Origin of the sequence: Streptomyces sp. NPDC048637 (assembly GCF_040650675.1) — a bacterium.
In the GTDB taxonomy this organism is placed as follows: domain Bacteria; phylum Actinomycetota; class Actinomycetes; order Streptomycetales; family Streptomycetaceae; genus Streptomyces.
The window spans coordinates 107798-148477 of the sequence record NZ_JBEZHQ010000020.1 but is presented as its reverse complement, the minus strand read 5'-3'; the positions used below and the strand labels follow the sequence as shown (position 1 = coordinate 148477).

Sequence of the window (40680 nt, the reverse complement as noted above, 5' to 3'; positions counted from 1 at the left end):
GGGGCCGGCACCGCACCGCGCCCCCCCCCTCCCCCCGGGGGGGGGCGGCCTCGGTCCTGTCCGGGCCGGTTCAGCCGACCTCCGCGGCGGCTTCTGCGGCCGGGGCCGGGGGAGCGGGCGGTACGGTGCGCAGGCCCTGACCGCCCGGGCGCGGGTCCCGGGCGGTCAGGGCCAGATACGCGATGGCGCCCACGGCCGCCGCGAGCACGAAGCTGAGGTCGATGCCGCCGGTCAGCGGGAGCAGCGGCCCCTGGTAGAGCGGGGTGTCCACGCCCAGCAGGCCGAACACGGAGCCCAGCGCCCAGGCCAGCGTCGCCCGGACGTGCCAGCCCGCCCGGTACCAGTACACGCCGCCGCGCGTGCCGCGGTTGTAGACCTGAAGCGACTCCGGGTCGTAGGCGCCGCGGCAGCGGACGAAGCCGATCACGGTGATTACCGCCCAGGGCGTCCCCACGGCGGTCATCAGCAGCACGAACGAGGTCATCGCCTCCTGCGCCGCCCACAGGAAGTGGCCGGCGTAGACCAGCGTGGTCGCGAGCGCGGCGACGACATAGGTGGCCTGGGTGCGGGTCGCGCGCGGCAGGATCGCGTCCAGGTCGAGGCCCATGCTGTAGAGCATCAGACCGGAATTGCCGATGGAGCCGGCCGAGGCGTTGAGCAGCAGCAGCGCCAGGTACCAGAGCGGCGCGCCGGCCACCAGCGGGCCCGCGTAGTCCGCGCCCGCGCCGACCGCGAGCGCGGTGAACGTACCGAAGAGCTGCGGCACCAGCAGACCGACCACCAGGCCCAGACAGGTGGCGCCGAAGACCTTCCTGGAGCTGTGCCGCCGCGGGGAGATATAGCGGCTGTAGTCCCCGAGCAGCGTGATGAAGGCGATGGGGCCGCTCAGGCCCGCGGAGACGGCGGCCAGCAGCCAGGTCTGCCAGAAGCCGCCGAGCACGTACGCGCTGCCGGGCGGTGCGGCGGTGGTGAAGGTGTCGGCGTAGGCGACGACGCCGATGGCCAGCAGGACGGTCAGCCCGATGGCGAGCACCTTGCTCAGCCGCAGCAGGACCCGGTAGCCGTAGACCGCGCCGACGGCGGTGGCGCCCGCCAGCAGGGCGTAGACCAGGGCGTAGGTCGCGCCGCTCGACGGCAGCCCGGTCAGCCGGTGCAGACATCCCACCACCGCGTCGCCGCCCACCCACAGGGTCAGCGCCGTGTAGCCCAGCGACAGCAGCAGGCCGATGACCGAGCCGATCAGCCGGCCGCGCACGCCGAAGTGGGCACCGCTGCTGGTCGAGAGGTTGGTGGCGCTGCGCAGCGAGACCAGGGCGAGCGGCGCGGTCAGCAGGGTGCCGACGAGGGTGCCCGCCGCCAGGGAGGTCACCGAGGGCCAGAAGCCGAGGCCGAAGGAGACCGGGAGCCAGCCGAAGATCACCACGCCGAGGGCGAGGTTTGACCCGAGCAGGATCGCGATCAGGTCGCGAGGGCCGCTGGTGCGTTCCTCGTCCGGGATGGTGTCGACTCCGCGTTGTTCGATCGGCATGAGGGCTCCCCTGAGAGGCCGGACAACAGTGTGTGAACAGCGCTCCGTGCAGTGCTCGGAGCAGCGCTCCGTGCAGTGCTCCGGGCTGTGGACAGTGCTCGCCGGGCGCGGTGCCCGCTGCGAGATCATTTAGAGCGGTGCTCTATTCACCGCATATTTAGAGCAGCGCTCAATGTGACTCATGCCTATGTCAGCGGTCAATGCTTTCCCGTTGACGATTTTCATGGTTAGAGTGATGCTCAAATCGAGGTGGAGGTGTGACGGGATGCGGTTGACCCCGACGGAACGCGACCGGCTGCTGCTGTTCGGCGCGGCCGAGCTGGCGCGGACGCGCCGGGCCCGCGGACTGAAGCTGAATGTGCCCGAGGCGACCGCGTTGATCGCGGACACAGTCTGCGAGGCGGCGCGGGACGGGCGCCGCCTCGCTCAGGCCATCGAGGCGGCACGCGGTGTGCTCGGTCCGGACGATGTGCTGCCGGGCGTGGCCGAGGTGGTCACCGAGGTGCATGTGGAAGCCGTCTTTGACGACGGCTCCCGGCTCGCGGTGGTCAGCGACCCGATCGGCGCCCGCCCGTCGGCCGGGGGGAGCGAGGGGACCCCCGCGCCCGGCGCGGTACTCCCCGGCCCGGCCGGCCCCGAGCCCGCGCCCGCGGCCGTACTGACCGTGCGCAACACCGCGACGGTGCCCATCAGCGTCACCTCGCACTTCCACTTCTTCGAGGCCAACCCCCGGCTGGACTTCGACCGCGGCGCCGCGTACGGCATGCGGCTGTGCGTCCCGGCCGGCTCGTCGGTGCGGTTCGACCCCGGCGGCGCCTCGGAGGTCGGTCTGGTCCCGATCGGCGGCGACCGGATCGCGATCGGCTTCGCCGGTCTCGTCGACGGCCCGCTGGATGCGCCGGGCGCCAAGACGGAAGCGCTGCGGCGGGCCGCCGCCTGCGGCTACCTGGGAGCGGAGGAACAGGCATGACGGGCAGCATCGACCCCCACGAGTACGCGTCCGTGCACGGCCCGCGGGCCGGCGACCGGGTCGTCCTCGGCGACTCGGGCCTGGTCGTCCGGGTCGAGTCCGACGCCCAGAAGCCCGGTGACGAGTTCCTCGCCGGCTTCGGCAAGACCGCCCGCGACGGGCTCCACCTCAAGGCCGCCGCGGTCCGCGAGACCTGCGATGTGGTGATCAGCAACGTCCTGGTCATCGACGCGGTCCAGGGCATCCGCAAGCTGTCCATCGGTATCCGCGAGGGCCGCATCCACGCCATAGGGCGGGCCGGCAACCCCGACACCCTCGACGGTGTCGATGTCGTCGTCGGTACGGGGACGTCCATCGTCTCCGGTGAAGGCATGATCGCCACCGCGGGCGCCGTCGACACCCATGTCCATCTGCTCTCGCCGCGCGTCATGGAGGCCTCGCTGGCCTCCGGCGTGACCACCGTCATCGGCCAGGAATTCGGGCCGGTCTGGGGCGTCGGCGTCAACTCCCCCTGGGCGCTGGGGCACGCCTTCAGCGCCTTCGACGCCTGGCCGGTCAATATCGGCTTCCTCGGCCGGGGCTCCTCCTCGGGCGACGCCCCGCTGGTCGAGGCGCTCGCCGAGGGCGGCGCCTGCGGCTTCAAGGTGCACGAGGACATGGGCGCCCATGCCCGCGCCCTGGACACCGCACTGCGGGTCGCCGAGGACCACGACGTCCAGGTCGCGCTGCACAGCGACGGCCTCAACGAGTGCCTCTCCGTCGAGGACACCCTGCGCGTCCTGGACGGCCGGACCATCCACGCCTTCCACATCGAGGGCTGCGGCGGCGGCCATGTCCCCAACGTCCTCAAGATGGCCGGGGTCCCCCACGTCATCGGCTCCTCCACCAACCCCACCCTCCCCTTCGGGCGGGACGCGGTCGCCGAGCACTACGGCATGATCGTCTCGGTCCACGACCTGAAGACCGATCTGCCGGGTGACGCCGCCATGGCCCGCGACCGCATCCGGGCCGGCACGATGGGCGCCGAGGATGTGCTGCACGACCTCGGAGCGATCGGCATCACCTCCTCCGACGCCCAGGGCATGGGCCGCGCGGGCGAGACCGTACGCCGTACCTTCGCGATGGCGGGCAAGATGAAGGCGGAGCTCGGGCCCCTTCTTCCCCGAAACGGGGAGGCCGGCGACGGCGCCCATGACGACAACGCACGGGTGCTGCGCTACATCGCCAAGCTCACCATCAACCCCGCCATCGCCCACGGTCTCTCGCACGAGATCGGGTCGATCGAGGTCGGCAAGATGGCCGACGTCGTGCTGTGGAAGCCGCAGTACTTCGGTGCCAAACCGCAGCTGGTGCTGAAGTCCGGATTCCCCGCCTACGGCGTCACCGGCGACCCGAACGCCGCCACCGACACCTGCGAACCCCTGGTACTCGGCCCGCAGTTCGGGGCGTACGGCGCGACCCCCGCCGAGATCTCCGTCGCCTTCGTCGCGCGTGCCGCGGCCGAACAGGGCGGTGACGGTATGCCCACCCGCCGGCGGCGGGTCGCCGTCCGCGGCACCCGTGGCATCGGCCCCGGCAACCTCGTCCACAACTCCCGGGTGGGGCAGGTGCAGGTCGACGGGAGCAGCGGACTGGTCACCCTCGACGGCGATCCGATGCGCTCGGATCCGGCGGACACCGTGTCGCTGTCCCGGCTCTACTTCCTGTGACCACGGCACTTCCTGTGGCCGCGTCACTTCCTCTGACCACGTCACTTCCTGTGGCCGCGTCACTTCGTGCGACCGCGTCACTTCCTGTTACCACGCCTTGTGGCTGCCCCTCGTGAACCTCCCGCCTGTCACACGCACACCGCTCCAGACCCTGAGGACCCCCGCATGAGCACCCCTGTCGCCGACGGCTTCCGTATGCCCCCGGAGTGGGCCCGGCACGAGCGCACCTGGATGGCCTGGCCCGGCCCCAATTTCACCTTCGGCGAGGAGGGCGGCGAGACGCTGGCCGGGGCCCGCCGCGCCTGGGCGGCCGTCGCCCGTGCGGTCCGCCGGTTCGAGCCGGTCACCGTCGTCGCCGGAACCGGCCAGGCGGACGGCGCCCGCGCCCTGCTCAGTGCGGACATCGAGATCGTCGAGCGCCCGCTGAACGACGCCTGGATGCGCGACATCGGCCCCACCTTCCTCACCGACGGCGCCGGGCAACTCGCTGCCGCCGACTGGGTGTTCAACGGCTGGGGCGCCCAGGAATGGGCCCGCTGGGACCTCGACGAGAAGATCGCCGAGCAGGTCGGTGCGCTGGCCGGCGCCCGCCGCTACGCCACCCCCCTGGTCAACGAGGGCGGCGGCATCCACATCGACGGCGAGGGCACCGTCCTGCTCACCGAGACCGTCCAGCTCGACCCGGGCCGCAACCCCGGCCGTACACCGGAGGAGGTGGAGGCCGAGATCCACGCCCACCTCGGCACCACCAAGGCGATCTGGCTGCCGCGCGGCCTGGCCGCCGACTACGGGCAGTTCGGCACCCGCGGCCATGTCGACATCGTCGCCGCCTTCGCCCGCCCCGGCACCGTGCTCGTCCACACCCAGCCCGACCCGGACCACCCCGACCACGCGATCTGCCAGGAGATCGCCAAGCTGCTGCGCGGCTCCACCGACGCCAGGGGCCGGGAGCTGGAGGTCATCGAGGTGCCCGCGCCGACCGTCATCGAGGAGGACGGCGAGCTGGTCGACTACTCCTACATCAACCACTACCTCTGCAACGATGGCGTGGTGCTGTGCGGTTTCGACGACCCGCGCGACGAGGAGGCGGCCGCGATCTTCCGGCGGCTCTTCCCCGGCCGGACGGTGACCCTCGTGGACGCCCGTACGATCTTCGCAGCGGGTGGCGGTATCCACTGCATCACCCAGCAGCAGCCGAAGGCCTGATCCGCAGACCTGCCCCAGCCGACCCCGGAGGTCCCCGTGCCCGGTCCCGCGCGCCGTCCCCGGCGCCGGCTCAACCAGCCCCGCGAGCAGGTCCTGGCCGCGGCGATGACGACCATCGCCGCGGAGGGCCTGGACCGGCTGACCATGGCCGGACTGGGCCGCGAGGTCGGCATGAGCAGCGGCCACATTCTCTACTACTTCGGTACGAAGGACGAGTTGCTGCTGCAGACCCTCCAGTGGAGCGAGGAGCAGCTCGGCGCCGAGCGCCGGGCCGCCCTCTCCCGCCGTGTCCCGGCCCGCGAACGGCTGGACGCCCTGGTCGCCCTCTACCTCCCCGACGGCCACCGCGACCCGCGCTGGACGCTGTGGCTGGAGGTGTGGAACCGCTCCCAGAACGCCGACGACGAGACCCGCGAACGCCAGCTGGAACTGGAACTGGCCTGGCACCGCGACCTGGTGGCCCTGCTCGTCGAGGGCGTGTCGAAGGGCGAGTTCCGCCCCGTCGACGCCGAACGCTTCGCCACCCGCACCCGCGCCCTGCTCGACGGCTTCGGCTCCCAGCTCGTCGTCGGCCTCCTGGGCACGGACCGCGAGCAAGTCCTGGACCACGTACGGGAATTCCTGGACGAGGCGCTGTCCGCCGGCCCGCAGGGCTGACCGGGGGCGGTCGTGCGCCGCCTCCGCGCCCCCATGACCACAACGCACGCAAGTAGCTGCGATCGTTGCCGCCTGCGCTCTTGCCCGGGGCCTCCGGTTCCGAGACCGTAACCGGCTATGGGACGAGAGCAATGGAAGAAGATCTGGGTCGGCTCGGCCGGCAACATGGTCGAGTGGTTCGACTGGTTCGTTTACGCCAGCTTTGCAGTCTATTTTGCGGATTCGTTCTTCCCGAAGGGGAATGACACCGCGAACCTCATGAACACCATGGGGATCTTCGCCGTGGGCTTCTTCATGCGCCCGGTCGGCGGCTGGGTGCTGGGCCGGATCGGGGACCGCAAGGGCCGGAAGGCCGCGCTCACGCTGACCGTCACGCTGATGTCCGCCTCGGCGATCCTGATCGCCGTCGCACCCACCTACGCGGTGGCGGGCTACGGCGGGGTGGCCGTGCTGCTCGTCGCGCGGATGCTGCAGGGGCTTTCGGTCGGCGGGGAGTACGCGGCCAGCGCGACCTACCTCACCGAGGCCTCCGCGCCCGGCCACCGCGGCTTCGCCTCCAGCTTCCAGTACGTGTCGATGACCGCCGGGCAGCTGCTCGGCCTCGGTCTGCAGATCGTGCTGCAGCGCACCCTGTCCGAGGACGCGCTGCACAGCTGGGCCTGGCGGATCCCGTTCATCATCGGTGCGCTGGGCGCCGCGATCGTCTTCTATCTGCGCCGCAACATGCTGGAGACCGAGGTGTACGCCGAGGACGACAGCGCCAACGCCGACCCGGCGCGCGGCACCATCAAGGCGCTGCTGGCCCACAAGCGCGAGGCGTTCCTGGTCATCGCGCTCACCATGGGCGGCACGGTCGCGTACTACACGTACACGACGTACCTCACCAAGTACCTCTCGGGCAGCGCCGGTCTGGACAAGCCGACCGCCTCCCTGGTCAGCTTCTGCGCGCTCTTCATCTTCATGTGCATCCAGCCGCTGGCCGGCAAGCTCTCCGACCGGATCGGGCGGCGTCCGCTGCTGATCACCTTCGCGGTCGGCTCGACGTTCCTGACCGTGCCGATCATGACGCTGCTCCAGCACGCCGGCAGCTTCTGGCCGGCCCTCGGGCTCTCGCTGCTCGCCCTGGTCGTCGTCACCGGCTACACCTCGATCAACGCCTGTGTGAAGGCCGAGCTGTTCCCGACCGGCATCCGTGCGCTGGGTGTGGCCCTGCCGTACGCGATCGCCAACGCGCTGTTCGGCGGCACCGCGGAGTATGTCGCCCTGTGGTTCAAGGAGGGCGGCATCGAGTCCGGCTACTACTGGTACGTCGCCGGCTGCGCCGCCGTCTCGCTGATCGTCTACATCACGATGCGCGAGACCCGCACCATCGATCTGCACCGGGTCGGCAAGCCGGCGGACGGCGCGGAAGCCGGCCGGGCGCCGGTGGGGACACCCGTCGCCGACTGAGGGTTTGTCCCGGTCCGGAACGGCCTCCCCCGCCCGGGGGAGGCCGTTTGCCGTTCCCGGGGGATCCGCATCCGGCGCCGGACGGCTTGGCTGGACGGCATGACATACACGAAGCGTTTACTCCTGCCGCTGTTGCTGACGGGCCTGCTGACGTCGGGCGTCGTGGCGCCGTCCGTGGCGACCGCCCGGACCGGCGGGGCGCACCCGGCCGCGGCCCGCCCGGCCGCCGACGACATCCGCGCCAGGCTCGCGGCCGTGCCCGGTATGCGGGTGGTCAAGGAGAACCCGGCCCCCGCCGGCTACCGCGCCTTCGCGCTGACCTACCGCCAGCCCGTCGACCACCGGCACCCCGACCGGGGCACCTTCGCCCAGCGGCTGAACCTGCTGCACCGGTCCACCGCCCGGCCGATGGTCCTCCACACCAACGGCTATGACCTCAACTACCAGGGCCCCGGCTTCCGCGCCGAGCCGACCGAGATCCTCGACAGCAACCAGATCAGCACCGAACAGCGGTACTTCGGCACCTCCCGCCCCCGTCCCACCGACTGGACCAAGCTCGACATCCGGCAGGCCGCGAGCGACCACCACCGGCTGATCCAGGCGCTCAAGCCGCTCTACCGCGCACGGTGGATCTCCACCGGCAGCAGCAAGGGCGGTATGGCCACCGTCTACCACCGGCGCTTCTACCCGCACGACGTGGCCGGCTCGGTGGCGTACTCGGCCCCGAACAACACCGACGACCGGGACGACACCGCCGTGGACCGCTTCCTGGCGCAGCGGGGCAGCCCCGCCTGCCGGGCCGCACTCACCGCCGTGCAGCGCGCGCTGCTGGGCCCCCGGCGAGCGGAGATGGCGGACCGCCTCGCCCGCTGGGCCGCCCGCGGGGGCGACACCTTCCGCACCATCGGAAGCGCCGACCGCGTCCTGGAGCTCACCGTGCTCCAACTGCCCATGCTCTTCTGGATGCGGGCGGGTGAGACGGGCTGCGACCGTATCCCCCGGCCCTCCGCCGACAGCGACGCGCTGTACCTCTGGTTCAACGGCACGGTCGGCCTCCCCGGCTACACCGACCGCCGTCTCTCGCCCGTCACCGCGTCCTTCTACCAGCTGGGCACCCAGCTCGGCTTCGTGGAACTCGCCGCCCCACAGCTGGCCGGCAAGCTGCGCTACCCCGGCATCCAGAGGATGCGGACCTATGTGCCGCGCAGTATTCCGCTGCGCTTCCAGCCGGGCGCGATGCCCGATATCGACCGCTGGGTCCGGCGTCACGGCAGCGAACTGAGCTTGGTGTACGGCCAGAACGACCCCGCGCGGGCCGAGCCGTTCCGTACCGGCGGCGGCAGCCGGGACGCGCACGTCTACCTGGCGCCGGACACCAGTCATGTCGTCAGCATCGCCGAGCTGGCGCCCCGGGACCGGGCGCGGGCCACCGCCGCGCTCCGTCACTGGGCGGGTGTGGACGGGCGGACCGCTCAGATGGAAGGCCCGCCCGTATAGTGAGACGTCCCGCTGGGCCGCCCGGGGGTGTGGCACACTGCGGACCGTGCTCTCGTTCGCCATGATTATTGGCAGCAGGCGCGCCGGTCCGCAGTGACCGCCCCGTACGAACCGAGTACGGCGTGGCCACCGTCGTCCCAGACCCGCGCGCAGACCTCTCGCACCCGCGAGAGGTTTTTTCGTTTCCGGCCCACATCTCACCGGAGGCGGAGCGCGAGGGATCATGGAGGGACGGTGGAACCGGTTATTCCGGTAGACCGAGATCCCGACAGGAGCCAGACCAGCATGACGGACGCACCCGAGCCCTCCCCGCTGCCCACCCCTCGTCCCGCCGACGCGGTGTCCGACGACTTCCATGTCTTCGACACCACGCTCCGCGACGGTGCACAGCGCGAGGGCATCAACCTCACCGTCGCCGACAAGCTGACCATCGCCCGGCACCTCGAAGAATTCGGGGTCGGCTTCATCGAGGGGGGCTGGCCCGGCGCCAATCCGCGGGACACCGAGTTCTTCCAGCGGGCCCGCGAGGAGATCGACTTCCGGCACGCCCAGCTGGTCGCGTTCGGCGCCACCCGCAAGGCCGGTGTCCGTGTCGAGGACGATCCGCAGGTCGCCGCGCTGCTGGAGTCCGGGGCGCCGGTCATCACGCTGGTCGCCAAGTCCCATGTCGGGCATGTGGAGCTGGCGCTGCGCACCACCCCCGAGGAGAACCTCGCGATGGTGCGGGACACCGTCCGGTACCTGCGCGACCAGGGCCGCCGGGTCTTCCTCGACTGTGAGCACTTCTTCGACGGCTACGCCCTGGACGCGGTCTACGCCAAGCAGGTCGTCCGCACCGCCAGCGAGGCCGGCGCCGATGTCGTGGTGCTCTGCGACACCAACGGCGGAATGCTCCCGGCGCAGGTCACCGCCGTCGTACGGACCGTCCTCGCGGACACCGGTGCGCGGCTGGGCATCCACGCCCAGGACGACACCGGCTGTGCCGTCGCCAACACCCTGGCCGCGGTGGACGCGGGCGCCACCCACGTCCAGTGCACCGCCAACGGCTACGGCGAGCGGGTCGGCAACTCCAACCTCTTCCCGGTCGTCGCCGCCCTGGAGCTCAAGTACGGGCGCCAGGTGCTGCCCGAGGGCAAGCTCGCCGAGACCACCCGGATCTCGCACGCCATCGCCGAGGTCGTCAACCTCACCCCCTCCACCCACCAGCCCTATGTCGGCGTCTCCGCCTTCGCCCACAAGGCCGGACTGCACGCCTCCGCCATCAAGGTCGACCCGGATCTCTACCAGCACATCGATCCGGCGCTGGTCGGCAACACCATGCGGATGCTGGTCTCCGACATGGCCGGCCGGGCGTCCATCGAGCTCAAGGGCAAGGAGCTGGGCATCGATCTGAGCGGCGACCGTGAGCTGGTCGGCCGCGTCGTCGAGCGGGTCAAGGAGCGTGAGCTGGCGGGCTACACGTACGAGGCCGCCGATGCGTCCTTCGAGCTGCTGCTGCGCGCGGAGCTCCAGCGGGCGGAGGGCGGCCGGGCGCGCAGTTACTTCACGGTGGAGTCCTGGCGGGCGATCGTCGAGGACCGCCCGGACGGTACGCACGCCAACGAGGCGACCGTGAAGCTGTGGGCCAAGGGGGAGCGGATCGTCGCCACCGCCGAGGGCAACGGCCCGGTCAACGCGCTGGACCGGGCGCTGCGGGTGGGGCTGGAGCGGATCTATCCGCAGCTGGCCCACATGGAGCTGGTGGACTACAAGGTCCGCATCCTGGAGGGCGCCCTGGGCACCGGCTCGATCACCCGGGTCCTGGTCTCCACCAGCGACGGCCGGAGCGAGTGGTCCACGGTCGGTGTCGCGGAGAACGTCATCGCCGCGTCCTGGCAGGCGCTGGACGACGCCTATGCGTACGGGCTGCTGCGGGCCGGGGTCGAGCCGCAGGAGTGACCGCCACGGCGACGGTGCGACCGCGGCCCCGTGCCGGCCCTCGGGGGAGAGGCCGGCGCGGGGCCGCGGTCGCAGGGCGGAGCGGCGGGCTCAGGCCTGCGGGGCCGCCTTGACGGCCGAGATGTCGAAGGTGAGCCGGACCTTGTCGCTGACCATCACCCCGCCGGTCTCCAGCGCGGCGTTCCAGGTCAGGCCCCAGTCGGAGCGCAGGATCTCGGCGCTGCCCTCGAAGCCGACCCGCTCGGCGCCGTAGACATCGGTGGCCGCGCCGTGGAACTTCAGGTCGATGGTGAGCGGCTTGGTGACACCCCGGAGGGTGAGGTCCCCGGTGATGCTGCAGCGGTCCCTGGACACGCTTTCGGCGGCAGTGCTGCGGAAGGTCATCAGCGGGAAGGACTCGGCGTCGAAGAAGTCGGCGCTGCGCAGATGGCCGTCGCGGTCCGCGATCCCGGTGTCGATGCCGGCGATCTCGACGTCGAGGGACGCGGTGGAGCGGGACGGGTCGGTGCCGTCGAGGTGGAGCGTGCCCTCGTACGCGCCGAAGGAGCCGCGGACGTTGGTGACCATGGCATGCCGGACGGTGAAGCCGATGCTGCTGTGTGCCGGGTCGATGGTGTAGTCGCCGGTCAGCGGCACGAGCACGGGATCCGGTTCGAGGACGGCAGCGGTGGCGGCGGGGGCGGTGTCGGCGGTGTTGGCGGTGCGCTTGCGGTGGAACAGAGCCATGGCTCCTCCTCAAAGACGGTGCACGGGGCGTGCGCGACATTTTGTTTAAGCTTCAACGAGATTTACGGTAGCCCTATCTGGTTCAACGTTCAACCTCTCTCGCCTCGGCCGGGCTCCGCCGGACGGGTGGCGGCCGGTGTTCCGGCGCGGTCATTGCCGCTCGCCGACGGCCCGTGCTAGACCATCGGGAACTCCCAAGTGCGCAGCGCCACCCCCCAGTTGACGCTCTGGAGAGGACCGACCGTGCCACCAGTCCCCGCCCTGCCCGTCTGGTCACGCAGAGGATTTCTCGCCGTCTCCACCGCAGGTGCGCTCGGCCTCGCGGCCGGCCCCGCGCACGCCGCCCCCGGGCCGGCCGCCCCCGCCGACGAGTTCACCGCCCTCCGCCGCCGCTGGTGCGAGCTCACCCTCGGCACCGGTTTCGACCCCACCGCCCCGCCCTACGCCGCCGCCCTCCAGGAGACCGGCGCCCTCGCGAGCACCTTCCAGGCGGGCATGCGCCCGGCCGCCGGCTCCCTCTGGCCCGACTGCCGCTACGACCCGCCGTCCGGCATCACCCAGAGCTACAGCCGGCTGCACACCATGGCCCAGGCCTACGCCCAGCCCGGCACCGGCCGTACCGGTGACCCCGGCCTCGCCGAGGCCCTCGTCACCGGCCTCGGCCACCTCGAAGCCACCGTCTACAACACCGCCACCACCCGCTACGGAAACTGGTGGGAGTGGCAGATCGGCAGCCCCAGACTCCTCCTCGACACCGTCGCGCTCCTCGACGAGCGGCTGCCCGACGGCGGCGGCCTCCCCGACGACCTGCGCACCCGCTGTCTGGCCGCCGTCGACCACTTCGTGCCCGACACCCTGCTCGGCGACTACACCGGGACCAGCACCGGCGCCAACCGCGTCGACCTGTGCCGGGTCGTCGCGCTGCGCGGCGTCCTCGGCCGCGCCCCCGACAAGATCGCCCTGGCCAGTGACGCCCTCTCACCGGTCTTCCCGTACGTCACCAAGGGCGACGGCCTCTACGCCGACGGCTCCTTCATCCAGCACACCTGGGTTGCCTACTCCGGCACCTACGGCTATGTCCTGCTGGACGGCCTCGGCCGGCTGTTCACCCTGCTCGGCGGCTCGTCCTGGGAGATCACCGACCCGGCCCGGCAGATCATCTTCGACAGCGTCGAGCGGGCCTACGCACCGCTGCTCCACAACGGCCTGATGATGGACAGCGTCAACGGCCGCGCCATCAGCCGCGGCTATCTCCGCAGCGACGAACGGCATGTCCTGCGCAGCGACCACTACCACGGCCATGCGCTGATCGCCGCCGTCGCGCTGCTCGCCCGGAGCGCGAGCAGCGCCGAGCGGGACCGCTGGCACGCCATGATCAAGGGCTGGATCGCCCGCGACCGTACGCTGCCGGTGCTCACCGACCGGCAGTACACCGTCGCCGACCTCGCCCGGCTCCACACGATCGCCGGGAGCTCCGGCGCCGCCGCCCCCGAACCCGTCGGCCACCGGCTGTTCCCCGCCATGGACCGCGCCGTGCACCGCCGCCCCGGCTGGGCCGCCGGTCTGGCCATGGCCTCCGACCGCATTGCGTACTACGAGAACGGCAACGGCGAGAACCCGCACGGCTGGCACACCGGCGCCGGCATGCTCTCCTGGTGGGGCGCGGATTTCGGGGGCGACCAGTACACAGACGCCTTCTGGCCCACCGTCGACCCCTACCGACTCCCCGGCACGACGGTGTCCACCAAGCGGCTGGCCGACAACGAAGGCGGTGGCTGGGGCGAGCCCAAGCCCGCCGCGCGCTGGGTCGGCGGGACCACCGACGGCGAATTCGCCACCATCGGCCAGGACCTGCGCGGTCTGGCCTCGACCCTCACCGCCAGGAAGTCCTGGTTCGCGCTGGCGGACTGCGTCGTCTGTCTGGGCGCCGGCATCACCGCCCGCGACGGGGTGCCCGCCGAGACCGTCGTCGACAACCGCTGCCTGGGCGAGTCCGGCACCGCGGTGCTCACCGTCGACGGCGTACCGCAGCCCGGCACGCCCGGCGCGACCCGCGCCTTCCACCGCGCCCACTGGGCCCACCTCGCCGGACACGGCGGCTGGGTCTTCCCCGGATCCCCCGGCGGCGCTCCCCTCAAGGTGCTGCGCGAGGCCCGCACCGGCTCCTGGCACGACATCAACAGCACCTCCTCCCCGCAGCCGTTCACCCGCCGCTATCTCACCCTCTGGCACGACCACGGCACCGACCCCACCGACGCCTGCTACGCCTACCTCCTCATGCCGGGCGCCACCCCCCGCACCCTCGCCGCCCGCGCCGCCGACCGGCGCTGGCTGACCGTGCTCGCCAACGACGCGGACCGGCAGGCGATCGCCGTCGACCCGCTCGGCGTAACGGCCGCCAACTTCTGGCGCCCGGGCAGCGCCGGGCCGCTCACCAGCAGCGGCCCGGCGAGCGTGCTGGTCCGGGAACGCCGGCGCGGGCGGCCGGCGGGCCGCGGCCGCACGGCCCGGCTGTGCCTCGCCGCCCCCGACCGTTCCGGCGATACGCTGGAGATCACCTGGTCACAGCCGGTGCGCGCGGTGCTCGCCCACGACCCGGCGATCGAGGTGCTGGCCACCGGACAGACCCTGCGGCTGCGCCTGACCCCCGGCACGAGCTGCGCCACCCACACCTGCACGGTGCGGTTGCGGTGACCGGAAACCGGCCCGTCCGACCAGCCGGTCACGACAACATCGCGCCGCCACGGTTTGTGGGGCCCATACAGACGTGGAACGGCTCCGCCACCCGAACGGACGCCGGGACGCAGGGCGCGGACAGCGTGGTTCTGTACTGCCTGCCCACCAAATCGCATGCGACGTTGTACGAAACCGACATCGGTGTGGGGCGCCTCGCCCACGTACCGTCGATACATGACCACTGTCGAAGATGTGCCCGCCGGCGCCAACGACGCCCGCGGGCGCGTCGCCGAACTGCACGCCATCCGTGAGCAGGTTCGGCGAGGCCCCAGCGAGCGTGCCACCGAAGCGCAGCGTGCCAAGGGCAAGCTGACGGCCCGCGAGCGGATCGAGCTGCTGCTGGACGAGGGTTCGTTCAACGAGGTCGAGCCGCTGCGGCGGCACCGGGCGACGGGTTTCGGCCTGGAGGCGAAGAAGCCCTACACCGATGGCGTGATCACCGGCTGGGGCACCGTGCACGGCCGGACCGTCTTCACCTACGCGCACGACTTCCGGATCTTCGGTGGTGCGCTGGGCGAGGCCCACGCCACCAAGATCCACAAGATCATGGACATGGCCATCCAGGCCGGTGCGCCGCTGGTGTCGCTGAACGACGGCGCCGGCGCCCGTATCCAGGAGGGCGTCTCCGCGCTCGCCGGCTACGGCGGCATCTTCCAGCGCAACACCAAGGCCTCGGGTGTCATCCCGCAGATCTCCGTCATGCTCGGCCCCTGCGCCGGCGGTGCCGCCTACTCCCCGGCCCTGACGGACTTCGTCTTCATGGTCCGCGAGACCTCGCAGATGTTCATCACCGGACCCGACGTGGTCCGCGCGGTGACCGGCGAGGAGATCACCCAGAACGGCCTGGGCGGTGCCGATGTGCACGCCGAGACCTCGGGGGTGGCGCACTTCGCGTACGACGACGAGGCCACCTGCCTGGAGGAGGTCCGCTACCTCCTCTCGCTGCTGCCGGCGAACAACCGGGAGAACCCGCCGACGGTGCCCTGCGAGGACCCCGCCGACCGTTCCGGTGACGCGCTGCTGGACCTGGTCCCCGCCGACGGCAACCGCCCGTACGACATGCGCAAGGTCATCGAGGAGATCGTCGACGACGGCGAGTACCTGGAGGTCCACGAGCGCTGGGCGACCAACATCATCTGCGCGCTGTCCCGGCTCGACGGCCGCGTGGTGGGCATCATCGCCAACCAGCCGCAGTCGCTGGCCGGTGTGCTGGACATCGAGGCGTCCGAGAAGTCCGCCCGCTTCGTCCAGATGTGCGACGCCTTCAACATCCCGATCGTCACCCTGCTCGACGTCCCCGGCTTCCTGCCCGGCGTCGACCAGGAGCACGGCGGCATCATCCGGCACGGCGCCAAGCTGCTCTACGCCTACTGCAACGCCACCGTCCCGCGGATCTCCCTCGTACTGCGCAAGGCCTACGGCGGCGCCTACATCGTCATGGACTCGCAGTCCATCGGTGCCGACCTGACGTACGCCTGGCCCACCAACGAGATCGCGGTGATGGGCGCCGAGGGCGCCGCCAACGTCATCTTCCGCAAGCAGATCGCCGAGGCGGACGACTCCGAGGCCATGCGGGTGCGCATGGTCAAGGAGTACAAGTCCGAGCTGATGCACCCCTATTACGCGGCCGAGCGCGGCCTGGTCGACGACGTCATCGACCCCGCCGAAACCCGCCACACCCTCATCCGCGCCCTGGAAATGCTGCGCACCAAGCATGCGGACCTGCCCGCCCGCAAGCACGGCAATCCGCCCCAGTAACCGCACCCCGCACCCGCACCAGGCACTACGCCCACCGCGACGACGGAGAAGACACCGTGAATTCTGCCCACCGCACCGATCCCATCCGCGTGGAGAAGGGCCAGGCCAGCGAGGAAGAGCTCGCCGCCCTGACCGCCGTCCTGCTGGCCCGCGCCGCCCACCAGCCGGCCGCCGCTCCCGCCCGCCCGCGCGCCACCGCCGCCCGCTGGCGCCGTCTGGAGCGCCAGAACGGCTTCCACGGAGCGACGAGCTGGCAGCGGTGACGCTTCGCTGATGCCGCCGACGAGGGGCCCCGCGTGGTGCGGGGTCCCTTTCGGGGTTTCTGGGGCGTGTTGTGTGTCTGCGGGTGTGTTGTGGCTGGGCGCGCAGTTCCCCGCGCCCCTTCGTGGCGCGGCCGATCCGTCACTTGCTTCTGGGGCGGTGCGGCGTGGTGGGGGTTGGGGTGTTGCGGGGTGGGTGGTTGCCGCGGGGGCTGGAGGGGACGCACCGGTACCCTCCCCCAGCCTTCGGCCGGGAGGTGCCCCCACGGCGCGGGCGACGCGGCTCCGTGCGATTGATTGCCCCGGCGTTCGCTCCAGTCCTGCGGGCGGGCACCGGTACATCCCCTCCAACCGTCCGGCGTTGCCGGCTGCCGCCCGGTGACACCGTCCGTCACGGCCCAGACGTGGCCGCGCCCAAGGATCGGCCAGACGTGGCCGCGCCCAAAGATCGGTGGCCTGGCCAGGTCCCTGCCAAGAGGTGCCGTACGGGCTTGTGACGGTGATTGGTACGGCGGGAGGGCCGCCCACGAACGGAGGTCGGAGGGGATGTCCGGTGAGCCGCCCGCAGGACCCGGAGCGAACAACGGGGCGAGGAACCTCAGGGATCCGCGTCGCCCGCGCCGAGGACGGGTTACCGGGCGTCCCCTCCGACCCGCCACCCACCGCCCGTAGGCGCACCGGCGCCAGCCCACGGCAACCCGCACCCGCACCCCAGCCCACGGCAACCCGCACCGCCCCCAGCCCACGGCAACCCGCACCGGCCCGAAGCCCACGGCAACCCGCGCCACCCCCAGCCCACGCCAACCCGGCACCAACCCCAGCCACCACCAACCCCAGCCACCACCAACCCGGTCAGGCACCACGCGCCCCAGCCACAACACCGCCGCCCGCAACGCGACATGACGCTTTCCGGACGTGGTGTTCCGGTTTGGTATGTCGCGTCCGGATCAAGGCGTAGGTTCGCCTCAACCCTGGGGAGCAGAGCTGTTCAAGCCGTGATCCCCATGCTGGCATGCGCTCGTCATCCATCTCCTGGTGTTCCCGCCCGCGGGCCTAGGACGACCGGAAGGAAAGCCCATGCTTAGCACGCTGAGTGCTGGTGCCGCAGTGGCATCGTTGCTCCTCACCGGATCGGCATCCCCCACCACCACGGCGCGGTTCGGCGACGATCCGCCGACCGGCAAGATCACCATAACCGTCGCCACGGTCAACGGTTCGGGCTGCAGACCCGGCAGCGCCGCGGTGGCCATCGCCCCCGACAACACCGCCTTCACCGTCACGTACAGCGAATATCTCGCCCAGGCGGGCAGCGGCAGCAAGCCCACCGACTCCCGCAAGAACTGCCAGATCGCGCTCAACGTCCACGTCCCACAGGGCTTCACCTACGCGATCGCCCGCGCCGACTACCGGGGCTACGCCTCCCTGGCCCCGGGCGCCAGGGGGCTGGAGACGGCCGGCTACTACTTCCAGGGCCAGCAGCAGACGGCCCGTAAGAGCCACTCCTTCTCCGGCCCCTACGACTCCAACTGGCAGACCTCGGACGAGACCGACATCGACGCGCTGGTGTACGCACCCTGCGGCGAGGAGCGCTACTTCAACATCAACACCGAGATGAGGGTGGACGCCAAGTCGGCGGACCCCAAGTCCACCAGCTACATGGCCATGGACTCCACCGACGGCAGCATCAACACCCTGTACCACTTCGCATGGAAGGAGTGCCCCGGCCGCCGCTGACGCCGGGACGCCGACGGGCCCGTACACCGGTGCGTACGGCCCCCACGGCACGACGAAGGCCCCCGCACCTGAACGGTGTGGGGGCCTTTCGTCATGGCGCGCGTGCGGGCACGGGGGCCCGGACGCATCCGGCTAGCGCAGCCGCGCCATCAGCGCATGCTCCACGAGCGTGATGAGCGCGCTCTTGGCCTCGCTGCGATGCCGCGCATCGGTCGTGATGATCGGCGCGTCCGGGCCGATCTGCAGCGCCTCACGCACCTCGTCGGGCGTGTAGGGCTGATGTCCGTCGAAGCCGTTGAGGGCGATGACGAACGGCAGTCCGCTGTTCTCGAAGTAGTCGACCGCGGGGAAGCAGTCGGCGAGACGGCGGGTGTCGACCAGCACCACCGCGCCGATCGCGCCACGGACCAGGTCGTCCCACATGAACCAGAAACGGTCCTGACCCGGTGTACCGAAGAGGTACAGGATCAGGTCCTGGTCCAGGGTGATCCGGCCGAAGTCCATCGCCACGGTCGTGGTCGTCTTGTCCGGCGCGTGCGTGAGGTCGTCGATGCCCGCCGAGGCGGAGGTCATCACGGCTTCGGTGCGCAGCGGGTTGATCTCTGAGACGGCCCCGACGAACGTGGTCTTGCCCACGCCGAAGCCGCCCGCCACCACGATTTTCGCGGAGGTGGTGGAGCGGGCTGCACCGCTAGAGCTTGCGAAGTCCACTGAGCACCCTTTCGAGCAGTGTCACATCTGGCTGTCCGCCGGCGGTCTCGTCCCCGCCGGGCTGATGGATGGCGACGAGTCCGGCCTCTGCCAGGTCGGCGACGAGGATCCGGGCGACGCCGAGGGGGATGGAGAGAAGCGCGGAGATCTCGGCTACTGACTTGATCTCGCGGCAGAGGTGGCAGATGCGCTGGTGCTCCGGCAGCTGGCCCTGCAGCTTGGAGGGGTCGGCGGTCGTGCTGACCAGCGCCTCGATGGCGAGCTGGTAGCGCGGCCGGGTCCGGCCTCCGGTCATGGCGTACGGGCGCACCAGCGGGTTGTTCGCGCCGGTGGGGGCGGGCTCGGACGCGCGCCGCTGCGGCTGCACCGGCTGGATGCGCGGTGCCCGTGGCTGGTCGTACACCGACGGCTCGTACGGCTGGGAGTCGTACGGCCGAGGCTGCTGCTGCGGGGGCCGCTGCGGCCGGGGGCTCGGCGCAGACGGGAAGTTGAAGCGGTTGTGATGGGTCTCGCCCACAGGCCCGGACTCCTGTCCGGAACCATACGGGTATCCGCTCGGGGGCGTTGCCACGTCTCCTCCTCCAACTTGCCTGTCTGACGCCGGTCGCGCCACCGAACCATAAGGCGCGGTGGCGGGAAACGCACTGCCTGTCTTTTAGTTGAGAAGACTTCCCTGCAGTTCGGCGCGCAGATCCGGCGTCAGTACCGTGCCCGCGCGGTCGACCAGCAGGGCCATCTCATAGCCGACCAGGCCGATGTCGCACTCGGGGTGCGCCAGTACGGCCAGCGACGATCCGTCGGAGACGGACATGATGAAGAGGAAACCACGCTCCATCTCCACCACGGTCTGGTTGACGCTCCCGCCCTCGAAGATGCGGGACGCGCCGGAGGTCAGCGACGTCAGCCCGGAGGCCACCGCCGCCAACTGATCGGCTCTGTCACGAGGGAAGCCCTCGGACATCGCGAGGAGGAGACCGTCCGCGGAGACCACGACCGTGTGGGACACCCCAGGGGTGTTGTCCACGAAGTTGGTGATCAACCAGTTCAGATTCTGCGCCGCCTGGCTCATCGGGCTCACACTAACGCTCCTGATCGTAGGTGCTGCCGGGGCCGTAGCCCTGTTGGTCATTCTGGGGGATCCCGGAGGGATCCGTGCCGACGCTGCGTCCCTGCTGGACACCACGGCGCAGGTTACTCAGCCTGCCGCGGACGTCCTCCGGGGCGCGGGAGACCTGGGGGCCGCCCTGCGGGGTCTGCTCCGCGGCACCTTCGACCAGGTTGGCCTTGGGCACCCGCCGGGGGAGGCCGGAGGAGGTGACTCCGCCCGCCTTCGGCTCGCGCAGCTGCTCCGCCCGCTCCCAGCGCTCGTCGTTGGAGCTGCGCCAGTCCGAGCCGTCCTGGCCGGTCTCCGGCGCGCTCCGCTGCTCTTGCACCTGCGGTGCTTGCTGGTCGCGGCCTCCGCGGCGCGGAAGGCCGGCGTCCGTCAGCGCGTGGGCGTCGCTCGGTGTGGGGCCCGGACGCTCGAATGGTACGCGCTCAGCGGCGCCAGTGGGAGCGGCAGTTGTATTCCGGTCAGATTCCGCTTCGGTCCCGAAGTAGCCCTCGAATGCGGGGTGTTCGGCCCATTCGTCCGGCTGTGCCGCCTCGTGGGAGACGTATGGCTGCTGGCCCGTGGTCTCCGCGAAGCTCGGCTCGCCGAACGCCTGGGTGCCGTGCGACCGGTCGTCGTAGAGCGGTTGATCGGCTTCCGCATATGCCTGGCCGGGGTAGTCCTGGTACGCGCCGCCGGACGACACCTCGTCACGGAAGAGCGGACGCTCGCCCTGCTGGTACTCGGCGGCCTGCTCACCGGACGCCTGGGCCTCCAGGGCGGCCCGGCGCTCCTCACGGAGCAGCGAGCGGCCCATCATGTCCAGGTCCCCGGAGTCCGGCCGGCCGTAGCGGCTGTCGTCGAAGCCCAGCTCGGCGGCGGTGCGCTGATGGTTCTCGTACGCCGTGTGCTGCTGCTGCTCCGGCACGATCCGGGACACCGTGAAGTCGTCCTCGAACTGCTCCTCGCCGCCACCGCCGTGGGTGATCGCCTCGGGCAGCATGACCAGGGACGTGGTGCCCGCCTGCTCGCCGGAGGGGCGCAGCTGCACCCGGATCCCGTGCCGGTCGGCCAGCCGGCCGACCACGAACAGGCCCATGCGCTGGGAGATCGCGGCATCCACGCTCGGCGGGTTCGCCAGCTTGTGGTTGATGTCCGCAAAGTCCTCGGGGGTGAGCCCGATGCCCTTGTCGTGGATCTCGATCATGACCCGGCCGTCGGGCAGCCGGGTCGCGGCCACCCGCACCTTGGTCTGCGGGGAGGAGAACGTGGTGGCGTTCTCCAGCAGCTCGGACAGCAGGTGCACGAGGTCGGTCACGGCGGTGCCGTGGATCTCGCTCTCGGGGACACCGGTGAGGTCTATTCGCTCGTAGGACTCGACCTCACTGATCGCCGCCCGCAGGACGTCGACCAGCGGCACCGGCTGGTTCCAGCGGCGGCCGGGCTCCTCGCCCGCGAGGATCAGGAGGTTCTCGCCGTTGCGCCGCATACGCGTGGCGAGGTGGTCGAGCCGGAAGAGGCTCTCCAGCTGGTCCGGGTCCGCCTCGTTGTTCTCCAGGTCGGTGATCAGCTCCAACTGGCGCTCGATCAGGCCCTGGTTGCGGCTGGAGAGGTTGGTGAAGATCGCGTTGACGTTGCCCCGCAGCAGCGCCTGCTCGGCGGCGAGCCGGACGGCCTCGCGGTGCACCTGGTCGAAGGCGCGGGCGACCTCGCCGATCTCGTCGGTGGTGGAGATCGGGATGGGCTGTACGCGGGTGTCGACCCGGCCCGGGTCGGTCCGCGAGAGCTGGTCGACCAGCATCGGCAGCCGCTGCTCGGCGATGCCGAAGGCGGCGGTGCGCAGCTGGCGCATGTTGCGGCTCATCCGGCGGGCCATCAGACCGGCCACGACGAACGCGATGATCAGCGCGGCCAGCACGATGCCGGAGTCGATGAAGGTCGACTGGCGGGCGTCGTCGGAGATCTGCGCCGCCTCGTTCACGGCCTTGTCCGCCAGGTCCTTCTCGATGGACCGGTACATGTCGAACTTGCCGGTCGCAGCCGCGAAGTAGGTGTCGGAGGTGATGCCGCGCAGGCTGAGCGACTCCGGCGCCGCGCCGGTGGCGATCAGGGTGCCCATCTGGTCGATCGACGGCGGGGTGCGGAACGGCCGGCCGGCGGCCTGGGCCTGCTCCTTGGCCCGCGCGATCTTCTGCTGCGCGGCCTGCTTGAGCGCCGCGGCGTCCGTCTTGAGACGCTCGACGTCCTCGGGCGTGCCGCCGGAGGTGTACTCGCCGATGGCGATGCCCTCCAGGTAGCGGTACGACGCGAAGGCGGTCAGCTGAAGCTTGTGCTCCTTGCCGCCCTGCGGGGACGCCGGGTCGACCAGGAGGTGGGCGCCGATGGAGCGCTCGAGCGACTCCGCCGCCTTGGCCAGCGCGACGGCGTAGACCGTGCGGCCGTAGGAGGTGATGTTGCCGGTGCCCAGGCCGAGTTCGTTGGCGAACTCCATCAGCGGGTGCTGGACCTCGACATAGCCCTCTTCGGTCTGCACACCGCGCAGCTTGGAGGTGTAGGCGGCCTGGCGCAGCTGCTGGAGCTTGGGCTCGACCTTCTCGAACGAGGCGAGACGGCGCTTGAGGCCCGGCTTGTCCGGCATGGACTTGGCGACCTGGTGGAACTTGTCGGCGGCGGCGTCGGTGGCGTCCCGCGCCCCCAGCACGGCCGGGTCGTCCTTCTTGCCTTTCAGCAGCGGCGCCGCGGTGCGGTCCCGCTCGTCGATCAGGGCATTGCTGTAGGAAAGCGCGGCGCGAACGAGCTTCGCGGTGTTCTCCGCGTCCTGGGCTTCCTGCCATGTGGCGAACGAGCTGTCCACCCGCAGACCGCCGAAGACCAGGGCCAACAGCACGGGGATGAGCAGAATGGCGTTCAGGCGGGTCGCCACGCGCCAGTTGCGCGGGGAGTACTTACCGCCACTGACCGGAGGCTTCGCGACCGTATTTTCGGGCGCGTCGGAAGCCGGTAGGCCACCTCTGGGTGGCGGGGTGAAGTTGCCCCGCCGCGGTTCCTGCGGCTCGGGGCTCGCCTTGCTTCGCCTCACTCGACCAACAACCTCTCGGCGCCGGCACTGTTTTGCTGTGCCGTTTCTTCTGGGCGTTCCTACTCCGGAGTTCAGCGAATTTCAGCACGTCAGGGCGGTGCGTTCCAAACACTGGGTAAAGGCGGAGCGGGCGCGAAAGGGCCTCAGATAAAAGGGGCGTTAAGGGCGAGCCGCGCCAAAATGCAGGAGAATTGTGAGCGCAGCGAAGCCGGGCATGCGCGCGGGGTGTCGAAAGCCTGCTGATTCACTGTCGAAACGTTATGAAGCAAAATTGTGGGCGTGTCGAAGGACACAGATCCACTCACGGATGCCGGAAACCGGTCCGGGGCAGGGGGCGCACCCCCGGCGGTGACAACTGCCGTACGGCCCGCGCCGGACGCGGGGCGGGCCGGTCCGGCGAGCTACTGCAGCCGCGCCATCAGCGCGTGCTCCACGAGCGTGATGAGCGCGCTCTTGGCCTCGTTGCGGTGCCGGGCGTCCGTGGTGATGATCGGGGCCCCCGGGCCGATCTGCAGCGCCTCACGCACCTCGTCGGGCGTGTGGGGCTGGTATCCCTCGAAGCCGTTGAGGGCGATGACGAACGGCAGTCCGCTGTTCTCGAAGTAGTCGACCGCGGGGAAGCAGTCGGCGAGACGGCGGGTGTCGACCAGCACCACCGCGCCGATCGCGCCACGGACCAGGTCGTCCCACATGAACCAGAAACGGTCCTGACCCGGTGTACCGAACAGGTACAGGATCAGGTCCTGGTCCAGGGTGATCCGGCCGAAGTCCATCGCCACGGTCGTCGTGGTCTTGTCCTGGACGTGGCTGAGATCGTCGACGCCCGCCGAGGCGGAGGTCATCACGGCCTCGGTGCGCAGCGGGTTGATCTCTGAGACGGCCCCGACGAACGTGGTCTTGCCCACGCCGAAGCCCCCCGCCACCACGATCTTGGCGGAGGTCGTGGCGCGGGCCGTAGTCCCGTCCGAACCGCTGTCAGAGCTTGCGAAGTCCACTGAGCACCCTCTCGAGCAAGGTCACGTCCGGCGTGCCACCGGCCTCACCACTGCCGCCGGGCTGGTGGATCGCCACCATGCCGGCCTCTGCCAGGTCCGCGACCAGAATCCGCGCCACACCCAGCGGGATGTGCAGCAGTGCGGAGACCTCGGCGACCGACTTCACCTCACGGCACAGATGGCAGATCCGCTGGTGCTCGGGCAGCAGCCCGGGCAGCTGAGAGGGGTCGGCGGTCGTGCTGACCAGCGCCTCTATGGCGAGCTGGTAGCGCGGCCGGGTCCGGCCTCCGGTCATGGCGTACGGGCGCACCAGCGGCTGGTCACCTTCGCTCCCGTACGGCGCTTGGCTATAGGCGCCGTACGGGCCGGAAGTGGCAGGTGGCGGGGTCATGGGTCCTCCGGGCGGGACAACTGACTGTCGTCGGGTTGGGCCGGTGGGGGGTGCGGCACATGGATGGTTGGTGCTGGACGGAGCGGCGCTGCGGGCGCCGTTCAGTGCAGCAGGCTGCCCTGCAGTTCGGCGCGCAGATCCGGCGTCAGTACCGTGCCCGCGCGGTCGACCAGCAGAGCCATTTCGTAGCCGACCAGGCCGATGTCGCACTCGGGGTGCGCCAGTACGGCCAGCGACGATCCGTCGGAGACGGACATGATGAACAGGAATCCCCGCTCCATCTCCACGACGGTCTGATTGACCGTTCCCCCTTCGAAGATGCGGGACGCGCCGGAGGTCAGCGAGGTCAGGCCGGAGGCCACCGCCGCCAACTGGTCGGCACGGTCGCGGGGAAAGCCCTCGGACATGGCGAGGAGCAGACCGTCCGCGGAGACCACCACCGTGTGCGACACCCCGGGGGTGTTGTCCACGAAGTTGGTGATCAACCAGTTCAGGTTCTGCGCCGCCTGGCTCATCGGACTCAACTAACGCTCCTGCTGGTGAGTGGGATCGACAATGCCGTGGGTGCCGGTGGACGACGTCCCGGCCTGCCGGCCTTGCTGAATACCCCGACGGAGATTGGTCAGCCGCCCGCGCACATCGCTGGGCGCACGCGAGACCTGGGGACCGCTCTGGGTGGACTGCTGCTGTTGTGCGGTGCCCGCGACGAGGTTCGCGCGCGGGACCCGGCGGGGCAGTCCGGAGGTGGTGATCCCGCCCGCGGCGGGCTGGCGGATCTGCTCCGCCTGCCGCCACGTCTCGTCGTTCGGCGAGCTGCGCCACTGGCTGGCGGCGTCGGCCGGCGCTGCGCTGCGCGCACCGTTGACCGCTGCGTCGTTGCGCGTGCCGTTGACCGGCGCGTCATTGCGCCCGCCGTTGGCCGGTGCCTCGCTGCGCGCGTCGTTGCGTGCCTCGCCGCGTCCTGCGCCGTCCTGCGCGGCCCCGCGGCGCGGCAGCCGCGGGGCGTCGGGCTCGGCGGCGTCCTGGGGCGGTACACCGGCAGCGGCGGCCGCCGGGTGGTTGAACCAGTTGGACTCGATGGTGTCGAAGATCGGGGTACGGCCGTCACCGGGACCGGCGTCCGCATCGCCGAGCACATCGGCGGACGGCGCACCGCTGTCCTGCGACTGCGGCACCGGGAACTGCCCGGTGCCCTGCGACGCGTCGGCGTACGCGGCACGGTCGGCGTCCGGCCGCTGGTACTGGCCGGTGTCGAACTGCCCGGTGTCGCCGTCGGGTCGCTGGTACTGGCCGGTGTCGCTGTTGGGCTGCTGGTACTGGCCGGTGTCGCTGTCGGGCCGCTGGTACTGCCCGGTGTCACTGTCCGGGCGCCGGTACTGGCCCGTCTCGTACTGGCCGGTCTCGTACTGCCCCGTGTCGCGGTCCGGCAGGGCGAACTGCCCGGTGTCCCCGGGACCGTTGGCCGCGCCCTGGCCGACCGGACGCGCGCCCTGCGGGCGGCGCCCGCCCTGGGAGCCGTCCGCGGCGGGCGGCGGACCGTTGAAGTCGGGACGGGCGAACGCCGCGGTGTCACCGGGGCCGCCGCCGGGCGCGGGCCGCTCGAAGCTGCCGGTGCTCTCCGGCTCCTCGTGGCCACGCGGCCGGTCCTGCGTCTCGCGGGGCGTCAGCGGCCAGTCGTCGGAGCCGCCGCGGTCACGGCGTGCGCCCCAGCTCGTACCGCCGGGCTGCTGAGCACCCTGGCCGCCCTGACCGCCGGCGGGCGGACCGCCCGGCAGCTCGGCCGCGGGACCGCGGGCCGGCAGCTGCGGACGCTCCTCGCGGCGCGGGGCGCCGGTCGGCGGTGCCACGGTGGGCGCCGGGCCGTTGTCCGCGCCGCGGGTGGGCAGCGAGGGACGTGAGCCGGCGGGACGGCCGGCGGCCGGGCGTGCGTCGCCGCCCTGCGCCGGGGCACCAGGGGAGCCCCCGCCGGGAGGATTCGCGCCGGGAGGGGCCGTACGGCCGGACGGCGCCGCGGCACCGAAGGCGTTCGGCGCACCGCCGCCGGGGCCACCGCGACCGGGCAGCGCAGGGCGCCCGCCGGCCGAGGGACCCGAACCGACCTGACCGCGCGGCTGCAGTCCCGCGAGCCGGCTGGACTGCCCGCCGCCGTGGTCGCCGCCGCCCTTGGCGTTGCTCGGCGCCGGCTTCTTGCCGCCCTGGGCGAGGTCCACCGGCAGCATGACCAGCGCGGTGGTGCCGCCGGAGTCGGAGGGCCGCAGCTGGATACGGATGCCGTGCCGCAGCGACAGGCGGCCGACCACGAACAGACCCATGCGCCGGGACACCGAGACGTCCACGGTCGGCGGGCTGGCGAGCCGCTCGTTGATGGACGACAGGTCCTCGGGCGACAGACCGATGCCGGTGTCGTGGATCTCGACCAGCACCCGGCCGTCGGGCAGCGCGTGGCCGGTGACCTTGACCTTGGTCTGCGGCGAGGAGAACGAGGTGGCGTTCTCCAGCAGCTCGGCGAGGAGGTGCACGAGGTCGTTGACGACCCGGCCCGCGACCTCGGTCTGTGGTACGGCGTTGAGTTCGATCCGCTCGTACTGCTCCACCTCGGAGGCGGCGGCACGGAGCACGTCGACCAGCGGCACCGGCCGCGTCCACCGGCGCCCCGGCTCCTCACCGGCGAGGACCAGGAGGTTCTCACCGTTACGGCGCATGCGGGTGGCGAGGTGGTCGAGCTTGAAGAGGGAGGAGAGCTGGTCCGGGTCGGCCTCGCGGGACTCCAGTTCGGAGATCAGCGAGAGCTGACGCTGGATCAGGCCCTGGGAACGGCGCGAGAGGTTGGTGAACATCGCGTTGACGTTGCCCCGCAGCAGCGCCTGCTCGGAGGCGAGGCGGACCGCCTCGCGGTGCACGTCGTCGAAGGCCGCGGCCACCCGGCCGATCTCGTCCCGGCTGTGCACACCGACCGACTCGACGGAGGTGTCCACGTCCTGCGGGTCGGACTCGGACAGCTGCTTGACCAGCTCGGGCAGCCGGTCCTGGGCGACCTTCTGCGCGGTGTCCTGCAGCCGGCGCAGCGAGCGGACCATGGACCGCGCCACGACGAACGCGCCGACCAGCGAGACGCCGAGGACGAGCAGGATCAGCGCACCGCTGATGATCGCGGTCTGGGTCGCCTCGTTGCGCAGCTCGCGGGACTTCTGCTCCATCTCCGAGAGCAGCGTGGTCTCGATGCGCGACATCTCATCGATCTTGATGGTGTCGGAGTCGTACCAGTCGAGGTACCGGTAGTCCTGGCTGCGGATGCCGGAGCCACTGGCGAAGGCGCGGTGCGCGAAGGCGACCGCGGCCTTGATCTCGGCGTTGTTGCCGTCCAGGCCGCGGGTGAGCGCGCCGGCGCTGTTCTCGCCGTCGCTGGTGTAGATCTGCGAGAAGCGGTCGCGGGCCGCCTTCTCGTTGTCCTCGGCGCTGCGGCCGGACAGCCGGTCGTTGGAGGACAGCTGCGGGCCGCCGTCGTGGGCGAGGCCGGCACTGACCAGGGCGCGCTGGATCGACGCGTACTCCTTGGCCGACGAGAACGCCGCCAGCGCACGGGTACTGCGGATCATCTGCGGGTTGCTGGTCGCCTGCGCCATGTCCTGCGAGAGCGACAGCAGGGAGTCGATCAGCTGGTTGTAGCTGGTGATGGTCCGCGCCGCGTTGTCCTCGTCCTTGTAGGCGCTGTTGCGGATCTCGTTCAGGGTGTTGAGCTGGCGGGTGATCTCCAGGACGGTCGCCCGGACACCGGTCATCGTGGCGTCCTGGCCCCGGATGTCATCGGTGGCCTCGTTGAACGAGAGCCGGGCGCGGTCGGTCGCCTCGCGCGGCGCGACGACGTTGGCATCGTCCTTGGCGTTCCCGCTGCCGGCCAGCGGACCGGCCGACTTGTCCCGCTCCACCTGCAACGCGTCGGCGAGCTCGGTCGCCTGCCGCGTCATCTCGGTGAGCAGCTGCATCTTGTCGAGCTGGTCGATGTTCTCCAGCGACGTGCCGATGCGCATGCCGCCCAGCGTGGTCGCGGCGACCACGGGCAGCGCGAGCAGGGAGACCAGACGGGTACTGATGCGCCAGTTGCGCAGCGCTATTCGCGAACCGGGGCCACTGGGACCCTTCGACACCTTGGGCTTACCGCTGTCCGCGGCGTCATTGCCCGGCGCCTGGCCGCCCCCGTCGACGGGCAGCGTGCTGCCCCCGGCGGAACCGTTGCCCTGGGCGCGCTGGGGCGAGGAGGCGCGGTCGCTTCCGCCGCGCAGCTCCGGGTCCGCCGCAGCGCTGCCATCCCTCTTGAAACGTCCCTGCACTAGCGTCGCAACCTCTGGACCAGGCGTCCCACCTCGGCGGGACGGTGTCGAGTCGTATGGGGGACCGCTAAGCCCCCCCCATGGCGGTCGTGAATGACCGGCGGGCTGCCCTCTCCGGTCGGAAGAGAACGGCACCACCGCGCGGCGCTTCGTTGCGCCCTGCGCGCCGGCTGAAACGTGCGGCGGTCCGTGGAATTCCAGCACAGTGCAGGATCTCCAACAAGAGCGGAGCCCCGCACTGTGACTTGGGTGACGCAATGTACGGAGCACGTCACGACTTGTAGAAGGTTCTGCCGTCGATAACGGACTTTTATCCGCGAGTCGGCCGTCCCTCCAGGCTGTCCCAGGTGCGGTGATCGGGAGCGGAACGTGCACTTCAATCCGCCATTGTCCGATTCGCCCAGGGTTGTTGATCATGGGAAATGCGGCATTTGTCACACAGTTCGTGAGCAAACTCACAGGAAGATCATTGAGTCCCCCCGCACGTCGCAGGGAATAGCGCGCTTAGCCTGACGCTTTACACAGTTGCCAAGAATGACAAGGCAGCTTTCCGCAAGCCCTTTCCCGACTTCGATGACGCGAGGCATGCAGCAGTGAAGACGACGACGATGTTCCGCAACATAGCCAACCCGCGGCGCACCACCCTGGCCCACCTCGACGACGCCGGAGAGCTCGGCACCGAGGCAGCGGAGCACACCGTCGACCTGCCGACCCAGACGGCCAACCCCCGCCGCACCGTCCTGATGGTCGCCCCCCAGCAGGACGTCACGGCGTAATTCGGCGACGGACCGGCAGCGGCCCCGCGATAGCCTGGAGTGTCAACTCCGGCCAGTGATCAATGAGGGGCAACAGCAACCCGTGCGCATCGCCAGATTCTCCATCGACGGCAACGTCGGCTTCGGCGTCCTCGAAGGCGACGAACTCGACGTCATCAAGGGTCATCCCTTTGCGGAATTCGAGCGCTCGGGCCAGAAGGTCCCCCTCGACAAGGTCCGGCTGCTGCCGCCGGTCCTGCCCAACAAGGTCGTCGCGGTCGGCCGCAACTATGCCGAACACGCCGCCGAGCTGGGCAACGCCGTCCCGGACGCCCCGCTCGTCTTCTTCAAGCCGTCCACCTCGGTGATCGGCCCCGGCGACCCCATCGCGTACCCCTCCTTCTCCCAGGAGGTGCACCACGAGGCGGAGCTCGCCGTCGTCATCGGCCGGATGTGCCGTGAGGTGCCCCGCGAGCGCGCCAAGGACGTGATCCTCGGCTACACCTGCGCCAACGACGTCACCGCCCGCGATGTGCAGCAGCGCGAGAAGCAGTGGGCACGGGCCAAGGGCTTCGACAGCTCCTGCCCGCTCGGACCCTGGGTCGAGACCGGGCTCACCCCCGAGGACATCGCCGCCGGCCTCGCCGTGCAGTGCACGGTCAACGGCGAACAGCGCCAGCTCGGCCGCACCAGCGACATGGTCCGCCGGGTCGAGGACCTGATCGTCCACATCACCGAGGCGATGACCCTGCTCCCGGGCGACGTCATCCTCACGGGCACCCCGGCCGGGGTCGGCCCCCTCAACGTCGGCGACGAGGTCGCCGTCACCATCGAAGGCATCGGCACTCTCACCAACAAGGTGATCAAGCGTGGCTAACGCGACCCCCGTCCGCGTCCGTTTCTGTCCCTCCCCGACCGGTAACCCCCACGTCGGCCTGATCCGTACCGCCCTGTTCAACTGGGCCTACGCTCGGCACAACAAGGGCACCCTGGTCTTCCGGATCGAGGACACCGACGCGGCCCGCGACTCCGAAGAGTCCTACAACCAGCTGCTGGAGTCCTTCCACTGGCTCGGCTTCGACTGGGACGAGGGCCCCGAGGTCGGCGGCCCGCACGCGCCGTACCGCCAGTCCCAGCGCATGGACCTCTACAAGGACATCGCCGACAAGCTCCTCGCCGCTGGCCACGCCTACCACTGCTACTGCACCACCGAAGAGCTGGACGTCCGCCGCGACGCCGCCCGCAAGGCCGGCAAGCCCTCCGGCTACGACGGCACCTGCCGCGAGCTGACCGCCGGGCAGAAGGCCGCGTACGAGTCCGAGGGCCGCTCCGCCATCGTCCGCTTCCGGATGCCCGACGAGCCGATCACCTTCACCGACCTGGTGCGCGGCGAGCTGACCTTCACCCCGGAGAACGTTCCGGACTACGGCATCGTCCGCGCCAACGGCGCCCCGCTGTACACCCTGGTCAACCCGGTCGACGACGCCCTGATGGGGATCACCCACGTCCTGCGCGGCGAGGACCTGCTCTCCTCCACCCCCCGCCAGATCGCCCTCTACAAGGCCCTGATCGAGCTGGGCGTGGCCAAGGAGATCCCGGCCTTCGGCCACCTCCCCTACGTCATGGGCGAGGGCAACAAGAAGCTCTCCAAGCGCGACCCGCAGGCCAACCTCAACCTCTACCGCGAGCGCGGCTTCCTCCCCGAGGGCCTGCTCAACTACCTTGCGCTGCTCGGCTGGTCCTTCTCCGCCGACCAGGACCTCTTCTCGGTGCAGGAGCTGATCGAGAAGTTCGACATCGCGGACGTCAACGCCAACCCGGCCCGCTTCGACCTGAAGAAGGCCGAGGCGATCAACGCCGACCACATCCGGCGCCTGGACCTGGACTCCTTCATCAAGGCCTGCGAGCCCTGGCTGAAGGCCCCGCACGCCAACTGGGCCCCCGAGGACTTCGACGAGGCCGCCTGGCGGGCCATCGCCCCGCACGCCCAGACCCGCCTCACGGTCCTCTCCGACATCACCGCCAATGTCGACTTCCTCTTCCGCACGGAGCCGGTCGAGGACGAGGCGTCCTGGACGAAGGCGATGAAGGGCGACCCGGCGGCCCTGCTCACCACCGCCCGCGCCAAGCTCGACGCCGCCGACTGGACCTCCGGCCCCGAGCCCCTCAAGGAGGCCGTCCTGGCCGCCGGCGAGGAGCACGGCCTCAAGCTCGGCAAGGCCCAGGCCCCCGTCCGGGTGGCCGTCACCGGCCGCACGGTGGGCCTGCCCCTCTTCGAGTCCCTGGAGATCCTGGGCAAGGAGCGCACCCTCCAGCGCATCGACGCGGCCCTGGCCAAGCTGGCCGGCTGACCCCCCTGTGCCCCTGGGCCCGGACGCCGCACGGCTTCCGGGCCCGTGGCATGTCCGGAGCACTTCGCTAGATTGCCACCATGCCCCTGCGCGCCGTCCTGTGGGACCTCGACGACACCCTCTTCGACTACACCGGATCGGACCGGGCCGGTGTGCTGCGACATCTGCGGACGGAGGGGATCCTCGACGCGTATGGCGGCGAGGAGGTCGCTCTGGAGCGCTGGCGGACGGCCATGGAGACCGAGTTCGCCCGCTTCCTCGCCGGTGAGGTGGGCTTTCTCGACCACCGCAGGGGCCGGGCCCGGACGTTTCTCGGGACGCCGCTCTCCGACACCGAGGCGGACGCCTGGTTCGGCCGGTACATCGCGCACTACGAGGCGTCCTGGACGCTCTTCCCGGACTCCGCGCCCGCACTGGCGGCCCTGGCCCCGCTGGTACGGCAGGCGGTGCTGTCCAACGCCTCCACCGCCAACCAGGAGCGCAAGCTGGCCGTCCTGGGGATCCGTACGCGCTTCGAGGCGGTGTTCTGCGCCGATGAACTGGGCCACGCCAAGCCGGCCGAGGAAGCCTTCAAGAGGGCCTGTAAGGCGCTCGGCCTAACCCCCGGCGAGGTCCTCCACATCGGCGACAAGCTCGACATCGACGCGCTCGGCGCGCGGGACGCCGGGCTGACCGCCGTATGGCTGGACCGTGCGGGCACCGGGGAGGAGCCGCCCGAGGGGGTGCGCCGGATCGCGAGCCTGGCGGAGCTCCCCGAGCTGTTGCGCGGAGTTATCGGTTTTGGTGCGCCGTCCACGATCAGGTAATGTTCTTCCTGCGCCGCCCGAGAGGGCCGAAAGGCCCGGCCGGGAAGCGTAAGTCAAAATGAAACCCCCTACGGGGGGTTGCGCTTTGATGGCCTATGGTGTAATTGGCAGCACGACTGATTCTGGTTCAGTTAGTCTAGGTTCGAGTCCTGGTAGGCCAGCTCGCAGAGCTTATCTGCAAAGCCCCCGTTGTGTAGCGGCCTAGCACGCCGCCCTCTCAAGGCGGTAGCGCCGGTTCGAATCCGGTCGGGGGTACAGATCCTTCCCAGGGAGACAGTCCGGGTCGCACCCGCTGTCGCTCATGCAGGATCGCTAGGGCCCCCGTTGTGTAGCGGCCTAGCACGCCGCCCTCTCAAGGCGGTAGCGCCGGTTCGAATCCGGTCGGGGGTACTGGTCTAAACCACCATGGGCTATGGTGTAATTGGCAGCACGAGTGATTCTGGTTCATTTAGTCTAGGTTCGAGTCCTGGTAGCCCAGCGCGGTGTGTCCTCAGGACACGTCCAACTGCAGGAAAACTTGCCCCCGTTGTGTAGCGGCCTAGCACGCCGCCCTCTCAAGGCGGTAGCGCCGGTTCGAATCCGGTCGGGGGTACAAGAAGAGAAGGCCCCCCGCATCACGCGGGGGGCCTTCTCGTGTCAACTGCCGCTTCCGAAGCGCCTGTTGGCCTCCTCGGCCTCCGCCAGCCGGCGCAGACTGAGCAGCACCGGCTCATAGAGCACGGTCAGGGCGACCGCCGCCTCCACCTGCTCCGCCGGGGTCTCGAACTCCTCGACCAGATCCAGGTCGACGACGGCGAGCTGTGCCGCCTGCTGGGCATAGGGCAGCAGATGCGGGATATCGCAGGCGTAGTCGAGGCGGTGCAGCGCGGCGAGGGCGGCGACGAGCATGCCGAAGGCGCAGGAGCTGTCGGCGATCTCCAGGTTGAAGTGCCAGTCGAGCCGCCTCAGCAGCTCCGTGGCCGTGCGCCGGGCGACGGCCGTCGAGGCGGTGCTCTCGTCGGGTTCCGGGCCGTGGGGGAGCGCTTCCACGGCGATCCCGAGGCGGGAGAGCTGGTCCTGGGAGTCGTCCTCGACGGCGGCCAGGATCTCCCGGGCGGTGTTCACGGGGATCCGGCCGACCTGGATCAGGGCCCGGATCAGCCGCAGCCGCCGCAGATGCTCCTCGTCGTATTCGGACCGGGTGGCGGTGATCCGGCGGCCCGGCGGCAGCAGCCGTTCGCGCAGGTAGTACTTGATCGTGGCGGTGGACACCCCGCTGCGCTCGCTCAGCTCCGCCAGTCGCATACCCCTTGCACCTTCCATTGGAGAGTGTCACTATCTAATCATGGATAGTTACGCTATCCAGTATGGGAAGGAGCTGCCATGAGTGGCAAGCCGGTGCAGGGACGGATGACGGCGGACGGTGGTCGGGAGGTGGTGGTCTTCCTCATCGGAATGCGCTTCAACAGCTGGCGCGCGGTGCGCAGTTGGCTGCCGGTGTTCCTCGCCATGCCGCGCATGATCAAGGAGCTGGCCCGGGATCCGGACAGCGGGATGATCGGCTACCGGCTGCTTCCCGGACTGCCGAGGAACTTCGCCGTCCTGCAGTACTGGGACTCGAAGGAGAAGCTGTTCGCCTACGCCGCGGATCGGAGCGGCGAGCACCGGCCGGCCTGGGCGGCCTTCAACCGGCGGGCGCGGGAGGGGCGGAACAAGGTCGGCTTCTGGCACGAGACCTATGTGGTCCCGGCGGGCTCGTACGAGAGCGTCTACGTCAATATGCCGTCGTTCGGGCTGGGGGAGGCCCTGGGGACGGTGCCGGTCGGCCGCCGCGGCGAGCGGGCCGCGGACCGGATGGCGGCCTGAGGGCCCGGGTGGCCCTGCGCTGTCCGCGCGGGGCCACCCCTTTCCGGCGTCGTGACCGCAGCCGACCACGGCTCCTGCCCCGCCCCGCCCCGCCGCGGGGTGCCCTGCGGGGTGCCCCGCGGGGCGCTCAGCCGGTGCGCCGCAGGCCCTCGGAGAGGCGGGCCGCCGCGTCGATGACCGCCTGGGCGTGCATCCGGCCCGGGTGACGGGTCAGCCGCTCGATCGGGCCGGAGACCGATACGGCGGCCACCACGCGGTTCGAGGGGCCGCGCACGGGGGCGGAGACCGAGGCCACGCCCGGCTCCCGCTCGCCGATCGACTGGGCCCAGCCGCGGCGCCGGACGCCGGACAGGGCGGTGGCGGTGAAGCGCGCGCCCTGCAGACCGCGGTGCAGCCGCTCGGGCTCCTCCCAGGCCATCAGGATCTGGGCGGCCGAGCCCGCCTTCATGGGGAGCGTGGAGCCGACCGGGACGGTGTCCCGCAGTCCGGACAGCCGCTCCGCCGCTGCCACGCAGATCCGCATATCGCCCTGCCGGCGATAGAGCTGCGCGCTCTCGCCCGTCACATCGCGTAGGTGGGTGAGCACCGGACCCGCCGTGGCCAGCAGGCGGTCCTCACCGGCCGCCGCGGCCAGCTCGGACAGCCGCGGGCCGAGGATGAACCGGCCCTGCATGTCCCTCGCCACCATCCGGTGGTGTTCCAGAGCCACGGCCAGCCGGTGGGCCGTGGGTCGTGCAAGCCCTGTCGCCGCGACCAGCCCGGCGAGGGTGGCCGGACCGGACTCCAGGGCACTCAAAACCAGAGCTGCCTTGTCGAGAACGCCGACGCCGCTAGAGTTGTCCATGCAACGATACTCGCGTCTCACACTGTGAAACGCAAGTTCAATTTTCCAGGGAAGTCGTCAATCTGTAGGTGTGGCCCTGGACCAGGGCTCGGCGTAAGGCCCGGCAAGGGGATTTCTGCGGGCATCGCGCACAGACGAGAAAGGCCGGCACTGCGGCCGGCCGGAGGGAAAGCGATGGGACGGACACTCGCGGAGAAGGTCTGGGACGACCATGTCGTCCGGCGCGCGGAAGGCGAGCCCGACCTCCTCTTCATCGATCTCCACCTCCTGCACGAGGTCACCAGCCCGCAGGCGTTCGACGGCCTCCGCAAGGCCGGCCGCCAGGTGCGCCGTACGGACCTGACCATCGCCACCGAGGACCACAACACCCCGACCCTCGACATCGACAAGCCGATCGCCGACCCGATCTCGCGCACCCAGCTGGAGACGCTGCGCAAGAACTGTGCGGAGTTCGGGGTCCGGCTGCACCCGCTGGGCGATGTCGAGCAGGGCGTTGTCCACGTCGTGGGACCGCAGTTGGGACTGACCCAGCCCGGCACCACCGTGGTCTGCGGTGACAGCCACACTTCCACCCACGGAGCCTTCGGCGCGCTGGCGTTCGGTATCGGCACCAGCCAGGTCGAGCATGTGCTGGCCACCCAGACGCTGCCGCTGGCGCCCTTCAGGACCATGGCGATCACCGTCGACGGTGAGCTGCCCGAGAGCGTCACCGCCAAGGACCTGATCCTGGCGATCATCGCCAAGATCGGCACCGGCGGCGGCCAGGGCTACGTGCTGGAATACCGCGGTTCGGCCATCGAGAAGCTGTCGATGGAAGCCCGGATGACCATCTGCAACATGTCGATCGAGGCGGGCGCGCGGGCCGGCATGATCGCCCCGGACGAGACCACCTTCAGCTATCTGCAGGGCCGTGACCACGCCCCGCAGGGCGAGGACTGGGACGCCGCGGTCGCGTACTGGAAGACGCTGCGCACCGACGACGACGCGGTCTTCGACGCCGAGGTGCACATCGACGCCTCCTCGCTGGCGCCGTTCGTCACCTGGGGCACCAACCCCGGCCAGGGCGCGCCGCTTTCGGCGAACGTCCCCGACCCGGCTTCGTACGAGGATGCCTCGGAGCGGTACGCCGCCGAAAAGGCCCTGGAGTACATGGGGTTGACGGCGGGTCAGCCGCTGCGCGAGATCAGTGTGGACACCGTCTTCGTAGGTTCGTGCACCAACGGCCGTATCGAGGACCTGCGCTCCGCGGCCGGAATCCTGGAAGGCCGCAAGGTCGCCGACGGCGTACGGATGCTGATCGTCCCCGGCTCGGTGCGGGTCTCCCTGGAGGCCGTCGCCGAGGGGCTGGACAAGGTCTTCACCGCGGCGGGCGCCGAATGGCGGCACGCGGGCTGCTCGATGTGTCTGGGGATGAACCCCGACCAGCTGGCTCCCGGTGAGCGCTCCGCGTCCACCTCCAACCGCAACTTCGAGGGCCGGCAGGGCAAGGGCGGTCGTACGCACCTGGTCTCACCGCAGGTCGCCGCCGCAACGGCGGTTCTCGGCCATCTGGCCTCACCGGCCGATCTGTCCGATGTCGCCGTCGCCACGCCCGCGGGAGTCTGAACCATGGAAGCTTTCACCACCCACACCGGCCGGGCCGTCCCGCTGCGCCGCAGCAATGTCGACACCGACCAGATCATCCCGGCCCACTGGCTGAAGAAGGTCACCCGCGACGGTTTCGAGGACGGGCTGTTCGAGGCCTGGCGCAAGGACCCGGAGTTCGTCCTCAACCAGGAGCGGTACAAGGGCGCCACGGTGCTGGTCGCCGGCCCCGACTTCGGCACCGGATCCTCACGTGAGCACGCCGTCTGGGCGCTGCAGAACTACGGGTTCAAGGCCGTCATCTCCTCGCGGTTCGCGGACATCTTCCGCGGAAACTCCCTCAAGAACGGGCTGCTGACGGTGGTCCTGCCGCAGGAGACCGTCGACCGGCTGCAGACGCTGCTGGAGGCCGACCCGGCCGCCGAGGTGACGGTCGACCTCGTCGGCAGGCAGGTCCGCGCCGAGGGCATCACCGCCGACTTCGAGCTGGACGAGAACGCCCGTTGGCGGCTGCTGGAGGGGCTGGACGACATCAGCCTCACCCTTCGGGAGGAGTCGTCCATCGTGGAGTACGAGGCGAACCGGCCGCCGTTCAAGCCGCGTACCATCGAGGTCTGACCTCGGGTTTTATGGCTCAAAGCTATATTGCGTACGATGCGCCCCCTGTGCAGTTGGCAGGGGGCGCTTCTGCTTGTCGAGGCGGCTGTTGAGGCCCCGTGAAGCGACAACTCGCCGCAGATGGCACAATTAGCGCATGGAACGCGACGACCAACTCAAGCTCTACGGTCTCGTCGCCGACCGGCTCAAGGACGCACATACAAGAGTGCGGACACTGCAAGTCCCGGAGGGCGTACGGATGGCGCTGACCCGGAAGCTGCTCGTCATCACGGCCGCGGCTAAACACGATCTTGCGGACGCGGCAAGGCGTCTGGAGTGGTTCATGGCTGACCTCGACGAAGGTCGTTATCCCGAAGATGTGCACGCCGACGGAAGTCCGTGAAGGTCGAGTTCGTTGCGGCACAAGGGTGATTAGCCCGTTTCGTGTTTGATTTGCGGTATATATCTGCCTAACGTGCGAAAAAGCTTGGAAACTTTCGTTCCAGCAATGTCTCCGAAGGGGAAGACGTGAACAAGGCGCAGCTCGTAGAAGCCATTGCCGACAAGCTCGGCGGCCGCCAGAACGCCGCGGACGCGGTGGACGCCGTACTGGACGCAATCGTCCGCTCAGTTGTCTCCGGCGACCGCGTTTCGGTCACCGGATTCGGCTCGTTCGAGAAGGTTGACCGCCCTGCTCGCTATGCCCGCAACCCGCAGACGGGTGAGCGCGTGCGGGTCAAGAAGACCTCGGTGCCGCGCTTCCGCGCCGGTCAGGGCTTCAAGGACCTGGTGAGCGGCTCGAAGAAGCTCCCCAAGGGGGGCGAGGTCTCCGTCAAGAAGGCGCCCAAGGGCAGCCTCTCCGGCGGTGGCGCCATCAAGAAGGCCGCCGCGAAGAAGGCCACCGCCAAGAAGGCCGCCGCGAAGAAGGCGGCACCGGCGAAGAAGGCGGCGGCGAAGAAGACCACCGCGGCGAGGAAGGCCACCGCCAAGAAGACGACGGCGAAGAAGGCGACCACGGCCAAGAAGGCCACCGCCAAGAAGACGACGGCGAAGAAGGCCGCCCCCGCGAAGAAGGCGACGGCGAAGAAGACCGCCCCCGCGAAGAAGACGACGGCGAAGAAGGCCCCCGCGAAGAAGGCCACCGCACGCAAGACCACCGCCAAGAAGACCACCGCCCGCAAGCGGTAATCCCTCAGCGGCGACGCCACGTGTGGGGCCGGTCTCCCTTCGGGGAGCCCGGCCCGCGGTGTGTCCGGCCGCCGTCCGGACGAGTGGGCCCCAGGCCCTTTCGGCGCCGTACGGGCGGCCGAAGGGGCCTGGGACCTCCTCGTCTAGGCTCTCTCCCATGCAGGCCACCGCGTATACGTACGACTCCGAGACCCGCTCCGGCAGTGTGCTGCTGGACGACGGCACCCCGCTGCCCTTCGACGCGGCGGCCTTCGACGCCGGCGGTCTGTTGCTGCTGCGGCCCGGTCAGCGGGTCCGTATCGACCTCACCGGCGAAGGGGATGCCCGGCGGATCGCCCTGATCACGCTCCAGACGCTCTGACCTGCGGGGGCCGCAGCCGCTCAGCCCCCTCCGGCGCGGCCGTCCCCGGCGCGGAACCCGGTGCCTGGAGTGCCGTGTGCGGGCCCACGCCCAGCGCCAGCGCGGCCAGCAGATCCTCGCCGGTGTCCACGTCCCGGCGTACCGAGGGTGCTTCCGGCCCGGTGATCTCCTGCGCTCCGGACGCCAGGTGACGGGCCCGCGACGCACCTCCGAATGCCGGTTCCAATTCCACTCCGGAAGTCGCGGTCAGAAGTGTTGTCCCGATTTCCGCCGCATCCGCGAGAAATGCACGGGGAAATAGCGAAGCGGAATGGAGCACCAGTTCCAGCTCGGCGGGGCGCAGTGCCGGAAGGTCGGCGTTCAGCGCGGCGACCGCCGCGCCCGGGCGACGCGCCCGGACCGCGCTCGCGCCATGGGTCAGCGCCGCGTTGAGTCCGCGGGCCGGTGCATCGGGCACGATCCGCGCGCCCAGCGCCGCCAGGCGCTCCCCGGCCAGCTGGTCATCCGTGACAACCGCCACATCCCGGACGTTCGCGCAGGCCAGCGCCGCTTGTACGGTGTCCAGGGCGAAAGCGAGGGCCAGCCGCGGCCGGAACTCCTCACCCGCCGCCCGGGAGAGCCTGCTCTTGGCCCGCACCAGCGGTTTCAGCGGCACCACCAGGCTCCAGCCCACATCCGCTCCGTCTCGTCGCATCGGCGCCATTCTCACCTGCCGCCGCCGCTCTCCGGGAGCGTCGGGGTTACGGTGTCCTCGACATAGCGGGTACCTGGGGCGACACTTGTGCGGCTGCCGGCCCGCAGCAGCTTCGCAGGTCCCACAAGGAGGGTGTCCCAGTGTCCCGCCGCAGAATCGGCTTCTGGTACCGCTTGGCCGCGGTCATCTGCAAACCGCCGCTCCTGGTTCTGTTCAAGCGGGACTGGCAGGGAATGGAGCACATTCCGGCCGACGGCGGATTTATCACCGCGGTCAACCACAACTCGTATCTCGATCCGCTCTCGTATGCGCACTATCAGTACAACACCGGGCGGGTCCCCCGATTCCTCGCCAAGGCCGGACTCTTCAAGAGCGGCTTTGTCGGCCTGATGATGCGCGGCACCGGACAGATCCCCGTGTACCGGGAAACCACCGACGCCGCCAACGCGTTCCGCGCCGCCGTCACCGCCATCGACAAGGGCGAATGCGTCGCCTTCTACCCCGAGGGCACCCTCACCCGCGACACCGAGCTGTGGCCCATGCAGGGCAAGACGGGTGCCGCGCGGGTGGCACTGCTGACGAAGGCGCCGGTCATTCCCGTCGCACAGTGGGGCGCCAACGACGCGATGCCGCCGTACGCCAAGGAGAAGAAGCTCCGTCTCCTCCCGCGCAAGACGCTGCGGGTGAAGGCGGGACCGCCGGTCGACCTGAGCGCCTTCTACGACCGGGAACCGACCGCCGAGGTGCTGCGGGCCGCCACCGACGTCATCATGGCCGCGATCACCGAGCAGCTGGCCGCCGTCCGCGGCGAGCCCGCGCCGGCCGAACCGTACGACTGGCGCAAGGCGATCGCCCGGGAGCGCCGCGCCGCCCGGCAAGCCGCCAAGGCCACC

Annotated in this window: 35 protein-coding genes and 5 tRNA genes (1 of these 40 running past the window's edge); 27 read left to right on the top strand and 13 right to left on the bottom strand. The window is 70.5% G+C overall.

Annotated features, from left to right (window positions below):
* Positions 1-70: 70 nt before the first annotated feature.
* Positions 71-1528, bottom strand: coding sequence for a cytosine permease (locus tag AB0C46_RS24325; RefSeq protein WP_362830219.1), 1458 nt, complete (start codon positions 1526-1528; stop codon positions 71-73).
* Between the two features lie 265 nt (positions 1529-1793).
* On the opposite strand from AB0C46_RS24325, the gene ureA reads away from it, so the two are divergent.
* The 7 genes from ureA to cimA all read left to right on the top strand — a co-directional run bounded on the left by ureA (position 1794) and on the right by cimA (position 10954).
* The gene (gene ureA, locus AB0C46_RS24320) at positions 1794-2498 is read left to right on the top strand and encodes an urease subunit gamma (protein WP_362830218.1); all 705 of its coding nucleotides are present in this window, start codon (positions 1794-1796) and stop codon (positions 2496-2498) included.
* A complete protein-coding gene (locus tag AB0C46_RS24315; RefSeq protein WP_362830217.1) occupies positions 2495-4207 on the top strand; it encodes an urease subunit alpha in 1713 nt (570 codons plus the stop codon). The genes ureA and AB0C46_RS24315 overlap by 4 nt, the downstream gene beginning before the upstream one ends.
* 165 nt (positions 4208-4372) lie before the next feature.
* The gene (locus AB0C46_RS24310; RefSeq protein WP_362830215.1) at positions 4373-5413 is read left to right on the top strand and encodes an agmatine deiminase family protein; all 1041 of its coding nucleotides are present in this window, start codon (positions 4373-4375) and stop codon (positions 5411-5413) included.
* 36 nt (positions 5414-5449) lie between these two features.
* Positions 5450-6070 (top strand): TetR/AcrR family transcriptional regulator, encoded by a 621-nt coding sequence (locus AB0C46_RS24305; RefSeq protein ID WP_362830214.1) that lies wholly within the window; start codon positions 5450-5452, stop codon positions 6068-6070.
* Positions 6071-6187: 117 nt separating this feature from the next.
* Positions 6188-7519, top strand: coding sequence for an MFS transporter (locus AB0C46_RS24300; RefSeq protein WP_362830213.1), 1332 nt, complete (start codon positions 6188-6190; stop codon positions 7517-7519).
* Positions 7520-7618: 99 nt separating this feature from the next.
* Positions 7619-9016 carry a S28 family serine protease gene (locus AB0C46_RS24295; RefSeq protein ID WP_362830211.1) on the top strand — a complete coding sequence of 466 codons (1398 nt, stop codon included), beginning with the start codon at positions 7619-7621 and terminating at the stop codon, positions 9014-9016.
* 285 nt (positions 9017-9301) lie between these two features.
* Positions 9302-10954 carry a citramalate synthase gene (gene cimA / locus AB0C46_RS24290; protein WP_362830210.1) on the top strand — a complete coding sequence of 551 codons (1653 nt, stop codon included), beginning with the start codon at positions 9302-9304 and terminating at the stop codon, positions 10952-10954.
* A gap of 90 nt (positions 10955-11044) precedes the next feature.
* Here cimA and AB0C46_RS24285 read toward each other — a convergent pair whose 3' ends face one another.
* A complete protein-coding gene (locus AB0C46_RS24285; RefSeq protein WP_362830208.1) occupies positions 11045-11680 on the bottom strand; it encodes a YceI family protein in 636 nt (211 codons plus the stop codon).
* 243 nt (positions 11681-11923) lie between these two features.
* Here AB0C46_RS24285 and AB0C46_RS24280 point away from each other — a divergent pair, with 243 nt between their 5' ends.
* The 4 genes from AB0C46_RS24280 to AB0C46_RS24265 all read left to right on the top strand — a co-directional run bounded on the left by AB0C46_RS24280 (position 11924) and on the right by AB0C46_RS24265 (position 18168).
* The gene (locus AB0C46_RS24280; RefSeq protein WP_362830207.1) at positions 11924-14374 is read left to right on the top strand and encodes a polysaccharide lyase 8 family protein; all 2451 of its coding nucleotides are present in this window, start codon (positions 11924-11926) and stop codon (positions 14372-14374) included.
* Between the two features lie 216 nt (positions 14375-14590).
* The gene (locus AB0C46_RS24275) at positions 14591-16174 is read left to right on the top strand and encodes an acyl-CoA carboxylase subunit beta (protein ID WP_018087209.1); all 1584 of its coding nucleotides are present in this window, start codon (positions 14591-14593) and stop codon (positions 16172-16174) included.
* A gap of 56 nt (positions 16175-16230) precedes the next feature.
* Positions 16231-16437 carry an acyl-CoA carboxylase epsilon subunit gene (locus tag AB0C46_RS24270; RefSeq protein ID WP_362830205.1) on the top strand — a complete coding sequence of 69 codons (207 nt, stop codon included), beginning with the start codon at positions 16231-16233 and terminating at the stop codon, positions 16435-16437.
* A 1074-nt stretch (positions 16438-17511) separates the two neighbouring features.
* Positions 17512-18168 carry a DUF4360 domain-containing protein gene (locus tag AB0C46_RS24265; RefSeq protein WP_362830204.1) on the top strand — a complete coding sequence of 219 codons (657 nt, stop codon included), beginning with the start codon at positions 17512-17514 and terminating at the stop codon, positions 18166-18168.
* A gap of 132 nt (positions 18169-18300) precedes the next feature.
* Here the strand turns inward: AB0C46_RS24265 and AB0C46_RS24260 are convergent, their stop codons facing one another.
* The 8 genes from AB0C46_RS24260 to AB0C46_RS24225 form a co-directional block, all read right to left on the bottom strand.
* Entirely contained in the window at positions 18301-18879 is a 579-nt protein-coding gene (locus AB0C46_RS24260) for an ATP/GTP-binding protein (RefSeq protein WP_073447656.1), read from the bottom strand.
* Positions 18860-19396 carry a DUF742 domain-containing protein gene (locus AB0C46_RS24255; protein ID WP_362830202.1) on the bottom strand — a complete coding sequence of 179 codons (537 nt, stop codon included), beginning with the start codon at positions 19394-19396 and terminating at the stop codon, positions 18860-18862. The genes AB0C46_RS24260 and AB0C46_RS24255 overlap by 20 nt, the downstream gene beginning before the upstream one ends.
* 138 nt (positions 19397-19534) lie before the next feature.
* A complete protein-coding gene (locus AB0C46_RS24250) occupies positions 19535-19948 on the bottom strand; it encodes a roadblock/LC7 domain-containing protein (RefSeq protein ID WP_018087204.1) in 414 nt (137 codons plus the stop codon).
* A gap of 10 nt (positions 19949-19958) precedes the next feature.
* Positions 19959-22892: a nitrate- and nitrite sensing domain-containing protein gene (locus AB0C46_RS24245; protein ID WP_362830200.1), complete on the bottom strand. Its 2934-nt coding sequence runs from the start codon at positions 22890-22892 to the stop codon at positions 19959-19961.
* Between the two features lie 557 nt (positions 22893-23449).
* Complete coding sequence (locus AB0C46_RS24240) at positions 23450-24043, bottom strand: ATP/GTP-binding protein (protein WP_362830198.1); 594 nt, start codon at positions 24041-24043, stop codon at positions 23450-23452.
* Positions 24024-24434 (bottom strand): DUF742 domain-containing protein, encoded by a 411-nt coding sequence (locus AB0C46_RS24235; protein ID WP_030087818.1) that lies wholly within the window; start codon positions 24432-24434, stop codon positions 24024-24026. Before AB0C46_RS24235 ends, AB0C46_RS24240 begins: the two co-directional genes overlap by 20 nt.
* 101 nt (positions 24435-24535) lie before the next feature.
* Positions 24536-24949, bottom strand: a complete 414-nt coding sequence (locus AB0C46_RS24230; RefSeq protein ID WP_018087200.1) for a roadblock/LC7 domain-containing protein — start codon at positions 24947-24949, stop codon at positions 24536-24538.
* A 9-nt stretch (positions 24950-24958) separates the two neighbouring features.
* Positions 24959-28762 carry a nitrate- and nitrite sensing domain-containing protein gene (locus AB0C46_RS24225; RefSeq protein WP_362830197.1) on the bottom strand — a complete coding sequence of 1268 codons (3804 nt, stop codon included), beginning with the start codon at positions 28760-28762 and terminating at the stop codon, positions 24959-24961.
* A 593-nt stretch (positions 28763-29355) separates the two neighbouring features.
* Here AB0C46_RS24225 and AB0C46_RS24220 point away from each other — a divergent pair.
* The 9 genes from AB0C46_RS24220 (at position 29356) to AB0C46_RS24180 (ending at position 33266) form a co-directional block, all read left to right on the top strand.
* Positions 29356-29538: a hypothetical protein gene (locus AB0C46_RS24220; protein ID WP_362830195.1), complete on the top strand. Its 183-nt coding sequence runs from the start codon at positions 29356-29358 to the stop codon at positions 29536-29538.
* 82 nt (positions 29539-29620) lie between these two features.
* A complete protein-coding gene (locus tag AB0C46_RS24215) occupies positions 29621-30394 on the top strand; it encodes a fumarylacetoacetate hydrolase family protein (RefSeq protein ID WP_362830193.1) in 774 nt (257 codons plus the stop codon).
* A complete protein-coding gene (gene gltX, locus AB0C46_RS24210; RefSeq protein ID WP_362830192.1) occupies positions 30387-31868 on the top strand; it encodes a glutamate--tRNA ligase in 1482 nt (493 codons plus the stop codon). Before AB0C46_RS24215 ends, gltX begins: the two co-directional genes overlap by 8 nt.
* An 80-nt stretch (positions 31869-31948) precedes the next feature.
* Positions 31949-32674: an HAD family hydrolase gene (locus AB0C46_RS24205; RefSeq protein ID WP_362830191.1), complete on the top strand. Its 726-nt coding sequence runs from the start codon at positions 31949-31951 to the stop codon at positions 32672-32674.
* Positions 32675-32763: 89 nt separating this feature from the next.
* A tRNA-Gln gene (locus AB0C46_RS24200) sits at positions 32764-32835 on the top strand.
* A gap of 21 nt (positions 32836-32856) precedes the next feature.
* A tRNA-Glu gene (locus tag AB0C46_RS24195) sits at positions 32857-32929 on the top strand.
* Positions 32930-32991: 62 nt separating this feature from the next.
* Positions 32992-33064 (top strand) — tRNA-Glu (locus tag AB0C46_RS24190).
* A gap of 16 nt (positions 33065-33080) precedes the next feature.
* Positions 33081-33152, top strand: a tRNA-Gln gene (locus tag AB0C46_RS24185).
* Positions 33153-33193: 41 nt separating this feature from the next.
* Positions 33194-33266: transfer RNA gene (locus AB0C46_RS24180), tRNA-Glu, on the top strand.
* Between the two features lie 44 nt (positions 33267-33310).
* Here AB0C46_RS24180 and AB0C46_RS24175 read toward each other — a convergent pair.
* A complete protein-coding gene (locus AB0C46_RS24175) occupies positions 33311-33958 on the bottom strand; it encodes a MerR family transcriptional regulator (protein WP_362830190.1) in 648 nt (215 codons plus the stop codon).
* A gap of 78 nt (positions 33959-34036) precedes the next feature.
* Between AB0C46_RS24175 and AB0C46_RS24170 the strand changes: the two genes are divergently transcribed.
* Entirely contained in the window at positions 34037-34519 is a 483-nt protein-coding gene (locus AB0C46_RS24170; RefSeq protein ID WP_362830188.1) for a DUF4188 domain-containing protein, read from the top strand.
* A gap of 127 nt (positions 34520-34646) precedes the next feature.
* On the opposite strand, the gene ndgR is transcribed toward AB0C46_RS24170, so the two are convergent.
* The gene (gene ndgR, locus AB0C46_RS24165; protein ID WP_026169203.1) at positions 34647-35363 is read right to left on the bottom strand and encodes an IclR family transcriptional regulator NdgR; all 717 of its coding nucleotides are present in this window, start codon (positions 35361-35363) and stop codon (positions 34647-34649) included.
* A 174-nt stretch (positions 35364-35537) separates the two neighbouring features.
* On the opposite strand from ndgR, the gene leuC reads away from it, so the two are divergent.
* The 5 genes from leuC (at position 35538) to AB0C46_RS24140 (ending at position 39093) form a co-directional block, all read left to right on the top strand.
* On the top strand, positions 35538-36968 hold the full coding sequence (gene leuC / locus AB0C46_RS24160; RefSeq protein ID WP_362830186.1) for a 3-isopropylmalate dehydratase large subunit: 1431 nt from the start codon (positions 35538-35540) through the stop codon (positions 36966-36968).
* Positions 36969-36971: 3 nt separating this feature from the next.
* Positions 36972-37565: a 3-isopropylmalate dehydratase small subunit gene (gene leuD / locus AB0C46_RS24155; protein WP_362830185.1), complete on the top strand. Its 594-nt coding sequence runs from the start codon at positions 36972-36974 to the stop codon at positions 37563-37565.
* Between the two features lie 136 nt (positions 37566-37701).
* The gene (locus AB0C46_RS24150) at positions 37702-37947 is read left to right on the top strand and encodes a hypothetical protein (RefSeq protein ID WP_362830183.1); all 246 of its coding nucleotides are present in this window, start codon (positions 37702-37704) and stop codon (positions 37945-37947) included.
* Positions 37948-38072: 125 nt separating this feature from the next.
* Positions 38073-38732 carry an HU family DNA-binding protein gene (locus AB0C46_RS24145; protein ID WP_362830182.1) on the top strand — a complete coding sequence of 220 codons (660 nt, stop codon included), beginning with the start codon at positions 38073-38075 and terminating at the stop codon, positions 38730-38732.
* Positions 38733-38889: 157 nt separating this feature from the next.
* A complete protein-coding gene (locus tag AB0C46_RS24140) occupies positions 38890-39093 on the top strand; it encodes a hypothetical protein (protein ID WP_362830180.1) in 204 nt (67 codons plus the stop codon).
* On the opposite strand, the gene cofC is transcribed toward AB0C46_RS24140, so the two are convergent.
* Positions 39074-39787, bottom strand: coding sequence for a 2-phospho-L-lactate guanylyltransferase (gene cofC, locus AB0C46_RS24135; protein WP_362830179.1), 714 nt, complete (start codon positions 39785-39787; stop codon positions 39074-39076). The genes AB0C46_RS24140 and cofC overlap by 20 nt on opposite strands.
* A gap of 140 nt (positions 39788-39927) precedes the next feature.
* Between cofC and AB0C46_RS24130 the strand changes: the two genes are divergently transcribed.
* On the top strand, positions 39928-40680 hold the 5' portion of the coding sequence (locus AB0C46_RS24130) for a lysophospholipid acyltransferase family protein (RefSeq protein WP_362830178.1). It continues 114 nt past the right edge of the window; 753 of the gene's 867 nt are visible here — the first part of the coding sequence; it begins with the start codon at positions 39928-39930; its stop codon lies beyond the right edge, outside the window.

What these genes read in the sequence shown, in the direction of transcription:
- AB0C46_RS24275 (WP_018087209.1), top strand. Translation starts at nt 14,591, where the DNA reads ATGACCACTGTCGAAGATGTGCCCGCCGGCGCCAACGACGCCCGCGGG.
- AB0C46_RS24170 (WP_362830188.1), top strand. Translation starts at nt 34,037, where the DNA reads ATGAGTGGCAAGCCGGTGCAGGGACGGATGACGGCGGACGGTGGTCGG.
- leuC (WP_362830186.1), top strand. Translation starts at nt 35,538, where the DNA reads ATGGGACGGACACTCGCGGAGAAGGTCTGGGACGACCATGTCGTCCGG.
- AB0C46_RS24140 (WP_362830180.1), top strand. Translation starts at nt 38,890, where the DNA reads ATGCAGGCCACCGCGTATACGTACGACTCCGAGACCCGCTCCGGCAGT.
- ndgR (WP_026169203.1), bottom strand. Translation starts at nt 35,363, where the DNA reads ATGGACAACTCTAGCGGCGTCGGCGTTCTCGACAAGGCAGCTCTGGTT.
- AB0C46_RS24175 (WP_362830190.1), bottom strand. Translation starts at nt 33,958, where the DNA reads ATGCGACTGGCGGAGCTGAGCGAGCGCAGCGGGGTGTCCACCGCCACG.
- AB0C46_RS24300 (WP_362830213.1), top strand. Translation starts at nt 6,188, where the DNA reads ATGGGACGAGAGCAATGGAAGAAGATCTGGGTCGGCTCGGCCGGCAAC.
- cofC (WP_362830179.1), bottom strand. Translation starts at nt 39,787, where the DNA reads ATGCGACGAGACGGAGCGGATGTGGGCTGGAGCCTGGTGGTGCCGCTG.
- AB0C46_RS24205 (WP_362830191.1), top strand. Translation starts at nt 31,949, where the DNA reads ATGCCCCTGCGCGCCGTCCTGTGGGACCTCGACGACACCCTCTTCGAC.
- AB0C46_RS24285 (WP_362830208.1), bottom strand. Translation starts at nt 11,680, where the DNA reads ATGGCTCTGTTCCACCGCAAGCGCACCGCCAACACCGCCGACACCGCC.
- AB0C46_RS24235 (WP_030087818.1), bottom strand. Translation starts at nt 24,434, where the DNA reads ATGACCCCGCCACCTGCCACTTCCGGCCCGTACGGCGCCTATAGCCAA.
- AB0C46_RS24310 (WP_362830215.1), top strand. Translation starts at nt 4,373, where the DNA reads ATGAGCACCCCTGTCGCCGACGGCTTCCGTATGCCCCCGGAGTGGGCC.
- AB0C46_RS24265 (WP_362830204.1), top strand. Translation starts at nt 17,512, where the DNA reads ATGCTTAGCACGCTGAGTGCTGGTGCCGCAGTGGCATCGTTGCTCCTC.
- ureA (WP_362830218.1), top strand. Translation starts at nt 1,794, where the DNA reads ATGCGGTTGACCCCGACGGAACGCGACCGGCTGCTGCTGTTCGGCGCG.
- AB0C46_RS24295 (WP_362830211.1), top strand. Translation starts at nt 7,619, where the DNA reads ATGACATACACGAAGCGTTTACTCCTGCCGCTGTTGCTGACGGGCCTG.
- cimA (WP_362830210.1), top strand. Translation starts at nt 9,302, where the DNA reads ATGACGGACGCACCCGAGCCCTCCCCGCTGCCCACCCCTCGTCCCGCC.
- AB0C46_RS24315 (WP_362830217.1), top strand. Translation starts at nt 2,495, where the DNA reads ATGACGGGCAGCATCGACCCCCACGAGTACGCGTCCGTGCACGGCCCG.
- AB0C46_RS24230 (WP_018087200.1), bottom strand. Translation starts at nt 24,949, where the DNA reads ATGAGCCAGGCGGCGCAGAACCTGAACTGGTTGATCACCAACTTCGTG.
- AB0C46_RS24325 (WP_362830219.1), bottom strand. Translation starts at nt 1,528, where the DNA reads ATGCCGATCGAACAACGCGGAGTCGACACCATCCCGGACGAGGAACGC.
- AB0C46_RS24250 (WP_018087204.1), bottom strand. Translation starts at nt 19,948, where the DNA reads ATGAGCCAGGCGGCGCAGAATCTGAACTGGTTGATCACCAACTTCGTG.
- leuD (WP_362830185.1), top strand. Translation starts at nt 36,972, where the DNA reads ATGGAAGCTTTCACCACCCACACCGGCCGGGCCGTCCCGCTGCGCCGC.
- AB0C46_RS24150 (WP_362830183.1), top strand. Translation starts at nt 37,702, where the DNA reads ATGGAACGCGACGACCAACTCAAGCTCTACGGTCTCGTCGCCGACCGG.